The organism is Clostridium taeniosporum (assembly GCF_001735765.2).
Taxonomy (GTDB): domain Bacteria; phylum Bacillota; class Clostridia; order Clostridiales; family Clostridiaceae; genus Clostridium; species Clostridium taeniosporum.
Window position 1 is genome coordinate 1,110,243 of the sequence record NZ_CP017253.2, and the last position, 57,671, is coordinate 1,167,913.

General features: G+C 27.7%; 57 protein-coding genes, 1 pseudogene, 1 riboswitch and 1 other annotated feature (2 of these 60 cut by a window edge). All 58 genes and pseudogenes read left to right on the forward strand.

Going from position 1 to position 57,671, the window contains the following annotated elements:
- On the forward strand, window positions 1-66 hold the final stretch of the coding sequence (fabG, locus tag BGI42_RS05285; RefSeq protein WP_069679325.1) for a 3-oxoacyl-[acyl-carrier-protein] reductase. Its footprint begins 675 nt before the window's first position; the window shows 66 of its 741 coding nt (coding positions 676-741); its start codon lies off the left edge, out of view; the stop codon is at window positions 64-66.
- Window positions 67-83: 17 nt separating this feature from the next.
- Window positions 84-1,325 carry a beta-ketoacyl-ACP synthase II gene (gene fabF / locus BGI42_RS05290; RefSeq protein ID WP_069679326.1) on the forward strand — a complete coding sequence of 414 codons (1,242 nt, stop codon included), beginning with the start codon at window positions 84-86 and terminating at the stop codon, window positions 1,323-1,325.
- 11 nt (window positions 1,326-1,336) lie between these two features.
- Window positions 1,337-1,816: an acetyl-CoA carboxylase biotin carboxyl carrier protein gene (accB, locus tag BGI42_RS05295; RefSeq protein ID WP_069679327.1), complete on the forward strand. Its 480-nt coding sequence runs from the start codon at window positions 1,337-1,339 to the stop codon at window positions 1,814-1,816.
- 5 nt (window positions 1,817-1,821) lie between these two features.
- Window positions 1,822-2,250, forward strand: a complete 429-nt coding sequence (gene fabZ, locus BGI42_RS05300; protein WP_069679328.1) for a 3-hydroxyacyl-ACP dehydratase FabZ — start codon at window positions 1,822-1,824, stop codon at window positions 2,248-2,250.
- A gap of 9 nt (window positions 2,251-2,259) precedes the next feature.
- Window positions 2,260-3,612, forward strand: a complete 1,353-nt coding sequence (locus BGI42_RS05305; RefSeq protein WP_069679329.1) for an acetyl-CoA carboxylase biotin carboxylase subunit — start codon at window positions 2,260-2,262, stop codon at window positions 3,610-3,612.
- Window positions 3,605-4,480 carry an acetyl-CoA carboxylase, carboxyltransferase subunit beta gene (gene accD, locus BGI42_RS05310; RefSeq protein WP_069679330.1) on the forward strand — a complete coding sequence of 292 codons (876 nt, stop codon included), beginning with the start codon at window positions 3,605-3,607 and terminating at the stop codon, window positions 4,478-4,480. Before BGI42_RS05305 ends, accD begins: the two co-directional genes overlap by 8 nt.
- Complete coding sequence (locus BGI42_RS05315) at window positions 4,473-5,297, forward strand: acetyl-CoA carboxylase carboxyltransferase subunit alpha (RefSeq protein ID WP_069679331.1); 825 nt, start codon at window positions 4,473-4,475, stop codon at window positions 5,295-5,297. Before accD ends, BGI42_RS05315 begins: the two co-directional genes overlap by 8 nt.
- Window positions 5,298-5,462: 165 nt before the next feature.
- Window positions 5,463-6,404: a DUF4003 family protein gene (locus tag BGI42_RS05320; protein ID WP_069679332.1), complete on the forward strand. Its 942-nt coding sequence runs from the start codon at window positions 5,463-5,465 to the stop codon at window positions 6,402-6,404.
- Window positions 6,405-6,433: 29 nt separating this feature from the next.
- A complete protein-coding gene (locus BGI42_RS05325; RefSeq protein ID WP_069679333.1) occupies window positions 6,434-6,847 on the forward strand; it encodes a HutP family protein in 414 nt (137 codons plus the stop codon).
- Window positions 6,848-7,282: 435 nt separating this feature from the next.
- Window positions 7,283-8,083 (forward strand): SDR family NAD(P)-dependent oxidoreductase, encoded by an 801-nt coding sequence (locus tag BGI42_RS05330; protein WP_069679334.1) that lies wholly within the window; start codon window positions 7,283-7,285, stop codon window positions 8,081-8,083.
- A 324-nt stretch (window positions 8,084-8,407) separates the two neighbouring features.
- Window positions 8,408-9,694, forward strand: coding sequence for a replication-associated recombination protein A (locus BGI42_RS05335; protein ID WP_069679335.1), 1,287 nt, complete (start codon window positions 8,408-8,410; stop codon window positions 9,692-9,694).
- Between the two features lie 37 nt (window positions 9,695-9,731).
- Window positions 9,732-10,175 carry an RrF2 family transcriptional regulator gene (locus tag BGI42_RS05340; protein ID WP_069679336.1) on the forward strand — a complete coding sequence of 148 codons (444 nt, stop codon included), beginning with the start codon at window positions 9,732-9,734 and terminating at the stop codon, window positions 10,173-10,175.
- A 3-nt stretch (window positions 10,176-10,178) separates the two neighbouring features.
- Window positions 10,179-11,360, forward strand: a complete 1,182-nt coding sequence (nifS, locus tag BGI42_RS05345) for a cysteine desulfurase NifS (RefSeq protein WP_069679337.1) — start codon at window positions 10,179-10,181, stop codon at window positions 11,358-11,360.
- 1 nt (window position 11,361) lies between these two features.
- Entirely contained in the window at window positions 11,362-11,796 is a 435-nt protein-coding gene (nifU, locus tag BGI42_RS05350; protein ID WP_069679338.1) for a Fe-S cluster assembly scaffold protein NifU, read from the forward strand.
- 3 nt (window positions 11,797-11,799) lie between these two features.
- The gene (gene mnmA / locus BGI42_RS05355; protein ID WP_069679339.1) at window positions 11,800-12,885 is read left to right on the forward strand and encodes a tRNA 2-thiouridine(34) synthase MnmA; all 1,086 of its coding nucleotides are present in this window, start codon (window positions 11,800-11,802) and stop codon (window positions 12,883-12,885) included.
- 256 nt (window positions 12,886-13,141) lie between these two features.
- Entirely contained in the window at window positions 13,142-13,642 is a 501-nt protein-coding gene (locus BGI42_RS05360) for a PRC-barrel domain-containing protein (RefSeq protein ID WP_069679340.1), read from the forward strand.
- A complete protein-coding gene (locus BGI42_RS05365) occupies window positions 13,620-14,651 on the forward strand; it encodes an AI-2E family transporter (protein ID WP_069679341.1) in 1,032 nt (343 codons plus the stop codon). Before BGI42_RS05360 ends, BGI42_RS05365 begins: the two co-directional genes overlap by 23 nt.
- 84 nt (window positions 14,652-14,735) lie before the next feature.
- Window positions 14,736-14,914 (forward strand) — a binding site (T-box leader).
- Window positions 14,915-14,981: 67 nt separating this feature from the next.
- On the forward strand, window positions 14,982-17,621 hold the full coding sequence (gene alaS, locus BGI42_RS05370; protein WP_069679342.1) for an alanine--tRNA ligase: 2,640 nt from the start codon (window positions 14,982-14,984) through the stop codon (window positions 17,619-17,621).
- A 191-nt stretch (window positions 17,622-17,812) separates the two neighbouring features.
- The gene (locus BGI42_RS05375) at window positions 17,813-18,070 is read left to right on the forward strand and encodes an IreB family regulatory phosphoprotein (protein ID WP_003372947.1); all 258 of its coding nucleotides are present in this window, start codon (window positions 17,813-17,815) and stop codon (window positions 18,068-18,070) included.
- Window positions 18,071-18,119: 49 nt separating this feature from the next.
- The gene (gene ruvX / locus BGI42_RS05380) at window positions 18,120-18,533 is read left to right on the forward strand and encodes a Holliday junction resolvase RuvX (RefSeq protein ID WP_069679343.1); all 414 of its coding nucleotides are present in this window, start codon (window positions 18,120-18,122) and stop codon (window positions 18,531-18,533) included.
- A gap of 202 nt (window positions 18,534-18,735) precedes the next feature.
- The gene (locus BGI42_RS05385; RefSeq protein ID WP_069679344.1) at window positions 18,736-19,002 is read left to right on the forward strand and encodes a DUF1292 domain-containing protein; all 267 of its coding nucleotides are present in this window, start codon (window positions 18,736-18,738) and stop codon (window positions 19,000-19,002) included.
- A 25-nt stretch (window positions 19,003-19,027) separates the two neighbouring features.
- Entirely contained in the window at window positions 19,028-19,492 is a 465-nt protein-coding gene (locus BGI42_RS05390; RefSeq protein ID WP_069679345.1) for a Fur family transcriptional regulator, read from the forward strand.
- A 63-nt stretch (window positions 19,493-19,555) separates the two neighbouring features.
- A complete protein-coding gene (locus tag BGI42_RS05395; RefSeq protein WP_069679346.1) occupies window positions 19,556-21,223 on the forward strand; it encodes a ribonuclease J in 1,668 nt (555 codons plus the stop codon).
- 192 nt (window positions 21,224-21,415) lie between these two features.
- Entirely contained in the window at window positions 21,416-23,242 is a 1,827-nt protein-coding gene (typA, locus tag BGI42_RS05400; protein ID WP_069679347.1) for a translational GTPase TypA, read from the forward strand.
- Between the two features lie 96 nt (window positions 23,243-23,338).
- Window positions 23,339-24,367: an endolytic transglycosylase MltG gene (gene mltG, locus BGI42_RS05405; protein WP_069679348.1), complete on the forward strand. Its 1,029-nt coding sequence runs from the start codon at window positions 23,339-23,341 to the stop codon at window positions 24,365-24,367.
- A gap of 19 nt (window positions 24,368-24,386) precedes the next feature.
- The gene (locus BGI42_RS05410; RefSeq protein WP_069679349.1) at window positions 24,387-25,031 is read left to right on the forward strand and encodes an O-methyltransferase; all 645 of its coding nucleotides are present in this window, start codon (window positions 24,387-24,389) and stop codon (window positions 25,029-25,031) included.
- Between the two features lie 6 nt (window positions 25,032-25,037).
- Window positions 25,038-26,273, forward strand: a complete 1,236-nt coding sequence (locus tag BGI42_RS05415; RefSeq protein WP_069679350.1) for a peptidase U32 family protein — start codon at window positions 25,038-25,040, stop codon at window positions 26,271-26,273.
- Between the two features lie 116 nt (window positions 26,274-26,389).
- Window positions 26,390-27,952: a peptidoglycan D,D-transpeptidase FtsI family protein gene (locus tag BGI42_RS05420; RefSeq protein ID WP_069681032.1), complete on the forward strand. Its 1,563-nt coding sequence runs from the start codon at window positions 26,390-26,392 to the stop codon at window positions 27,950-27,952.
- 75 nt (window positions 27,953-28,027) lie between these two features.
- The gene (gene sigK / locus BGI42_RS05425) at window positions 28,028-28,726 is read left to right on the forward strand and encodes an RNA polymerase sporulation sigma factor SigK (protein ID WP_069679351.1); all 699 of its coding nucleotides are present in this window, start codon (window positions 28,028-28,030) and stop codon (window positions 28,724-28,726) included.
- Window positions 28,727-28,876: 150 nt separating this feature from the next.
- Window positions 28,877-29,908, forward strand: coding sequence for a type IV pilus twitching motility protein PilT (locus tag BGI42_RS05430; RefSeq protein WP_069679352.1), 1,032 nt, complete (start codon window positions 28,877-28,879; stop codon window positions 29,906-29,908).
- A gap of 92 nt (window positions 29,909-30,000) precedes the next feature.
- Window positions 30,001-31,254 (forward strand): cell division protein FtsA, encoded by a 1,254-nt coding sequence (gene ftsA / locus BGI42_RS05435; RefSeq protein WP_069679353.1) that lies wholly within the window; start codon window positions 30,001-30,003, stop codon window positions 31,252-31,254.
- A gap of 13 nt (window positions 31,255-31,267) precedes the next feature.
- A complete protein-coding gene (ftsZ, locus tag BGI42_RS05440; protein ID WP_069679354.1) occupies window positions 31,268-32,413 on the forward strand; it encodes a cell division protein FtsZ in 1,146 nt (381 codons plus the stop codon).
- Between the two features lie 296 nt (window positions 32,414-32,709).
- On the forward strand, window positions 32,710-33,510 hold the full coding sequence (locus tag BGI42_RS05445) for a sigma-E processing peptidase SpoIIGA (RefSeq protein ID WP_069679355.1): 801 nt from the start codon (window positions 32,710-32,712) through the stop codon (window positions 33,508-33,510).
- 12 nt (window positions 33,511-33,522) lie between these two features.
- Window positions 33,523-34,230 (forward strand): RNA polymerase sporulation sigma factor SigE, encoded by a 708-nt coding sequence (gene sigE / locus BGI42_RS05450; RefSeq protein WP_069679356.1) that lies wholly within the window; start codon window positions 33,523-33,525, stop codon window positions 34,228-34,230.
- Between the two features lie 81 nt (window positions 34,231-34,311).
- Entirely contained in the window at window positions 34,312-35,085 is a 774-nt protein-coding gene (gene sigG / locus BGI42_RS05455; RefSeq protein ID WP_069679357.1) for an RNA polymerase sporulation sigma factor SigG, read from the forward strand.
- A gap of 141 nt (window positions 35,086-35,226) precedes the next feature.
- Window positions 35,227-35,499 (forward strand): YlmC/YmxH family sporulation protein, encoded by a 273-nt coding sequence (locus tag BGI42_RS05460; protein ID WP_069679358.1) that lies wholly within the window; start codon window positions 35,227-35,229, stop codon window positions 35,497-35,499.
- A gap of 69 nt (window positions 35,500-35,568) precedes the next feature.
- On the forward strand, window positions 35,569-36,021 hold the full coding sequence (nrdR, locus tag BGI42_RS05465; protein ID WP_069679359.1) for a transcriptional regulator NrdR: 453 nt from the start codon (window positions 35,569-35,571) through the stop codon (window positions 36,019-36,021).
- 180 nt (window positions 36,022-36,201) lie between these two features.
- A complete protein-coding gene (gene pgeF / locus BGI42_RS05470; protein ID WP_069681033.1) occupies window positions 36,202-36,939 on the forward strand; it encodes a peptidoglycan editing factor PgeF in 738 nt (245 codons plus the stop codon).
- An 11-nt stretch (window positions 36,940-36,950) separates the two neighbouring features.
- A complete protein-coding gene (locus BGI42_RS05475) occupies window positions 36,951-37,655 on the forward strand; it encodes a winged helix-turn-helix domain-containing protein (protein ID WP_069679360.1) in 705 nt (234 codons plus the stop codon).
- Complete coding sequence (locus BGI42_RS05480; protein ID WP_069679361.1) at window positions 37,655-39,340, forward strand: HAMP domain-containing sensor histidine kinase; 1,686 nt, start codon at window positions 37,655-37,657, stop codon at window positions 39,338-39,340. Before BGI42_RS05475 ends, BGI42_RS05480 begins: the two co-directional genes overlap by 1 nt.
- Window positions 39,341-39,558: 218 nt before the next feature.
- Entirely contained in the window at window positions 39,559-40,449 is an 891-nt protein-coding gene (locus BGI42_RS05485) for a phosphate ABC transporter substrate-binding protein (protein WP_069679362.1), read from the forward strand.
- A gap of 22 nt (window positions 40,450-40,471) precedes the next feature.
- Entirely contained in the window at window positions 40,472-41,362 is an 891-nt protein-coding gene (gene pstC / locus BGI42_RS05490; protein ID WP_069679363.1) for a phosphate ABC transporter permease subunit PstC, read from the forward strand.
- On the forward strand, window positions 41,362-42,246 hold the full coding sequence (gene pstA / locus BGI42_RS05495; protein ID WP_069679364.1) for a phosphate ABC transporter permease PstA: 885 nt from the start codon (window positions 41,362-41,364) through the stop codon (window positions 42,244-42,246). The genes pstC and pstA overlap by 1 nt, the downstream gene beginning before the upstream one ends.
- Before the next feature lie 14 nt (window positions 42,247-42,260).
- The gene (pstB, locus tag BGI42_RS05500; RefSeq protein ID WP_069679365.1) at window positions 42,261-43,010 is read left to right on the forward strand and encodes a phosphate ABC transporter ATP-binding protein PstB; all 750 of its coding nucleotides are present in this window, start codon (window positions 42,261-42,263) and stop codon (window positions 43,008-43,010) included.
- An 18-nt stretch (window positions 43,011-43,028) separates the two neighbouring features.
- Complete coding sequence (phoU, locus tag BGI42_RS05505) at window positions 43,029-43,685, forward strand: phosphate signaling complex protein PhoU (protein WP_069679366.1); 657 nt, start codon at window positions 43,029-43,031, stop codon at window positions 43,683-43,685.
- Between the two features lie 189 nt (window positions 43,686-43,874).
- Window positions 43,875-45,209, forward strand: coding sequence for a DUF512 domain-containing protein (locus BGI42_RS05510; RefSeq protein WP_069679367.1), 1,335 nt, complete (start codon window positions 43,875-43,877; stop codon window positions 45,207-45,209).
- A complete protein-coding gene (der, locus tag BGI42_RS05515; protein WP_069679368.1) occupies window positions 45,209-46,525 on the forward strand; it encodes a ribosome biogenesis GTPase Der in 1,317 nt (438 codons plus the stop codon). Before BGI42_RS05510 ends, der begins: the two co-directional genes overlap by 1 nt.
- Window positions 46,526-46,527: 2 nt before the next feature.
- On the forward strand, window positions 46,528-47,520 hold the full coding sequence (locus BGI42_RS05520; RefSeq protein WP_069679369.1) for an NAD(P)H-dependent glycerol-3-phosphate dehydrogenase: 993 nt from the start codon (window positions 46,528-46,530) through the stop codon (window positions 47,518-47,520).
- Window positions 47,521-47,670: 150 nt separating this feature from the next.
- Window positions 47,671-49,149 carry a stage IV sporulation protein A gene (gene spoIVA / locus BGI42_RS05525; RefSeq protein WP_069679370.1) on the forward strand — a complete coding sequence of 493 codons (1,479 nt, stop codon included), beginning with the start codon at window positions 47,671-47,673 and terminating at the stop codon, window positions 49,147-49,149.
- 158 nt (window positions 49,150-49,307) lie between these two features.
- Window positions 49,308-49,730 (forward strand): PBECR3 domain-containing polyvalent protein, encoded by a 423-nt coding sequence (locus BGI42_RS05530; protein WP_069679371.1) that lies wholly within the window; start codon window positions 49,308-49,310, stop codon window positions 49,728-49,730.
- Window positions 49,731-49,879: 149 nt separating this feature from the next.
- Entirely contained in the window at window positions 49,880-50,881 is a 1,002-nt protein-coding gene (locus BGI42_RS05535; protein ID WP_069679372.1) for an asparaginase, read from the forward strand.
- A 96-nt stretch (window positions 50,882-50,977) separates the two neighbouring features.
- Window positions 50,978-51,079, forward strand: a riboswitch (purine riboswitch).
- A 79-nt stretch (window positions 51,080-51,158) separates the two neighbouring features.
- Window positions 51,159-52,526 (forward strand): NCS2 family permease, encoded by a 1,368-nt coding sequence (locus tag BGI42_RS05540; RefSeq protein ID WP_069679373.1) that lies wholly within the window; start codon window positions 51,159-51,161, stop codon window positions 52,524-52,526.
- A gap of 317 nt (window positions 52,527-52,843) precedes the next feature.
- On the forward strand, window positions 52,844-53,725 hold the full coding sequence (locus tag BGI42_RS05545; RefSeq protein WP_069679374.1) for a YicC/YloC family endoribonuclease: 882 nt from the start codon (window positions 52,844-52,846) through the stop codon (window positions 53,723-53,725).
- A 13-nt stretch (window positions 53,726-53,738) separates the two neighbouring features.
- A complete protein-coding gene (gene remA / locus BGI42_RS05550) occupies window positions 53,739-54,008 on the forward strand; it encodes an extracellular matrix/biofilm regulator RemA (RefSeq protein WP_069679375.1) in 270 nt (89 codons plus the stop codon).
- On the forward strand, window positions 54,008-54,646 hold the full coding sequence (gene gmk / locus BGI42_RS05555; RefSeq protein WP_069679376.1) for a guanylate kinase: 639 nt from the start codon (window positions 54,008-54,010) through the stop codon (window positions 54,644-54,646). The genes remA and gmk overlap by 1 nt, the downstream gene beginning before the upstream one ends.
- Window positions 54,627-54,827 carry a DNA-directed RNA polymerase subunit omega gene (gene rpoZ, locus BGI42_RS05560; RefSeq protein ID WP_069679377.1) on the forward strand — a complete coding sequence of 67 codons (201 nt, stop codon included), beginning with the start codon at window positions 54,627-54,629 and terminating at the stop codon, window positions 54,825-54,827. The genes gmk and rpoZ overlap by 20 nt, the downstream gene beginning before the upstream one ends.
- Window positions 54,828-54,847: 20 nt before the next feature.
- A complete protein-coding gene (coaBC, locus tag BGI42_RS05565; protein WP_069679378.1) occupies window positions 54,848-56,026 on the forward strand; it encodes a bifunctional phosphopantothenoylcysteine decarboxylase/phosphopantothenate--cysteine ligase CoaBC in 1,179 nt (392 codons plus the stop codon).
- A 62-nt stretch (window positions 56,027-56,088) separates the two neighbouring features.
- A pseudogene (gene priA / locus BGI42_RS05570) lies at window positions 56,089-57,671 on the forward strand (primosomal protein N'); it runs 618 nt beyond the window's last position.

A 57,671-nucleotide genomic window follows, 5' to 3' on the forward strand; every position in this document is an offset into this window, starting at 1 on the left:
GCAAGTGAAAATTCAAACTATGTTACAGGTCAAGTTATAAATATTGATGGCGGAATGGTAATGTAATGGAGGAATATAGGATTATGGAAAGAAGAGTTGTTGTTACAGGAATGGGTGCATTAACTCCGATAGGAAATAATGTAGATACATTTTGGGAAAACAATAAAGAGGGTAAATTAGGTATAGATTTTATTAAATTAATCGATAATGAAATAATAAATGTTAAAATTGCTGGAGAACTTAAAGAATTTAATCCAGAAGAAATATTAGGAAAAAAAGAATGTAAAAGACTAGATAGATTTGCTCAAATGGCATTAATAGCAGCAGATGAAGCTATTAAAAGTTCAGAAATAGATCTAGAAAAAGTAAATAAAAAAAGATTTGGTGTAATGGTAGGTTCAGGAATAGGTGGATTTGCAACTATAGAAAATGAATGTACTAAGTTAGTTACAGGAAAATCAAAGAGGATGTCACCATTCTTTGTTCCAATGGCAATTATAAATTTAGCAGCTGGAAATATAGCTATTCAATATGGTCTTGAAGGTTCTTGTACATCAGTAGTAACTGCATGTGCAACAGGTACTAATAATATTGGGGATGCATTCAGAGCTATAAAGAATGGTTATGCTGATTTTATGTTAGCAGGTGGTGCAGAAGCACCAATAACAAGAATTGGTGTTGAAGGATTCCATAGTATGAAAGCACTTAATTCTTCAAATGATCCTAAAAATGCATCAACTCCTTTTGATAAGAACAGAAGTGGTTTTGTAATGGGAGAAGGTGCAGGAATATTATTACTTGAATCTTTAGATTCTGCTTTAGAAAGAGGAGCTAATATATTAGGTGAAGTTGTTGGATATGGTTCAACTTGTGATGCTTATCATATAACATCTCCACATCCAGAAGGTTTTGGAGCAGCAGAATCTATGAAGCAAGCAATTGATGAAGCTAAGATAGATAAAACTGAAGTTTCATATATAAATGCGCACGGAACTTCAACTCAATTAAATGATAAATTTGAAACAGCCGCAATTAAAAAAGTTTTTGGAGAAGATGCTTATAATATTCCAATATCTTCAACAAAATCAATGACAGGACATTTATTAGGGGCAGCGGGAGCAATTGAATCTATAGTATGCTTAAAGGCTTTAGAAGAAGGTTTTGTTCCACCAACAATAGGTTACGAAACTAAGGATGAGGAATTAGATTTAGATTATGTTCCGAATAAGGGAAGAAAACAAGAACTTAAATATGCTTTAACAAATTCTTTAGGATTTGGTGGACATAATGCAACTTTATTATTTAAGAAATGGGAAGGACAGTAGGAGGCAATTTTATGGATTTTGAAAATATTAAAGAACTTATAAATATTATAAATTCTTCTGATTTAGCTTATTTTGAATTAAAATCAAATGATGATTATATAAAAATGGATAAGTCTTTAACTAGAACTTCTGATAATAATGCAGAAAAAAAAGAAGCGAGTATTCCGGTAAAAGAGGAAGCTACAAAAGAAAAAAATGATTCTAAAGAAAATAAGTCAAAAAATACTGTAGAAGAAGTAATAGATGAAAATTCATTAATAATTACATCACCGATGGTTGGAACATTTTATTCATCACCATCTCCGGACAGTGAAGCATTTGTCAAAGAAGGGGATTATGTTAAAAAAGGAAAAGTAATTTGTATAATTGAAGCAATGAAATTAATGAATGAAATTGAAAGTAACTACGATGGAAATATAGTAAAATGTTTTGTAAAAGATGGAGATATGATTGAGTTTGGACAAAAACTCTTTGAAATTAAGGAGGATTAATATTTATGTTAGATATAAAACAAATAAAAGAAATTTTACCTCATAGATATCCATTTCTACTTATAGATAGAGTAACAGAAATGGATATAGAAGAAAAATTATTTGTTAGAGGATATAAGAATGTTTCAGCAAATGAACAATTTTTTCAAGGTCATTATCCACAAGAACCAATTATGCCAGGTGTTTTACAAATAGAAGCTTTGGCACAAGCAGGAGCTGTGGCTATTTTATCAATGGAAAAATTTAAAGGAAAAACCCCATTATTTGCTGGAACTAATAAAGTAAGATTTAAGTCAAAGGTTGTACCAGGAGATAAATTAGATTTATATTGTGAAATTGTAAAACTTAAAGGACCAATAGGAATAGGTAAAGGAATAGCTTCGGTTGATGGTAAAACAGTTTGTGAAGCTGAAATACTTTTTGCTATAGGATAGGTGAAGGATATGTTTAAAAAGGTACTTATTGCAAATAGAGGAGAAATTGCAGTTAGAATAATTAGAGCTTGCAGAGAAATGGGAATACTTACAGTTGCTGTTTATTCAGAAATTGATAAAGAAGCACTTCATACTCAATTAGCAGATGAAGCAATTTGTATAGGACCAGCAACAGCTAAAGATAGTTATTTAAATATTGCTAATATTTTAAGTGCATGTGTACTTAGTGGGGCAGATGCAATACATCCTGGATTTGGATTTTTGTCTGAAAATGCTAAGTTTGCAAAGATGTGTAAAGAATGTAATATAAAATTTATAGGACCTGATTATGAATCTATTGAACTTATGGGGGATAAAGCAAGAGCTAGAGAAATAATGAAAAAAGCTAATGTTCCCGTTGTACCTGGATATGAAGGGACAATAAAAGATGAAAACCACGCTTTAAGTATTGCTAAGGAAATAGGTTATCCAATAATGATTAAAGCAGCTGCTGGTGGTGGTGGAAAAGGAATAAGAATTGCTCGAAGTGATGAGGAATTTTTAAAGGGATATAAGACTGCAAAAGCTGAATCAAAAGCTTGTTTTGGAGATGATAGACTATATATAGAAAAGTTCATTGAAAAACCTAGACATATTGAATTTCAAGTCTTAGCTGATGAATTTGGAAATGTTGTTCATTTAGGAGAAAGAGAGTGCTCTCTTCAAAGAAAGAACCAAAAAGTTTTAGAAGAGGCGCCATCAAATATATTAACAGAAGAAATAAGAAGTGAAATGGGAGAAATAGCTAAAAGGGCAGCTGAAGCTGTTAATTACAAAAATGCTGGAACTATAGAATTCTTATTTGATAAAGATAATAATTTTTATTTTATGGAAATGAATACTAGAATACAAGTTGAACATCCAATTACTGAGATGATTACAGGAGTTGATTTGGTAAAAGAACAACTTAAAATAGCTTCTGGTGAAAAATTAGCATTAAAACAAGAAGATATAAAAATATGTGGTCATGCTATAGAATGTAGAATAAATGCAGAAGATCCAGAAAATGATTTTAGACCATGTCCTGGAGAAGTAACAGAATTATGTGTTCCAGGAGGAATGGGAGTTAGAGTAGATTCTGCTATATATTGTGGATATAATATACCCTATTTCTATGATTCTATGGTTGCAAAACTTATAACTTTTGGTAAAAGCAGAGAAGAAGCAATTGTAAAAATGAAGAGAGCTTTGGGTGAATTTGCAGTAGGTGGAGTAAAGACAAATATTGATTTTCAATTTTCAATACTTGAAATGCAAGAATTTCTAGATGGAGATTATGATACGTCATTTTTGGCAGAAAAGATGGTGAAGAATAATGCTTAAGGATTTATTTAAAAAAAGTCAATATGCAACGGTTAATCCATCAGCATATAAAAGTAAAGTAGTAGAAGAGAAACCTAATATTCCATCAGGTATGTGGACTAAATGTACAAATTGTAATAGTATGATTTATTACGAAGATTTAGAAAATAATAAGTACGTATGTAATAAATGTAATCATAATTTTAGAATATCACCTAAAGAAAGAATAAAACAATTATTTGATAAAGATACATTTAAAGAAATGTGGAAATCATTAAAAACAAATAATCCTATTAATTTTGGAGATTATGAAGAAAAAATAAAAGAAGCTCAAAGTAGTAGCGGAAGCTCTGAAGCAGTGATTACTGGAGTAGGAAGAATAAATAATTTAGAAGTAGCTTGTGCTATAATGGATAGTTTCTTTATGATGGGAAGTATGGGAACTGTTGTTGGGGAAAAAATTACTAGAATAGTGGAATATGCTACAGAAAATAATCTTCCAATTTTAATATTTACTGCTTCTGGTGGAGCAAGAATGCAAGAAGGAATATTTTCACTTATGCAAATGGCAAAGATAAGTGCTGCTCTTGCAAGACATGATGAAAAAGGTCTGCTATATATAACAATATTAACTGATCCAACTACAGGAGGAGTAACAGCAAGTTTTGCTATGGAAGGTGATATTATATTAAGTGAACCTAATGCTTTAATTGGGTTTGCCGGAAGAAGAGTTATAGAAAATACAATAAATGAGACCCTTCCAGAATCATTTCAAAAATCAGAGTTTCTTCTTGAAAAAGGATTTATAGATAGTATTGTAGAAAGAAAAAATATGAGAGCTTATTTATATAAGATTCTTGTTTTACATGGAGTGAATAAGTATGAATAAAGAATTTATAAAATCAATGGTAGCATTAAGTCCTTGGGAAAAGGTTGAGATAGCAAGACATAAAGATAGACCCACAGGAAAATACTATATAGATAATATTTTTAAAGACTTTATAGAATTTCATGGAGACAGATTATTTGGGGATGATAAGGCAGTAGTTGGAGGAATAGCATCTTTTGAAGATATTAATGTTACAGTAATAGCAATAACAAAGGGAGCTAATACAAATGAGAATATAGAAAGAAATTTTGGAATGCCTAATCCAGAAGGATATAGAAAAGCATTAAGGCTTATGAAGCAAGCAGAAAAATTTAAAAGACCTATTATTTGTTTTGTAGACACTCCAGGAGCATTTTGTGGTGTTGGAGCAGAAGAAAGAGGTCAAGGTAGTGCTATAGCAAATAACTTATTTGAGCTTAGTAGATTAAAAACTCCTATAATTACTGTAGTTATTGGAGAAGGGGGAAGTGGAGGAGCACTAGCATTAACTGTAGCAGATAAAATACTTATGCTAGAGAATGCAGTATATTCTATACTTTCGCCTGAGGGATTTGCATCTATATTATGGAAAGACAGTAAAAGAGTAAAAGAAGCGGCAAATGTTATGAAAATAACAGCACAAGATTTAAATGAATTTGGAATTATAGATAAGGTAATAAAGGAACCAAGAGGTGGAGCACATAAAAGCCCACAAAAACAAGTTGGTTTAATAAAAAAAGAACTTATAAATATAATAAATGAGATAAAAGATGTGGAAATAAATAAAATTATAGATGAACGTTATGATAAATTTAGAAAAATAGGAACTTTAGAGTAAGTTATAATATATATTAATTTTGATAGAAGCTGAAAAGAGTGTAATCTTTTGAGCTTCTTTACTTATATATTTTTAATATAAGAAAGTTAAATATAGGTCATTGACAATATATAGGTTTTAGAAATAATATAATATTGAAGTTAATTTTTTAAGAGGATGATGATTATGGATGTTGATCTGAAAAGTAAAGTAGATATATTTAAAGAATATTATAATGAGATAAATAAAGCATTAATATTTGATAATAATAAGGTAAAGATAGTGGAAAGTCTGCTTTATATAATAAATAAAAATGAGTTAGACAAGAGAGAATTAAAAGATATTAGAAAATACATAAGTAAAAGCGAATTAAAAATTTTATTTAATGGAAATGTTAAAAAAGTTATATCTGCTTTTTTATGTTCAAATTTTCAATATAAAAAAATAATTAAAGACACCGTTATAATATATGATAGCTTAGTAAATAAAGGTTTTAAAAAGGACAAGTATTTGGAACTTTTATCTTTTATTATTACTTTAAGATTTCCTGAAGAAGAATACGATACTATATTAAATAATATGTTAAAAATCAAGTCGGAAATAAAGAATAAAATACAAGGAATAGATGAGTTTAAATTAATAAATATATGTTTTATTAATTTATCAATGTTTTGCAGAGAATATGATCATTTAGTAAAAAAATATTTAAAGATATATTTTAAGTTGCTTAAACAAAGTTTTAATAAAGAAGAATCTTTTTATATTGCTATTGCCATGATAAATTTAGAAGAAAAAGATTATACTAGTTATATAAATAAAATTATAGAAGCAAAAGAGTTATTAAATAATACTAAAATTGAAATGAAAGAAGAACATTATTTATTATTAGGATTAGGATCTTTAATCATTGAAAATAATGATGAATTTGTAGATAATATTTTTGATGTATATAGTAGTTTATGCGAAAAGAGATTTGTAAAGAAAGATCAAATTGTAATAGTCTCGATTACGCTAGTATTATATGAATATATTGAAATTATTTCAGAGGAGGATAAAGAGCTATTTATTCAAAATGAAATAAATATAGTAAAGAAATTAATTGAATATTTAACTGTATTATTGATATGATAAAACTTAATTTAAAGGAGAAGAAATTTATGGAGAGTAATAGCACAAAAGTTGCAAAGATAGCAACTAAAATGGCTATATGTGATAGATATGAGGAAGAAGATTTAAAAAAGATATATAATAGACAAGGAATAAAGGTTACAGCGGTAAATATAGGTGGGAATATTAATTCTTCAATATCAAAAATATTAGAGAGTGCATTAGTAGCATCAAAGAGAAATGGTCTTATAAGAGAAGAACATTTACATGAAGGTGCTGTAATTGGAGCAACTCGAGATGCTATAATTCAAGTATCTAATAGAGCAAATGCTCAAAATGTAGGAGGAAAAATTGGTATAGCTAGAGGAGGAGAACATATTTCTGTATGTATTTTTTTAAGTATAGGTTTACTTCATTTAGATGAAGTAGTTATAGGAATAGGTCATAGAGCTATAACTGTATAAATATTTTTTACTATTCAAGAATTTATATTTATGGAATAATTATCAATAATTTATAAAATGCTGTAATTTAAAGATGTTATGAGTCCAAATAATGAATAAAAAAGAAAATATATTGGTCTACCATATTTTTCTGACATACATTTAAAAAGGCGGATGCGTAAAAAAATCCACGGTTCCACAGTAGCCTTGGAGATTTTTTCATAATGCAATTAAAAAATATTATAAGAGAGTAAAATAAATTGAGATAGATATAAAAGTATAAAAATATTTTTATATCTATTTTTTATATTAAAACATACTTTTATAATCTAATTAAAAGAATAGTATTATAAATTTGTATAAACATTACTTTTTTGTTATATTAATGGTATATATGATTATTAATTTAAATTATAAATAATTACATATATTACAATAAAAAGAAGGATGGGAATTATGAATAAAGAATTATCTAATCAAATTGCTATTATTACTGGTGGAAATACAGGGATTGGTAGAGCAATAAGTGAAGAATTAGCTCAAAGAGGAGCTAAAGTTATGATTTTAGCACGAAATGAAGAAAAAAATAAAGAAACGGTAAGATTAGTAAAAGAAAAAAGTGGATATGCTGAATCTTACAGAGTAAATGTTTCAGATAAAGAATCAGTAGATAATGCTATTGATGAGATTTATAAAAAATATGGTCAAATAGATATACTAGTTTGTAATGCTGGAAATTCAACTCCATTAAATTATATTACCAAAATGCCAATGAAGGATATAGAATCTATAATAAATACTCATGTATACGGATCTATATATTGTATAAAGGCATGTGGTGAAAGAATGAAAGAAAGAAAATATGGAAGAATTGTGATAATGTCATCTCTTGGAGCTTGTCATGGTGTTACAGGAAATGCACATTATTGTTTAGCTAAAGAAGGGTTAGTTGCTATGGCACAAAGTTTAGCTAAAGAATTTGGCAGATATGGAATTACAGTTAACTCAATTCAACCTGGATCTATTAATACTTCTATGAGTGGGCAGTTGTTACAAGTAGCTAAGGAGAAAATTATAAGTGAAACTCCTGTTGCAAGAATAGGAGAACCTGAAGATATCGCATATGCTGTATCATTTTATTGTAGTCCAAGAGCAGCATTTATAACAGGTGATACAATGAGAGTAGATGGTGGATATATAATTGAAAGTGGAATGGATAGATTAATTTTAAGTATGATTGATCCAGAATTGAAATAATAAAAATATTTATAAAGTATATGGCTTATTAAAAGTCATATGCTTATTTTTATTTAGAATTTCTAAAAGTTTATAGCATAGTTATGAAGAAATTTATTAAATAAATGAGATATAATTTACATAAAACTATACAAAGAAATAATACTTGCAGTTTAATATTAAATAAAAAAGCTGAAAATTAAGAAAGAAAGTTATAATAAATATTAATTTTAGTATTCTTTTAGGTTTTTTATTTGATATAATGTTATTTGAAAATAATTGTAATGAAAAATTTTCATGTAAAAGTAAAATGGAAATTTTTTATTATACCAGAGAGGTGAAGAAATGAATCCATTAGCTGATTTGATGCGTCCGAGTAAGCTTGAGGATTTTGTTGGACAAAAACACATACTAGGAAAAAACAAACCATTATATAATTTGATAAAGAGCAAGAAAATATGTAATTGTATATTTTATGGACCACCTGGAACAGGTAAAACTACTTTAGCAAATATAATGGCTAAGTATGTTGATAAAAAATTTTATAAATTAAATGCAACTACAGCGTCAGTAAAGGATATACAAAATATAACTAATAAACTAGATAATTTATTAAACTATTCTGGAGTAGTTTTATATATAGATGAACTTCAACATTTTAATAAGAAGCAACAGCAATCATTGTTGGAGTTTATAGAAGATGGACGAATTACTTTAATTGCAAGTACAACTGAAAATCCATATTTTGTGATACATAAAGCTATAATAAGTAGATGTAATATTTTTGCTTTTGAACCTTTAAAAATAGAAGAGATAATAATAGGTTTGGAAAGATCTTTAAATAAATTAATAGATGAAGGTATAGAAATTAAATATACTAATGAGGCTTTAAAATATATAGCAGAGATATCACAGGGGGATTATAGAAAATCTTACAATGTATTAGAATTAGCTATAAATTCACAAATGACTTTACAAAAAGAAATTTCTGTATCTTATATTGAAAAATTAGGTCAATCAAATATGAGATCAGATAATAGTGGAGATGAATTCTATAATTTATTAAGTGCACTTCAAAAAAGTATACGGGGAAGTGATCCTGATGCAGCGATTCACTATTTAGCAAGATTGATAAAGGGAGGAAATATATCTGCAATTATAAGAAGAATATCTGTTATAGTAGCCGAAGATATAGGTCTTGCTCATCCAAATGCTCTTGCTGTTATAAATTCTGGTATAGAATTAGCAATGAAAGTTGGATTACCAGAAGCTAGAATAGTTTTAGCAGAACTAGTAATATATTTAGCTACATTACCTAAATCTAATAGTGCTTATTTAGCGATAAATGCAGCAATGAATGATTTAGAAAATATAAATTTTGGAGATGTACCAAAGCATTTAAAGGATGCTCATTATGCTGGAGCTGGAAGCCTTGGGGTTGGAGGATATAAATATCCACATGATTATTCTAATCATTATATAAAACAAAAATATTTACCAGAAGAATTAAGAGAAAAGCGATATTATGTTGAACAAAATAACAAATATGAAGAAAATGTGAGAAAATATTGGTTAACTATAAAAAGTAATTCTAATGAATTGACAAAAGCCGAGTATTTTGATAAGATATAAACGAATTATTGATAAGTAATTTAGAAGGGGTGAATATATGAAACTTTCTACAAAAGGAAGATATGGAGTTAGAGCTATGGTTGATTTAGCATTTAACTATGGAGGTCCCCCGACATCAATAAAAGCTATATCAAAAAGAGAAAATCTTTCAGAATATTATTTAGAACAATTATTTAGTCCGCTTAGAAAAGCTAATATAATTAGAAGTATAAGAGGTGCTCAAGGAGGATATGTTTTATGCAGACCACCTTCAGAAATAACAGTGGGTGATGTTATGCGTGTTCTAGAAGGTCCTGTTGAAATAGCTGATTGTATTGATGGTGTAGAGTGCTCTAATGTTGAAAGCTGTGCAACAAAATTATTATGGCAAAAGATAAAAGATAGTATAGATGATGTTATGAATTCAATTACTTTAAAAGATATAATAGATGATTATGAAGCCAGGAAAGCTTCAATTGAGATTGTCGATAGGAGTGAATAAATAATGAGAAACGTATATATGGATTATGCAGCTACAACTTATGTAAAGCCAGAAGTATTGGAAGAGATGTTACCATATTTTACACAACAGTTTGGTAATCCATCTTCTTTTTATGGGATATCAAGAACAACTAAAATGGCTATAGATGAATCAAGAGAAAAGGTTGCAAAAGCATTAAATTGTGATGTAAGTGAAGTCTACTTTACAGGAGGCGGATCAGAAGCAGATAACTGGGCAATAAAAGGTATTGCTTCAGCTCATAAAAATAAAGGTAATCATATAATTACAACTAAGGTAGAACATCATGCTGTTCTTCATACATGCCAATACTTGGAAAAGTTAGGCTTTGAAGTAACTTATTTAGATGTAGATGAAGAGGGTTTTATAAATCTAGAAGATTTAAAAAATGCTATAACAGATAAAACAATATTAGTTTCAATAATGTTTGCTAATAATGAAATTGGAACAATTCAACCAATAAAAGAAATTGGTGAAATATGTAAAGAAAAAAATATTTACTTCCATACAGATGCAGTTCAAGCAATTGGAAATGCTCAAATTGATGTAAAAGAAATGAATATAGATATGTTATCATTAGCAGGTCATAAGATATATGGACCTAAAGGCATAGGTGTTTTATATATTAAAAAAGGAATAAGAATTGATAATTTAATTCACGGTGGTGGTCAAGAAAGAGGTAGAAGAGCTGGAACAGAAAACATAGCTTCTATAGTAGGCATTGGTAAGGCTATTGAATTGGCTACAACAAATTTAGAACAACATATTAAGAAAATGAGTGAATTAAGAGACAGATTAATAGATGGATTACTTAAAATACCATATGCATATTTAAATGGTCCTAGAGGAGATAAGAGATTACCTAGCAATGTAAATGTAAGATTTAGATTTATAGAAGGTGAATCAATACTTTTATCTTTAGATTTTGAGGGAATATGTGCATCAAGTGGTAGTGCTTGTACATCAGGATCATTAGATCCATCTCATGTATTATTAGCAATAGGCTTACCACATGAAGAAGCACATGGATCATTAAGATTAACATTAGGTGATGGATCAACAGTAGAAGATGTTGATTATGTTATAGAGACATTACCACCTATTATTGAAAGATTAAGAAATATGTCACCATTATGGGAAGACTTTTTAAAGAAGGGGGAAAATTAATATGATATATACAGATAAAGTAATGGATCATTTTAAAAATCCAAGAAATGTTGGAGAGATTAAGGACGCAAATGGTATAGGTGAAGTTGGAAATGCCAAATGTGGAGATATAATGAAAATATATTTAAAAGTTGAGGATGACGTTATAAAAGATGTAAAGTTTAAAACTTTTGGATGTGGGTCAGCAATAGCATCATCATCAATGGCAACTGAAATGATAAAAGGTAAGACTTTAGATGAAGCATGGGATTTAAGCAATAAGGCAGTTGCAGAAGCGCTAGATGGTCTTCCACCAGTTAAAATGCATTGTTCAGTATTAGCAGAAGAAGCTATTCATAAAGCTATAAATGATTACAGAGCTTCTAATGGATTAGAAGTAAAGCCAATGAAAGAACATGATCATGATGAATTACATAATATGGTTCATGGAGAATAATAAATGAGTTTAACTAAGAAAAAAGTTTTAGTAGGTATGAGTGGCGGAGTTGATAGCTCCGTCGCTGCATATTTATTAAAAGAACAAGGATATGAAGTAATTGGCGCTACAATGCAAATATGGCAAGAAGATAAAGAAGTAGAAGAAAGAGAAGGTGGTTGTTGTTCACTTTCTGCTGTTGAGGATGCTAGAAGAGTATGTGATAAATTAGGCATACCGTTTTATGTTTTAAACTTTAGAGATTCTTTTAAAAATAATGTTATTGAACCATTCATTCAAGAGTACATAGATGGAAGAACTCCAAACCCATGTATAGAATGTAATAAGCATTTAAAATTTGATGAACTTTTAAGAAAAGCACAAGGGATAGGAGTAGATTATGTAGCAACTGGGCATTATGCTAAGATTGAAAAAAGAAATGGAAGGTATGTTTTAATAAGATCTGATGATGATAGAAAAGATCAAACATATGCTTTATATAATTTTACTCAAGATCAATTAGCACACACATTGATGCCTTGTGGTGAGTATACTAAGGATAAAATAAGAGAAATAGCTAAAGAAATAGGTTTAGCTGTTCATAACAAAAAAGATAGTGAAGAAATATGTTTTATACCAGATAATGATCATGGTAAATACATACTAAATGCTAGACCAGGTGTTATAAAGAGTGGAAACTTTGTTGATAAAAATGGAAATATTTTTGGTAAGCATAAAGGGATTGTATACTATACTATTGGTCAGAGAAAGGGTTTAGGACTTTCTCTTGGTAGACCTGTGTTTGTTACAGACATTAATCCTAGAACTAATGAAGTGGTAATAGGACCAGAGGAAGATATTTTTAAAACAGAATTAATAGCTGGGAATTTAAATTTTATTACTTTTGACAAATTAGATAAAGAAATAGAAGTTGAAGCTAAAATAAGATATTCTGCAAGAACTTCAAAAGCTGTTGTAATACCTTTAAAAGATGGAAGGGCTAAAGTTATATTTAAAGAAAAGCAAAGAGCTATAACAAAAGGTCAATCAGTTGTTTTTTATGAGGGAAACATAGTTGTTGGTGGTGGAATAATAGAAGCTATTATTTAACATGTTAGTTTAATTAGAACTGTAAGTAATGATTTTAAGAATTATTATTTATAGTTCTTTTTTAGTGTAAAAGAAATTAGAGGATTTTTAAATGTAAATTTTATTTATTTTTATAATCAAAAAGAATATTTAACAACTTATAATCAAAAAGTTTTTAATATCTTTTTTTGCTATGAGAATTAAATCATGTTGTTTGGATATAATAGGAATTATAATGTGAAATTTTTATTATGCTAAGGAGTAATCAAGATAAGTAATGATTAGAACTAAAGATTTTTACTTAAAGAAGATATATAATTTAGAAGGTAAAAGGATAGGAGTTGTAAAAGATATTTATATAAACTTTTATGAAAAGAAGTTAGAAGGATTCGAGGTATCAAATACAGCTTTTTTTTCTAAAAAAAATTACATAGACATTGATGATATTATAGATATTGGTGAGGATATAGTAGCTAAAGACCTAAAGAGTGGAAATGGATTGAAATTCAAAGATATAAAAGATTTAGATGTTATGGATACGCAAGGAAGATTAAAAGGTGCTGTAGAAGATTTATTAATAGATAGAAATAATTATACTATTAAAGCAATTATAGTAACATCTGGGTTTATAGATAAGATTTTAAAAGGAAAAGAAATTTTTCTTTTAAATGAGTGTATTTTAGGCGAAGATTATGTATTATATACAGGAAAAGAAAACATATCTTTTAAATCTATTCCCCATAATGTGAATGAGTATGAATTTATTAAAAAGATATAAAAGCAAATTATTAAATTTATTACTTATACTAATATTAGTAATTTTTATATTAAGCTACTATCTTAGTAATTCTATAAAAAATGTTGTAAATATACTTCTTATTTCCGCTATATTAGCGTATATTATAGCTCCTATTAGAGATTTTTTTCAAGATAAATTTAAGATGAAAAAGAAAACTGCATCAATGATAATTATATTAATTATATTTGGAATGTTTATTACTTGCATTACACTTATAATTCCTGAGCTTTTTAAAGAGATATCTAATATAGGGGTAATGTTTGATAATGTTGCAAGTTTTTTTGAACATATATATGTGAAATTTAGAGTAGATAGCGTTCCTATATTAAAATCTATTTATAATGAATTAATGGAAAAAGGAAATGTGCTATTTTTAAATTTATCTAAATCATTGTTTGGTAATATTGTTTTAATTGTAGAAAATATAGTTTCTTGTGCTGTTATACCAGTAGTGATATATTATTTTCTATGTGATGGAAATAAAATATATACTAAAATATTATTTATATTGCCAGCAGAAAAAAGAGAAGTAATAAAAAAAATTTTAAGTGATATAGACAAAGTTTTAGGACGTTATATTGTAGGTCAGGTTTTTCTTTCAGTTATAATTGGATTTTTAACATTTATATTACTTATTATATTTAAGGTTAAGTTTCCTATATGGATTTCTATACTAAATGCAATATTAAATATAATACCTTATTTTGGACCTATTTTTGGAGGTATTCCTGCAGTTTTAGTAGCATTATTAGATTCACCTATTAAGGCTTTATGGGTAACTGTTGGAGTATTTATTATTCAGCAAATTGAGGGTAATATATTATCACCTAAAATAACTGCTGATAGTACTGATATGCATCCAATAATAATTATAATATTATTATTGATAGGTGATAAATTTGGTGGGTTTATAGGGATGCTTTTAGCTGTTCCTATAGGTGTTATAATAAAAGTTTTATATGATGATATAAATTATTATTTATTCTAATATTTATTGCATTAAATAATGAAATCTAGTTATATATTGACAGAATTATATATATGAAATATAATTTTTCATGAAATAATAAAATATTAAGCGATGATTGGGATTAGTAGATTTTTATAGATATTAAGAGAGGAAGTGGATGGTGCAAACTTCTTACTATATTTTTCGAAGCTACCTATGAGCTATAAATTACTAAGTGATGTATTATATTATTAATACATAATTAGGGTGGTACCGCGGAAATAATAGCTTTCGTCCCTTTTTGTAAGGGAGGAAGCTTTTTTTAGTTTATATTATACAGATAAATACATATTTTATGGAGGAATAATTATGAAGTTTACAAAAACAAATGATTTAAGAGATGCTTATTTAAAATTTTTTGAAAGTAAAGATCATTTAAAATTGGATAGTTTTTCTTTAGTTCCACAAAATGATAATAGCCTATTATTAATAAATGCCGGTATGGCACCATTAAAGCCTTATTTTACTGGGTTACAAGAACCACCAAAAAGAAGAATCACTACTTGTCAAAAATGCGTTAGAACAGGTGATATTGATAATGTAGGAATAACAAGTAGACATGGTACATTCTTTGAAATGCTTGGAAACTTCTCATTTGGAGATTATTTCAAAAAAGAAGTAATTCCTTGGGCTTGGGAATTCTTAACTAAAGTTTTAGAATTACCTAAAGAAAAGTTATATGTAACTATATATTTAGATGATGATGAAGCATATGAATATTGGACTACGCTTACTGATGTTGATAAATCTCATATATTTAGATTAGGAAAGGAAGACAACTTCTGGGAACATGGAGCAGGTCCTTGTGGTCCATGTACTGAAATTCATTTTAGTAGAACTGATGAAGTGCCAACAAATGCTGATGAATTTGTTGAACTTAGTGATGCAGATAAAATTATAGAAGTTTGGAATCTTGTATTTACTCAATTTGATGGTGATGGAAAAGGCAATTATGAAAAACTTGATAGCACTAATATAGATACAGGTATGGGACTTGAAAGACTTGCAGTTGTAATGCAAAATAAAAATAGTATATTTGAAATAGATACATTAGAAAACATATTAAATGAGGTTGGAAATCTTGCTAATATTAAATATGGAGAAAATCATAAAACTGATATATCTTTAAGAATTATAACAGACCATATAAGATCAATAACATTTATGATTTCAGATGATATTATGCCATCAAATGAAGGTAGAGGATATGTTTTAAGAAGGTTGCTTAGAAGAGCAGCAAGACATGGGAAAACTTTAGGAATTAAGGATGCCTTTCTTTGCAATTTATGTGATGTAGTCATTAGAGATTGTAAAAGTGCATATCCAGAATTGGAAGTTAAAAAAGATTACATTAAAAAGGTTATAAAAATAGAAGAAGATAAGTTTAGAGAAACTTTAGATTCTGGTATGGAAATATTAAATAATCTTATAAGTGAATTAAAAGAAAATAATAATAAAGTTTTAAAAGGAACAGATGGATTTAAATTATATGATACATTTGGATTTCCAATGGAACTTACTAAAGAAATATTAAAAGATGAAGGATTATCTCTTGATGAAGAAGGTTTCCATAAAGAAATGAAAGAACAAAGAGAAAGAGCTAGAAGTGCAAGAAAAACTTCTAATTATATGGGAACAGATGTAAAAACATTAGATATAATATCAGCTGATATAGAAACTAGTTTTGATGGATATGAAAATGATAAGTTAACTGCAGAAGTTAAGAGTTTAATTAATGGAGAGGATTTTGTAGATGCCATAATAGAAGGAGATAATGCGGTTATAGTTACAGATGTTACTCCTTTTTATGCTGAAATGGGAGGTCAAATAGGAGATAAAGGTTTAATATATAATGACAACTTTAATGGTAAAGTTTTAGATACTAAGAAAAATATGGGTGGAAAGATAATTCACTTTGTTGAAGTTAAGAGTGGTGAACTTAAAGTTGGAGATAAAGTTACTTTAGAAGTTGATAACATTAGAAGAGAAAGTATAAAGAAAAATCATACAGCAACTCACATTTTAGATGCAGCATTAGTTAAAGTATTAGGATCTCATGTACATCAAGCAGGTTCATATGTTAGCGCAGATAGATTGAGATTTGATTTTTCACATTTTGAAGCAGTAAAAGAAGAAGAATTATTAAAGGTAGAACAATTGGTAAATGAGGCTATAATGAGTGTTACACCTGTGGAAACTATGGAAATGGATTTACAAGAAGCTAAAAATTCAGGTGCAATAGGTATATTTGATGACAAATATTCAGATAAAGTAAGAGTTGTATGTGCTGGAGAGTATTCGAAAGAGCTGTGTGGAGGAACGCATATAGATAATACAGGTAAGATTGGATTATTTAAAATAATTTCTGAAAGTGGAATAGCTGCTGGAACAAGAAGAATAGAAGCAGTAACTGGAACAGAAGCATATAAATTAATTAATGAAAAAGCTGAGTTATTAAAGCAAGTATCAGGAAAATTAAAATGTTCAGAAAAAGAAATAATAACTAAGTTAGATCAACAAGCCAAAGAAATAAAAGAAAAAGAAAAAGAAATCACAAATTTAAAATCTAAATTTGCTTCAATGGAAATTAATGATATAATTAATTCAGTAAAAGATATTAAGGGCATAAATGTTATTACTTATTCATTAAAAGATGTTGATGGTGAAGCATTAAGAGGTCTTTGTGAAAAAGTAAGAGATAAGGTTGGTAATTCATTAACATTACTTACAAGCTCAATAGATGGAAAAGTTGTAATATGCGCTATGGCAGATAAAGAAGCAGTAGGTAAAGGCGCTCATTGTGGTAAAGTAATTAAAGAAGTAGCAACAATCCTTGGTGGAGGCGGCGGTGGAAGACCGGATATGGCTCAAGCTGGAGGAAAATTACCAGAAAAGGTAAATGAAGCACTTGATTCTGTTTATAAAATAGTTGAAACTTTAGTAAAGTAGTATACTTTTTAAGAAATATAGGGTATAATCATATATAAGAATACTGTATATATTATAAATCTACCATGAAGGAACAATCTTTATTAATATATAAATACATGAATAATTTATTGAAATTATGGTGATGTTATATAGGGAGTAGTTTCTTTTTGATATGTTGTAAGGGGGTGAGCTGCAAGAGCAGCAATCTTATGAGTAAAAATATTGAACATACAATGCAATTTGATTTAAATAAGACTAAAGAAGCTTTAACAAAAGCAATATTAACAGAGGTTTATGATTCGTTACAACAAAAGGGTTATAATCCTATAAATCAACTGGTTGGATATTTAATTTCAGGAGACCCTACTTACATTACTAATTACAACGGAGCAAGAGCTTTAGTAAGAAAGCTTGAAAGAGATGAAATACTTGAAGAAGTTATAAAGTCTTATTTAGAGATAAAGTAAAGAGTGCCCGTATTAGCGGGTACTCTTATTTTTTAAGAGGTGCTTAATTTTGAGAATACTAGGTTTAGATTTAGGAAAGAAAACTATTGGAGTAGCGATATCTGATCCATTAGGATTTACAGCGCAAGGTATAACTACAATAAGAAGAGCTAATAAAGAGAAAGATTTAGAAGAGTTAAAAAAAATTTGTGATGATTATAAAGTAGAAACTATAGTTATCGGTCTGCCTAAAAATATGAATGGAACTATAGGTCCTTCAGGAGAAATAGCCATGGAAATGGGTAAAGTAATAGAAGAAAATTTAAATATAAAAGTAGAATTTTGGGATGAACGTTTAACAACAGTTGCAGCTCATAAAGCTATGTTAGAAGCAGATCTTTCAAGAAATAAAAGAAAAAAAATAGTTGATAAAGTAGCATCAACATACATACTTCAAGGATATTTAGACAGAATATCTAAATAGAATTTGAATTTTTATTAAAATTAATATAGACAAAATTCTTAGTTTCATATAGAGTTATGATTAAAACATAAAATTAAAAATAGTATATTTAAAAAAGTGCTGATTATGTAAAAATTAAGTCATTATGAACTAATCAATTTAGTTTAGTATTTTGCGATATTTATATCATAAATAATTGATGATTATGGAAGGAGAATTTTAAATGCAAAAAGATGTGGAATATATAGAATTATTAGATGAACAAGGAGAACAAATTAAATTCAAAGTAATAACTTATTTTCAAATAGATGAAATAAATGGAGAATATGTTGTAGTAACTCCAGCAGAAAATAATGATTCTGATGAAGCGTTTGTATTAAAGGTTACAACTGATGAAGATGAAAATGAAATGCTTATTCCAATAGAAGATGAAAAAGAATTTGATTTAGTTGAAGAAGCATATAACCTTGTTATGGCAGAACAAGAATAAAATTTTATTAAAGCGAGGTGTTATTATGGAGCGATCAACTTCAATAGATATGAATGCTTTAAAAGAAGATTTGAAAAGAAAAGGGTATAAATTAACGGCTCAAAGAAGATCGATTGTTAATGCTATTATTGAGACAGAAGGAAAGCATTTAACAGCAGAAGAAATATATGATGAAGTTAAGAAAAGTTGTCCGGAAATAGGATTGGCAACTGTATACAGAACTATTATATTATTAGAAGAGTTAGGAATAATATGTAGATTGGATTTGAATGATGGTTGTAGTAGATATGAATTAGTTCATTCAGATGAAACTCATAGACATCATCATCTTGTATGTAATGTATGTAACAAAGTATTAGAAGTTGAAGATGATTTATTAGAAGATTTAGAAACACAAATTGAGACACAATATAAATTTAAAATATTTGATCATAGTGTTAAGTTTTATGGACTGTGCAAAGAGTGTCAAGAAAAAGAGAAAAACGAATAAAAGAACTTCTTATATCTTAAGAAGTCTTTAATTATAAATATTTAAAGAAAAAGGAGGGGAAACATGAAAAACGAAAGAGCTAAGGTTAAAATTATTCCTTTAGGCGGTATAAACGAAATCGGAAAAAACGTCACAGCTATTGAATATAAAGAAGATATTGTAGTAATTGACTGTGGGCTTAAGTTCCCAGATGACGATATGTTTGGGATTGATATTGTTATTCCAGATGTTTCATACCTGATAAAAAATAAGGAAAGAGTTAGAGGAATATTTTTAACGCATGGGCATGAGGATCATATAGGAGCATTACCGTATGTTTTAAAACAACTTGATGTTCCAGTTTATGGTACCAAGCTTACTCTTGGAATCGTTGAAACAAAATTGAAAGAGCACGGTTTACTTTCAAAAACAGAATTGATAACGATAAAACCAAGAGACACAATAAAGTTGAATAATGTTTCAGTAGAATTTATAAAAACTAATCATTCGATTGCAGATTCAGTAGCAATCGTAGTGCACACACCACTTGGAGCGGTACTTCATACAGGGGATTTTAAAATTGACTATACTCCAATTGATGGAGAAATAATGGATTTTGCAAGATTTGCAGAATTAGGTAAAAGAGGCGTTTTAGCAATGTTAGCAGATTCAACGAATGTTGAAAGAGCGGGATATACCATGTCAGAAAAAACTGTTGGTGAAAGTTTTATTAGACTTTTTGATAATGCTAAAGGTAGAATTATAGTTGCTACATTTGCATCAAATATCCATAGAATTCAACAAATTATAACTGCTGCACAGGTTTATGGTAAGAAAGTTGCTGTATCTGGAAGAAGTATGGAAAATATAGTTCAAGTTGCAATAGAATTAGGATATTTAACTATAGAAAAAGATGTACTTGTATCTTTAGATCAAATATCTAAATATCCTAATGAAAAAGTTGTTCTTATAACAACAGGAAGTCAAGGAGAACCGATGTCAGCATTAGCTAGAATGGCATCGTCTGAACATAAAAAAATAAATATAGTTAAAGGCGACACTGTAATTATTTCAGCAACACCAATACCAGGAAATGAAAAATTAGTTTCTAAGGTTATTAATCAGTTGTTTAAAAAAGGTGCTGAGGTAATCTATGAATCTTTAGAAAAGGTACATGTCTCTGGTCATGCTTGTCAAGAGGAATTGAAGTTAATGCAAAGACTAGTAAAACCTAGATTTTTTATTCCAGTACATGGAGAGTACAGACATTTAAAACAACATGGTGAATTAGCTATAAGTCTTGGACTTTCAGAAAAAAATGTTTTAATACCTGAAAATGGTGATGTAATAGAAGTTACAAGAAAGAGCATTAAAAAAAGTTGTACTGTTTCAGCAGGTCAGATATTTGTTGATGGATTAGGTGTAGGTGATGTTGGAAATATAGTTTTAAGAGATAGAAAACATTTATCTCAAGATGGTATACTAACAGTTGTAGTTACAATGGAAAGACATACTGCTAATGTTATGGCGGGACCAGATATTATTTCAAGAGGATTTGTATATGTAAGAGAATCAGAGGGGCTTATGGATGAAGCTAAAGAACTTGTAAGGAAAGTTTTAAGCGATTGCGAAGAAAAGAATATTACTGATTGGGCTACATTGAAATCTAGAATGAGGGATGAATTAAGAGAACTTCTTTATGAAAAAACAAAACGAAAACCAATGATTTTACCAATAATTATGGAAATTTAAATTTATTGACAAAACGTATTGTGTATAATTAAGTTGACTTTTGTAGAATAAAAGTTTAAAATAAAAAACAGTGGCTATAGGGGATTGGATACTTTTTGTATCCAATTTTCTTTTGGAGAAAAAAAGTTATAGGTTTACATAGAATAAAAATTAAACTGTTCATACATTAAATATTATTTTGGAGGAATATACATGGAACTAATAAAAAGAGAAGATATAAGAAATATAGCAATTATTGCTCACGTTGACCATGGTAAAACAACTTTAGTAGATGCTTTATTAAAACAGAGTCATGTTTTTAGAAGCAATGAAAAGGTACAAGAAAGAGTAATGGATTCAAATGATTTAGAAAAAGAAAGAGGAATTACTATTCTTTCAAAGAATACAGCTGTACAATATAAGAATATTAAAATAAATATAGTAGATACTCCAGGTCATGCTGACTTTGGCGGAGAAGTTGAACGTGTATTAAAAATGGTTGATTCAGTGTTACTAGTAGTAGATTCATATGAAGGTCCTATGCCTCAAACTAAATTTGTTTTAAAGAAGGCACTAGAATTAGGATTAAAGCCAATAGTTGTAATAAATAAAATAGATAAACCAGATGCAAGACCGGAAGAGGTTATAGATGAAGTGTTTGATTTATTCTTAGAACTAGGTGCAAATGATGAACAATTAGATTTTCCAATTATATATGCATCAGCAAGAGAAGGGTTTGCTAGAAACAATATTGAAGATACTAATGGAGATATGATTCCATTATTTGAAAAAATAATAGAACATGTAGAGGCTCCAGAAGGATATATAGATGAACCATTCCAAATGTTGGTAACAACATTAGATACTAATGAATATGTTGGTAAAATTGCTATTGGTAAAATTCATAGAGGAAAAGTTAAGAAGAATCAAACAGTTGCTTTAGTAAGAAATGATGGTAGCACATCAAATTATAAAGTAACAAGTGTATTTACTTACGATGGATTAAAGAGAGTAGAAGCAGAAGAAGCAGCATTAGGAGATATAGTTGCATTAAGTGGTATTACTGATGCAAATATAGGAGAAACTATTGCAGATTCTCAAAATCCAGAAGCTTTACCATTTGTAAATATAGATGAACCAACTCTTAGCATGAATTTTATGGTAAATAATTCACCATTTGCAGGAAAAGAAGGAGATTTTGTTACATCAAGACATTTAAGAGATAGATTATTCAAAGAATTGGAAACTAATGTAAGCTTAAGAGTAAAAGAACTTACACCAGATTGTTTTGAAGTTTCAGGAAGAGGTGAACTTCATCTTTCAGTGCTTATTGAAACAATGAGAAGAGAAGGTTATGAATTCCAAGTTTCAAAAGCAAGTGTTATATTCAAAGAAGAAAATGGTCATAAAGAAGAACCAATGGAATATTTAACAATTGATGTTCCAGAAGAATTTATGGGACCAGTTATGGAAAAATTAGGACCTAGAAAAGCTGAAATGGTTAATATGACTTCAGCAGTAAATGGGTATACAAGATTAGAATTTATAGTTCCAGCAAGAGGATTAATAGGATTTAGAAATGAATTTATGACTGATACTAAAGGTAATGGTATAATGAATCACGTATTCCATAGTTATGATAAATATAAAGGTGATATACCAACTAGAAGTAGAGGATCTTTAGTTTCATTTACAGATGGAGAATCTATAGCTTATGGATTATTTAATGCTCAAGAAAGAGGTCAATTATTCATAGGTGCTGGTATTCCAGTATATGAAGGAATGGTTGTTGGAGTATCATCAAGAGCTGAAGATATAGATATTAATGTGTGTAAGGGTAAGAAACTTACTAATACAAGATCTTCTGGAGCTGATGAAGCAGTAAAACTAATTCCACCAGTAGAAATGAAGCTTGAACAATGTTTAGAATTTATAAATGATGATGAATTAGTAGAAGTTACACCAGAAAATATAAGAATGAGAAAAACAGTATTAGGCAGTTCTGAGAGAAAGAAGATAGTAAGCAGAAGTAAAAAATAATGTGAGTTCTTGTATTTAAAATAATATAAAAAGATATTATAATAAAGTAAATGGTCTTCTGGCTATTTACTTTATTACATATTATGGAGGAACTTTATGAAAAAATCTAAGTCCTTTAAAAAGAAATTTATGTTAACATTAAGTATTTTCTTTATGATTTTATGTATTATAGTATTTTTTTCATATAAAAGAACTATTTCTAAACCATTAAAAAGTAATGATGAAGTGGTTTCTGTAGAAGTTAGGAATGGAGAGGGCATTTATTCAGTATTAGATAGGTTAAATAGAGAAAATAAATTGTCTAATGAATACTTTATAAAGCTTAATTTAATGCTTAATAGAAAACAGATAAGTTTACAGGAAGGAATATATGAAGTTAAATCTAATGCTAATTTAACAGAATTAATAAATACGTTAAATAATCAAGAGAATAATAAAAATACTAAAAAGTTAGTTATTCCTGAGGGATATACAATAGATGAAATATCTTCTAAAATAGAGAAAGAAGGAATTTGTTCTAAAGAAGATTTTATAAAAGCAGTAAAAAAGTATAAATTACCTGATTTTATAAAAGAAAATTCTAAAAAAAGATATAATTTAGAGGGATTTTTATATCCAGATACATATTTTATACAAAATGGAGCTACTGCAGAATCAATAGTTAATACAATGTTTAAAAGATTTTTACAAATATTATCAGAAGTTGAAAATGAGAACGGTATTGATATAAAAGATAGTGAAATTGAAAGAACAATCAGTACAGCTTCAATGATAGAAAAAGAAGCTAGATATGATTATGATAGAGATTTAATATCATCTGTTATTTATAATAGATTAAAAAGGAATATGAAGCTTCAACTAGATGCTACTGTAATATATGGACTTGGTTATCATGTTGATGTTGTATTAAATAAGCACTTAGCAATAGATTCATTGTATAATACTTATAAGTATACAGGCTTACCAATAGGTCCTATAGCAAACCCAGGTAAAGCATCTATAAAGGCAGCATTATTCCCTAAAGAAACAGATTATTTGTTTTATATATTAAAAAAAGATGGATATCATTATTTTACTAATAATTATGGTGATTTTTTAAAGAAAAAGCAAGAGTTAGGATATTAGTTTAATATGGAGGATTTAAATGAGTAAAATTACATATGATTATATGGAAGATTATATAAGAGGTCTAATTCCTGAAAGAAAAGGAATACTAAAAGAAATAGAAGATTTTGCAAGAGAAAATGGAGTTCCTATAGTTCAAAAGGAAACAGGGGTATTTTTAGAATTTATGGTAAATATGAAGAAACCACTTAGAATTTTAGAACTTGGTACAGCAATAGGTTTTTCATCTATATTAATGTATGAATCAGCAACTACTAATCCAGATATTATAACTATTGAAAGAGATGAAAAAATGATAGAACTTGCTAAATTAAATTTGCAAAAGTTTAATTTAGAAGACAAGATTAAGATAGAACAAGGAGATTGTCTTGAGGTTTTAGAGAGATTAGAAGAATCTTTTGATTTAATATTTATGGATGCAGGTAAGGGACATTATAATCATTTTCTTCCAAATTGTTTAAGATTATTAAAGCAAGATGGAATTATTATAGCAGATAATGTTTTATTTAGAGGTATGGTGGCATCTGATGAACTTGTTAAGAGAAGAAAGATAACCATAGTAAAAAGAATGCGAACATATTTAGATATGGTAAATAGTGATAAAGAATTAATAACAACAGTAATACCTATGGGTGATGGTATTGCAGTGACAAAAAGGAGGTAATTTAAAATGAGAAAACCAGAAATTTTAGCACCAGCTGGAAATTTAGAAAAATTAAAAATTGCAATAGATTTTGGTGCTGATGCTGTATATTTAGGTGGAGGAAAACTTAATTTAAGAGCATTTTCAAATAACTTTACTAATGAAGAAATGGCAGAGGGAATAAAATACTGCCACGATAGAGGTAAAAAAGTATATGTAACATTAAATGTTTTTGCAAGAAATCCTGATCTTAAAGGTGCTGGAGAATATATTAAAAGTTTATATGAATTAGGTGTTGATGCAATTATTGTAGCAGATCCTTCATTGATTGCTATAGCAAAAGAAGTAGCACCAGATTTTGAAATACATTTAAGTACTCAAGCTAATACTGTTAATTGGGTAGCAACTAAATTTTGGTATGATTTAGGAGTAAAAAGAGTTGTATTAGCAAGAGAATTAACTTTTAATGAGATAAAAACAATAACATCTAATATTCCAGAAGATTGTGATATAGAAGCTTTTGTTCACGGTTCAATGTGTATATCTTATTCAGGAAGATGTTTAATATCTAATTATATGCTTGGAAGAGATGCTAATAAAGGTGTATGTTCAAATGCATGTAGATACAAGTATTATCTTATGGAAGAAACAAGACCAGGAGAGTATTATCCAGTAATTGAAGATGAAGATGGTACATATATAATGAATTCTAAGGATTTATGTATGATTAAATATATACCTGAACTTGTACAAAGTGGAATATATTCATTTAAAATAGAAGGTAGAATGAAGAGCGAATTTTATGTGGCATCTGTTGTGAAAGCTTATAGAGAAGCTTTAGATAGTTACTATGAGGATCCACAAAACTACGAATTCAAAGAAGAATGGATGGATACATTAAATAAAATAAGTCATAGAAAATACCATACTGGTTTCTTTTTAGGTAGAATGGGTGAACAAAATTATGATGAATCATCTTATGTAAGAGATTATGACATTGTAGGTATGGTTAAAGATTATAATCCAGAAACTAAGACAGCTACAATACTTCAAAAAAATAGAGTTTTTGAAAATGATGAAGTAGAAGTACTAAGACCGCATACTCCATATTTTAAAGTTAAACTTTTAGATATGTTTGATGCAGAGAAAAATGTAAAAACTAATGTTGCTAATAGAGCGCATATGACATTTACGGTTAAAGTAGATGAACCGTTACAAAAGAACGATATGTTAGTAAAATCTAATAAAGTACTATCATTATAAAATAAAATATTATATATTGAATAAAACACCTTATCTAAGGCTAAAATTTAAGCTGAAGAGAGGTGTTTTGTATTTTTACTGATAAATATAATAGGAAAAAAAGATTGTTACAAGTTATGGCTTTTTTTATTACACTAATAATAGTTTTAACTATGAGATTATATGTTCTACAGGTACATCCGTCAGAAAAAGTACAGGTATCTTATCAAAATCATCAGATGGAAAATATAAGTGATATAAAATATATGATTTTAGATACTAATGGAAAAGATTTGATGAAGTATGATAAAAAATATATTTTAGTTATAGATATTAAACCTTTTAGTTTAAATAATTATGAAGAAACATTAGAAGACTTAATGGCATTGAATTTTATAATGAAATCTGAAAAACCAGAGTTTAATTACTCTGAAATAATGAAATCTCAAGGAAAAATTTATTATAATATTTCCGAGGAAACATATAACAAGATAAATAAACTTAAAAATATAAAGGGAATATATACATATGTTTCTGACAAAGTAGACACTAAAAAAGCTTGGAGTGTTAGTAGTTTTTTATCTGATATTTTAGATGAAAATCAAATAGAAGGATCTTTACAATATGAGTTAAAAGAATATTTAAAAAATAATGATTTACCTAAAAAGAATTTTTATTTAAATGATAAATCTGTATATGCTAAACAAAGTGTAAATATAAATAAAGATAATAAAAATTTAAAATTGACTATTGATAAAGATATAGAAGATAAAATAAGAAGTGTTCTTGAAAAAGATGAATATAAATATTTGAAAAATGTTGGGGTAAGTATTTTAGAAAGTGATACTGGAAAAATAAGAGCTTTGGTACAAAAAGATGAAAGTGCAGCTAATATAAATTTGGGTATACAAGAAATAGGCTATGAACCTGGTTCAATATATAAAATAATTACATTGGCTTCAGCTCTAGAAATGGGATTAGTTAATGTAAATGATATATTTACATGCAATAGTAATATATGCAGGGTTAATCATGGAACTTTAACAGTGAGAAACGCATTGGTTAAATCATGTAATGATATATTTGGAAAAATAGGTTCTTTAGTTGGATATGATAAATTAATGGAATATTCTAAAAAACAAGGGTTATATAGTAGGGTGTTAAATTTAGAAGGTGAAAACAAAAACGAAACATCAGGAATACAGCCCAAAGAGGAAGCGGGAATGAATAATATATCAATAGGACAATGTATGAATGTTTCGCCAATTCAAATGTTAGGAGCTGTTAATACTATAGTTAATAATGGGGTTTATGTAAAGCCTTATTTAGTAGAAAGTATTTTGGATAAAGATGATAACGCAGTAAAAGAGTTTAAAAGTGATAGAAAAAAAATCTATAGTGAAATAACATCTAGATTAGTAAAAGATGCAATGAAAGAAGTAGTTTTAAAGGGTACTGGAATAAAGGCGTATATACCAAATTTCAATATAGGAGGAAAAACAGGATCAGCCACTTCTAGCGATGGAAATACTCATGGATGGTTTGTAGGATATTTTAATTTCAATAATAAGACATATACTATGCTAGTCTTTGTACCTAACATAGAGTCTCAAAATTTGGGGACTGATGTAGAGCTTGGAGGAGGAGATACAGCTGCACCTATATTTAGAGATATAGTAAAAACTTTAAATAATAAATAATATAATTAAATAAATAAGCAACTTTTTTTAATTTCAAACATATTATAATATCAAGCACTGTTATGGAGGAAAAAGGTGTTTGTATTAAATGGTTTCATAGAATTGATATGTAATACACTATTTTTAACTGGATATATAAGTAGTGGAAATACATTTCCCAACCCACTTAATGAGAGTGAAGAGGAAGAATACTTAAAGAGACTTAAAGATGGAGATAAGACAGCAAAGGGTGTTTTAATTGAAAGAAACTTAAGACTGGTAGCACATATAGTAAAGAAATATTCTTTTCCCAATAAAGATATAGATGAATTAATCTCTATCGGAACTGTTGGGTTGATTAAAGCAATTGATTCATTTAATTCAGATAAGGGTACTAGGCTTGCTACTTATGCCTCTAGGTGCATAGAAAATGAAATCTTAATGTTGTTTAGAAATAATAAAAAACAAAGAAGTGAAGTATATCTTCAAGATCCTATTGGTGTAGATAAAGAAGGAAATGAAATTTGTCTTATCGACATATTAAGTAGTGATAATGATTCGGTTTTGGAAAAAGTAGAAAATAACTTGCAGATTAAAGATCTTTATAAAAAAATTAAAGATTGTTTAACTAAAAGAGAAAGTACAATACTTATAATGAGATATGGATTAATAGATGGAAATAGAAAAACTCAAAGAGAGATAGCAGGCACATTAGGAATTTCTCGTTCTTATGTATCTAGAATAGAAAAAAAAGCTTTAAAGAAATTAAAAAAAGAACTATTTGGGAAAATTTAAAATTAAAATAAGGTGTAGCTAAAAAGCACACCTTATTTTAATATAAAAAACTATTAATTATATTAGGAAATATGTTAATCTTATTATAATAGTATTATTTTTAATAATATTTTTATGAAATATATTTTAATATTTAGTGGAGGAATAAGTTTGGCAAATATCGATAAACTGATTAAAAGTATTAATTTAGATAATGTTTCTGATATTCATATTTCTTCTGGGTTACCTCTAATGATTAGAATAGATGGTAATTTAAAAAGTGTTAATAATTTGGAAATTAGCCATGAAACAGTATGTGAATATATTAAAGAATTGGAACCTAAAAGATTTAATGAATTTTTAGAAAAGGGAGATATTGATTTAAAATATCAACCTAAAGGTATGGGGAATTTTAGAGTTAATGCATATAAATGTAGAGGTGGTTATTCAATTTGTTTGAGAGTAATAAAACAACGCATACCTAAGATTACTGATATAAGTAGTGCACAGATATTAAAAGATTTTACTAAATTAAATGACGGATTAGTACTAGTAACAGGCCCGACAGGATCAGGTAAAAGTACAACACTTGCAGCAATGATAAATGAAATTAATAATACTAAAGAAAAGCACATAATAACACTAGAGGATCCTATTGAATATATTTATGCAAATAATAAGTCAATAATAAATCAAAGGGAAATTGGTCAAGATACTAAGAGCTATATTATGGGATTAAGGGCAGCACTGAGACAAGATCCTGATGTTATATTGATTGGAGAAATGAGGGATACTGAAACAATAGAAGTAGCATTAAGAGCAGCTCAAACAGGACATTTAGTATTTTCAACACTTCATACAATGGGAGCTGCTAATAGTATTTATAGAATAATAAATTCTTTTGACAGTAAAGAACAAAATGAAATTAAAGTGCAACTTTCCTCGTTATTGAGAGGGGTTATATCACAGATTTTATTACCTAATTCTACAGGTACTGGTAGAACAGCTGCATTAGAAATTATGACTTGTACAAATAGTATTAAAAATTTAATAAGAGAAGGAAATTATGAACAAATAGATAGTTTTATTCAAATGGGAGCTAAGTATGGCATGCAAACTATTGATATGGATTTGAAAAGATTAGTTAATGAAAATATAATAGTTAAAGAAGAGTATATGAAGTGGAGAGCAAATAATAATTAATTTTAATGAGTAATTAAAAGGATTTTGAATTGCTATGTTGAATATAAAAAATAAATAGTATACTTTTCTGCAAGGAGGTAAGAAATAAAACAATGCAAGAGGAAATAATTGCATCAATAGATTTTGGAAGTAAGAAGCTATCAGCTTCTCTTGCAGCAAAAAAAGATGAAGAGGATATGCAAATACTTGGTGTTAAACATTGTAAGTCTAAAGGGATTGAAAAAGGAATAATTAAAGATGTTGATAAATGTCGCGAAATTTTAAAAGCTCTTTTAAAAGATTTAGAAGATAAAACAGGTAGAAAAATATTAAATATTTCAGCAGGAATATCTACTAGAAATATTAGAATAACAGAAGTAACAGTTTCTGTATCACTAGTAGATGGAATTGTTAAAAATGAAGATATAAAAGAAGCTTTAAAAAAAGCCAAGGGTGCTACTTCTATTGGAAACAACGAAATTCTAATTGATAGTTTAATTAATTTTTATATCTTAGATGGAAGAGTTTTACATAAAGATATATTAAATTGGAGAGGCAATAAATTAGATGTAAATTTAACATTAGTAATAGGTTTAAAAGATGAAATTACTAAATACTATGATGTGTTTAAAGGTACTAATTACAAGCTTACATCTATAAAGTTGAATATATTATGTGGTAAACAAATATTTTTAACAGAAGATGATATGGGAGATAAAGCTTTAGTAGATATAGGTGCAGGACACACAGATATAGTAATATTTAGTAATGGAATTCCTAAATATATTGGTAGTATACCTTTAGGTGGAAGCAATATTTCTAAAGACTTAGCAATTTGTGGTGAACTTTCATTCACAGAAGCTGAAAATATAAAGATGATTTATTCTAGCAATTATGAAACTTTATATAAAGATAATAAGATATCGGACGAAATAGAAGTTGGAACGTTAAAGATATCAAAATCATTATTTTATGAAGTTATTAATGCTAGAATTGAAGAAATACTAAATTATATTAACAGAGAGTTAAAAAACACTGGTCATTATGATAGAATTTGTAGTATAATTTTATATGGTAGTGGATTAAATTATTTTGAGAATATAAGCAATTTCGTTAATGACATTTTTAAAATTCCGACTACAGTTATGACAAAGGATGATTTGGGAATAAAAAATCCTGAAAACATAACAGCATTAGCTGTAGTTAAGGAAGTTTATGATAATTTAGATTTAATTTCATATGAGTATAAAAATTCACAAGAGATTAATGATGTTGTTATAAGTAAAGATTATGCTGAAAATTTAGACAACAATACAAAGAAGAGTGTTTTAAAGAAAGTCAGAGATTTTTTAGAGGGAATTTTCTAAAGGAGGAGTTATTTTGTTAGATTTTGATGGGGATATTCAAGAATTAACTAATATAAAAGTAATAGGCTGCGGAGGCGGCGGTAGTAATGCTGTAAATCGAATGATAGTAGAGGGTTTAAAAAATGTAGAATTCATAGCTATTAATACTGATAAACAAGCATTGATGCTTTCACATGCAGATCAAAAGATTCAAATTGGAGAAAAGTTAACGAAAGGATTAGGCGCAGGAGCTAATCCTGAAATAGGAAAAAAAGCTGCAGAAGAGAGTAGAGAAGAAATTTCAGCTGCAATAAAAGGTGCTAATATGGTATTTATAACTGCAGGAATGGGTGGCGGAACTGGTACAGGTGCTGCTCCAATAGTTGCAGAAATAGCTAAGTCTATGGAAATATTAACTGTAGGTGTAGTTACAAAACCTTTCCCATTTGAAGGTAAAAGAAGAATGCGACATGCAGAAATGGGAATAGAAACATTAAAACAAAAAGTAGATACATTGGTAATTATTCCGAATGAAAGATTACTTAGAATGGCAGACAAGAAAACTACATTATTAGATTCATTTAAATTAGCTGATGATGTATTAAGACAAGGGGTACAGGCAATTTCCGACTTAATTACTATTACAGGGGTAATTAATGCAGACTTTGCAGATATAAAAGCTGTTATGCTTAATAAGGGATTAGCTCATATGGGAGTAGGTTTTGGAAGTGGAGATAACAGAACACAGGATGCAGTTCATCAAGCAATTTCATCTCCATTATTAGAAACTTCAATTGAAGGTGCAACAGATGTAATAATAAACTTTACAGGTGGAGTGGACTTAGGTGCATTAGAAGTTTATGATGCAGCAGATGTAGTGCGAGAAGCAGTAGATCCAGATGCAAACATAATAGTAGGTGCTGTAATTGATGAAACACTTAATGAGGAAATTAGAATTACAGTTATAGCTACAGGATTTGAAGCACCAAATAATAACATTGCTCCTTCGGAAGTAATAAACAAAGTTAACCAGGTTCAAAAAGAAGAGGTTGCAACACAAGCTAGTAATTCTGCAACAGAAGTTGCAGCAACTGCAGAAAAACCAAAAGAAGAAAAGAATTTTGATGATGATGACTTATTAGATATACCTGTTTTTTTAAGAAGAACTAAAAAACATTAATGTTTAGTATTTCATAAATTATAGTGATTTTAGCATGAAAGATTAATTGATCTTTCATGCTTTTTTTATACAAATTTTATTCTTTTAATACATGTTATTACTTTTTATTAAATTAATTTATTTATATTGCACAATTAAATGAACTAATTGATAAAATATAAAAGCATTATTGACTATTAAAAAACAAATGTAAATATATGTAAAAAGTTATGTCCTGAAAATGATAAAATCGTATGTTATTATGACAAATTTTTAAGTGATACAAGTCTATAATAGAACTCAACAGGGGGATTTGTATGGAGGTATATATAGATATTTTAATTTTAGAAAATTTTATAGTTAATTTATTTCTTATGATACTTACAATGAAAATATTAAAATATAAAGTTAAAGATATTCTATTAATATGCTCAGGTTTTATAGGAGCGCTGTATACGATTGTACTATTATTTCCTAATTTAAATATATTAACTTCATTTCCTTGCAGAATAATAGTTTTATATATAATGATTAAGATAAGTTATAGAAAACAGGGTATTATCAATACAATTAAAGCTATGAGTATATTTTTACTCTTAACATTTACATTAAGTGGATTATGTTTTTTATTTTCAATAAATCAGAACCAATATTTTATAGGACAAAGTTTTGAAATAAGTAAGTATTCAATTAAGTATTTAATATTAGGTGGAATGATAATATATATGTTTTTTAATAGATTAATAGAATATATTAAAAATAAATTAATGATAAATAATTTTAAATTTAATATACAGTTTAAAGTATCAGATAAGGTTTATGATATAAAAAGTTTTTTAGATACAGGAAATGAATTAAGAGAACCTATTAGTAATCTTCCATGTATTTTAATAGAAAAAGATTTTATAAGCACGATAGATTTTAACGGAAATGATACTTATTATATACCATATAGTGCTATAGGTTATGGGGGGAATTTAAAAGGAATAAAGGTAGAATCAATAAAAATAAAAGGTGAAAGATTTTATAGTGAAGTAGATGCTATTATATGTCCATGCAATGAAAAATTAAGTAGAGAAAATGATTTTAACGCATTGTTATCAAGAGGAGTAATATAAGAGAGGTGTATTATGAGACGAATTATTTTATTTTTAAATAAGTTATTATCTAAGTTTAAGTTATTTAGAAGGAAGTTATATTATGTAGGTGGTAGCGATGCACTTCCACCACCATTAACAAAGGATGAAGAAGAAACTTTAGTGAATAATCTTATGCATGGAGATGAAAGCATAAGAAGTATTTTGATTGAAAGAAATTTAAGATTAGTTGTTTATATAGCAAGAAAGTTTGAAAATACAGGTGTTCATGTAGAGGATTTAATTTCAGTAGGAACTATTGGACTTATAAAAGCAGTAAATACTTTTAATCCAGAGAAAAAAATAAAATTGGCAACTTATGCATCTAGATGTATAGAAAATGAAATTTTAATGTATTTAAGAAGAAACAGTAAAATAAAAGCAGAAATTTCATTTTATGAACCTTTAAATATAGATTGGGATGGAAATGAATTATTGTTATCCGATATTTTAGGAACTGAAAATGATGAAGTGTATAATTTAATTGAGGATGAAGTTGATAAGCAATTGTTATTAATGGCACTTAAAATTTTAAATGATAGAGAAAAAGAAATTGTAAGGCTTAGATTTGGGTTAAATGGAACAAGGGAAAAGACTCAAAAAGAAGTTGCAGATATGCTTGGAATATCTCAATCTTATATTTCAAGATTGGAGAAAAAAATAATTAAGAGGTTAAAAAAAGAAATAAGTAAAATGATTTAGCTTGTCTTTAGTATAAAAGCAAGGTCTATCGGAGATAATCTTTAATGCAGCAGATTATTACTTCCGAAAGGGTTGGTACTTATGATTATTAACAAGGTGGAAATATGTGGGGTTAATACTTCTAAACTTCCAGTACTTAAAGAAAAAGAAAAGAAACAACTTCTTTTAGCATTAAAAAAAGGAGATTTAAGTGCTAGAGAAGCCTTTATAAAAGGCAACCTAAGATTAGTACTTAGTGTCATTCAAAGATTTAATAATAGAGGAGAAAATGTTGATGATCTATTTCAAGTAGGATGTATTGGTTTAATGAAATCTATAGATAATTTTGATTTATCACAAAATGTTAAGTTTTCAACTTATGCAGTGCCTATGATAATAGGAGAAATTAGAAGATATTTAAGAGATAATAATTCTATAAGAGTTAGCAGGTCCTTAAGAGATATTGCGTATAAAGCATTAATAGTACGTGATAAATTTATAAAAGACAATAATAAAGAGCCGACTATATCTCAAATTGCTAAAGAATTAGAATTACCGAGAGAAGAGGTTGTATTTGCTTTAGATGCAATACAAGATCCAGTATCTTTATTTGAACCAATTTATCATGATGGTGGAGATGCAATATTTGTTATGGATCAGATAAGTGACTCTAAAAATACAGATGAAAGTTGGCTTGAAAATATATCCATAAAGGAAGCGATGAAAAAGCTAACTGATAGAGAAAAATTAATTCTAAATTTAAGGTTTTTCAGAGGAAGAACTCAAATGGAAGTTGCAGATGAAATTGGAATTTCTCAAGCACAAGTATCTAGACTTGAAAAAACAGCTTTGAAGCATATGAGAAAACATGTTTAAAATTAGGGTATATGATATAATAAAACTGATATTTAATAAATATCAGTTTTTATTATATAAGTAATTAAGTAAAGTTATCCTACATATAAATATATAAAAGAAACAGATAAAAGTATTAGTTTTACAGATAGGGGGATAACTATGGAGGCAGAAATGTATTCGCTTAATGCCATGAGATCTATGGAGATAATAGATATATCTACAGGACGTAAACTTGGATTTGTAAAAGATTTTAAAGTGGATTGTGATGATAATAAGATAATTTCATTAATTTTACCAGGAACAACTATGAAATCTTGGTTTTTGAAAGATGAAGAAATAGAAGTTAAATGGGATGATATAGTAAAAGTTGGAGTAGATGTTATATTAGTGAAAACAGATAATATTCAAAGTTATGATTATAATAATGGGTAGTAATCATAATAAAAACTATATATAATAAAATTATAAATACTTTTTACTAAAGTAAAAGAGGTGATTAAAGTGAAATGTCCATTTTGTAATTTTCAAGAAAGTAAGGTTGTGGATTCTAGAGCAACAGATGATAATACTACAATTAGAAGACGAAGGGAATGCTTAAAGTGTAATAAAAGATATACTACGTATGAGAAGATAGAAGATTTTCCAGTTTTGGTAGTTAAAAAAGATTTGACTAGAGAGAATTTTAATAAGGAAAAAATTATTAACGGTCTTATTATTGCTTGTCAAAAAAGACCAGTATCAAGAAAGCAAATAGAAGATATAGCTTATGAAATAGAAAAATCAATCTCTAATAGAATGGTTACTGAAATAGCATCTAAAGATATAGGTGAAATGGTTATGGATAAACTTAAAAAAGTTGATGAAATATCATATGTAAGATTTGCTTCTGTCTATAGACAGTTTAAGGATATAAATACTTTTCTAGAAGAAATTAAAAATTTAGTAGTTAATTAAAAATTAAAAATGTTATTGTAAGAAGGATTTTGAATGTATGTATTTAACTTTCAAGTCCTTTTTGTATATAGATATAAGTTTATATTATATGAATGTTACATTAATGTTAAATTTAAGTTAATGCAATTAATATAAAGTTTAAAGATGATAAAATTAAAATGTAATTTAGGAGTGATAATGCTGAATAAAATAGATTTAAATAAAATAGAGAAAATAGAAGATTTTATTATAATAAAGTTAAAAAATACTGCTAGAATAGTGTTTACAAATGCAGAATTTAATAGAAGTTTTAACAGAAATACTGAAGAAGGAATTGATGAATTAGAATCGCTAAAATCTAGATTTAAAGCAAATGAAATAGTATATTTAAATCAAGTACATAGTGATAAAATATTAATTTATAATAATGAGAATATTAATAATGAAGAGGGAGATGCAATAGTAACAAATAATAAAAATGTTATTGTTGGAGCTTTTACAGCAGATTGTGTTCCTATAATATTAATAGATGAGGTAAAAAAAGTATGTGCAGCTATTCATAGTGGATGGAGAGGCACATATGAAAGTATTACTTTAAAAACAATAGAAAAAATGCAAAGTAAGTTTAATTGTAATTCTAATAATATTAAAGCTTATATAGGTCCTCATATTAGAAAGTGTTGTTATGAAGTATCAGAAGAGTTAAAAGAAAAATTTTTAAATAAAAAGAAAAATATTAATAAGGAAGATATGTTTAATAAAAGAAATTTAAGCTTGCAGGAATGCATACTAGATGATTTAAGAAATTCTGGTGTAAAAGAAGAGAATATTAATATATTAGAATTATGTACACATTGTAGTAAAGAAATTAAATTACATTCATATAGAAAATCAAATGGATCTTATGGTAGGATGTTTAGTTTCATAATTTTAGATTAAGGAGAATGGTTATGTCTGATGAGAAAATACTAATAGTTGATGATGAGGAACATATAATAGAATTATTAAGATTTAATTTAATTAATGCTGGATACAAGATAATTTCTTCAAATAATGGATTAGATGCACTAAAATTAGCCAAAGAAGAAAAACCTAAATTAATATTGCTTGACTTAATGCTTCCAGGTTTAGATGGTTTTGATGTTTGTAAAGAAATAAAAAAAGATAAAGAAACACAAAAGATATCAATAATAATGCTAACAGCAAAAGGTGAAGAAATTGATAAAATATTAGGTTTAGAGTTGGGGGCGGATGATTATATAACAAAGCCTTTTTCAGTAAGAGAGTTATTGGCAAGGGTTAAAGCAGTTCTTAGAAGAGCTTATCCAAGTTCAGAGTTTGAAAGTAATATATATGAGTCTCAAGGATTTAAAATAGATTTTGAAAGACATGAGGTATTTATTAATGATAAAAAGATAGAATTAACTTTGAAGGAATTTGATCTTTTAAAAATATTAATAAAAAATAGAGGGAAAATTCTTAAAAGAGAAACTTTACTAGATAAAATATGGGGATATGAGTATATAGGAGAAACAAGAACGGTAGATGTACATATAAGATATTTAAGAAAAAAGATAGAAGAAGATGATAAAAATCCTAAGTTCATAGAAACTATTAGAGGAGTAGGTTATAGATTTAACCCAATTAATGAATAATGAAGAAAAAAATATTGATATCATCAATGACAACAGTATTTTTTGCATTAATAATATTAACTTCTTTTTTTGTATTGTTAAGCAATGTTCAACAAATTAGAGACACAAAAAATGAACTTAGAAATTTTAATTTACTTATTAGTAAGTTAGATAACTTAGAAATATTAAAGAAACAAGATTTTACTGATATAAAAATAAATAATATAACTGTTAGATTTAAACTACTTAATGAAAATGGAAATATAATATATAATACTGAAAATGAATATGGAAGTAGTTATAAGGACAACAAGGAGTTTCAAGAAGCTCTAGAAAAAGGAGAAGGCTCAGCAACTAAATATAATGAAGATGGAAATTTAAATTTAATATATTATGCAACAAAAATAAATGAAAATAAAATAGTGGTAAGTTCAGTTCCAATAGATATGTCCAAGACTCTTCAAAATAAAAATATAAAATATTGTATAGGTATAATAATGGTTGTAATGTTTCTCTCTATATCATTATATTTAAAATTAATAAAAATGATTATTAAACCTATAAAAGATCTAGAATCAGTAACGCATAAAATGGCTAATGGAGATTATAAAATAAGAGTTAAGGTTAGTAGTAAAGATGAGATAGGAAATTTAGGAGAAAGTTTTAATAATATGGCCGATCAACTTCAAATGAAGATTTATGAGATAGTTGATAAACAAAATAGAATTGAGTCTATATTAAGAAGTATGGAAAGCGGAGTTATTGCAGTAGATAATGATAATGTAGTAATATCTATTAATCCTTATGCTGAAAGGATATTTGGTATAAGACGAAATATTGTAGGCAAATCTGTAATTGAATATATTTCTGATTATGATATAAATACTTTTTTAGAAGAGGACTATGAAATAGATAAGGAAATAAAAATACTTCGTCCTGTAGAACGAGATTTAAAAATTAAGAAATCAAATATAATAAATGGAATAGATATAATAGGAAAAGTTATAACTATACAAGATATAACTGATATAAAAAAGCTCGAACTTATGAGAACACAATTTGTTGCAAATGTTTCTCATGAATTAAAAACACCATTAACATCCATAAAAGGGTTTGCTGAAACATTAAGATATGTAAAAGATGATGAAACTAGAGAAAAATTTTTAAATATAATAGACAAAGAAGCTGAAAGGTTATCAAGATTAATAAGTGATATTTTAGTGTTATCTAATATTGAAAGTAATGTATCAAGTCAAAATGAAGAATTTTTACCTAAACCTATAATTGAAGATAGTATAAATATGGTAAGAAAAATTGCTAATAATAAAAAAATAAATTTAATTTTTAAAGATGATAATCAAGAACTTATTTTAGGTGACAAGGATAAATTTTATCAATTAACTTTAAATTTAGTGGAAAATGCTATAAAATATTCTGATAATAATTCAAGTGTTCAAGTAATGAGTTATAGTAAAGAACGGTATTATTATTTAGAAGTTATTGATAATGGAATAGGCATTCCAAAAGAAGATTTACCAAGAATATTTGAAAGATTTTATAGAGTTGATAAATCAAGAAAAAAAGGTGGAACAGGTTTAGGTTTAGCTATTGTAAAGCATATAGTTAAAACATTTAATGGAGATATAGAGGTTAAAAGTACATTAGGTAAAGGAAGTACATTTAAAGTAAAAATAAAATATATTTAAGATATATTAAATTAATAAAATAAGCTGAAAATTTTATTTTTTAGCTTATTTTATTTTGCTCAAAATTAATTATAAGTTGTAATATTTTAATGTTAAATTCATTTAACACATTTGTAATATAAATTAACTTTAATCTAATAATAGCTTAACTTACTGGTTATATTATAAATATAACAGAGTTATTTAAGATTATAAAAAAGTTATTGGAGGAATTTTATATGAAAAAAAATACTTTAAAACTTATAGTTAGTACATTATTAATAACTATGATTGGAGGAAGCATGGTAGGATGTGGTTCTCAAAATAATAAAGATAATGTAGGAAGTAACGTAAGTAGTTCAATAACAGTAAGCGGATCATCAGCATTGTTACCATTGATGGAACAATCAATTGAAAAATTTAATGAAATAAATCCAGATTCTGAAATAAGTGCGCAAGCAGGTGGATCAGGAACAGGTTTGACACAAGTATTAGAAGGAACAGTTGATATTGGAAATTCAGATATATTTGCGGAAGAAAAATTGGATGAATCACAAGCAAAAGAATTAGTAGATCATAAAGTTATAGCTCAAGGTTTTGGAATTGTTGTGAATAAATCATTAGGAATTACAAATTTAAGTAAAGACCAAATAAAAGGAATATTTTCAGGAAAGATAACAAATTGGAAAGATGTTGGTGGTGAAGATAAAGAAATTTTTTTAATTCATAGAAAATCAGGTTCTGGAACAAGAGGTACGTTTGAAAATAAGGTATTAGATGGAGATAAATCATTAGAAAATGATTCTTTGGGTGCAGTTCAAGACTCAAATGGTGCAGTTCTTACTGCGATGAAGCAAAATGATGGAGCAATAAGTTATTTAGCTCTTTCGTATATGAATACAGCTGAGGCTAAAGAAACTTTACAAGTTGCTAATATTGATGGCGTATCAGCAGAAAAGGAAAATATAAGAGATGGAAATTATCCTTTCTGGTCATGGGGACATATGTATACAAAAGGCGAAGCAGAAGGATTAAGTAAAGAATTTATAAACTTTATAACAAGTGAAGAAAATAAAGAAAGTATAGAAAATCTAGGATTTATTCCAGGATCTGAAATAAAAGAAAAATAATAATTTAAAGGATGATTAAAAGATGAAAAATAGAAGTTTTAAGGAAAGGCTTAAAAATGAATATTTGGGTCAAGGTTTTGCAACTTTATGTGGAATATTAATAATAATAATTACATGTTTGATATTAGTATTTATAGTTTCAAAAGGAATTAAATCATTTACCCAAAATGGATATAGCATAAGTGGATTTTTGTTTAAAGATAATTGGCAACCAAATAGGGAACAGCCTTCCTTTGGAGCTTTAGCATTCATCTTAGGTTCTACATGTGTATCAATAGGAGCTGTAATCTTAAGTTCTCCTATTGCAATTGCACTAGCTATTTTTACTAACATCATTTCTAGTAAGTTTGGAAATAAAGTAATTAAACCATCATTAGAGATATTAGTTGGAATACCATCAGTAGTTTATGGATGGGTTGGTATATCAGTATTAGTACCATTTATAAAGAACAATGTTGGCGGAATGGGATTTTCTCTTTTAGCAGGTATATTAGTTTTATCATTAATGATTTTACCTACTATTGCTACTTTAGCCATAGATGCAATAAAGAATATACCTAATAATCATATAGAAGCTTCTTATGGATTGGGTGCAACTAGATGGCAAACAATAAGAAGAGTAATAGTACCAGGAGCTAAGACAGGGATTTTAACAGGTGTAGTTTTAGGTATAGCAAGAGCATTTGGTGAGGCTCTTGCAGTACAAATGGTAATTGGAAATACTGTTAAATTACCAGATGGACTTCTTTCTTCAATGTCTACTTTAACTAGTATTATAACAATGGATATGGCAAATACAGTAGGTGGAACAATGTGGAATGATGCTTTATGGACATTAGCATTAATATTACTTATCATTTCATTTGTTTTTATAGTTATAGTTAGAAAGATAGAAAAAAGGAGCGCTGTGTAATGGATGCTAAAAAGGTTGATAAAATAGCTACTGTAGTATTTTATATTATAAGCATATTTATAGTAGCTTTATTAGGAGTGTTTATTCTTTATATTTTATATAAAGGAGGAAAGATGATAAAACCTTCATTTTTGTTTGGAAAACCTAAATTAACAGGTTCAGGTGGAGGAATAGGCCCACAATTGTTTAATTCATTTTATATGCTTATTATTTCATTATCAATAACAGTACCAATAGGTATAGGCGCAGGAATATATTTAGCAGAATATGCTAATGAAGGAAAAATGCTTAATATCATAAGAATGTCTCTTGAAACAATATCTTCATTACCATCTATTGTTATAGGTATGTTTGGATTATTAGTATTTGTTAATTTAGCTGGGTGGGGATATTCTATATTAGCAGGTGCTATATCTGTAAGTATTTTAAATATACCATCAATGACTAGAATTTCTGAAAATGCAATAAAAGTTGCTAGTAAAAAAGTAAAAGAAGCATCTTTAGGTTTAGGAGCAAGCAAGTGGCAAACTATAGCAAAACTTACAGTACCTATAGCAATGAGTGAGATTTTAACGGGAATAATATTATCTGCTGGAAGAATTTTTGGAGAAGCAGCAGCATTTTTATATACAGCTGGTTTAAGTTCTGGAAGACTAAATTTTAATCAAATAAGCTTAGTGGGAAATAAATCTGCATTTTCACTTTTTAGGCCAGCAGAGACTTTAGCTGTCCATATATGGAAATTGAACTCAGAAGGAATAGTTGTGGATGCATCTCAAATTGCTAATGGAACAGCAGCAGTATTAATAATAGCAGTACTTTTATTTAATATATTGGCAAGACTATTAGGAAATAGATTAATGAAATCTTATGGTGGAAAGTAGGGGAATATAATAAGATGAGTATTATAAGGACTAAGGATTTAAATTTATATTATGCTGAGAATCACGCCTTAAAAAATATAAATATGAATATAAATAAAAATGAAGTTACAGCATTAATAGGACCATCAGGTTGTGGTAAATCAACTTTCTTAAGAACTTTAAATAGAATGAATGACTTAATTGAAATTGTTAGAATAAAAGGTGAAGTTTTATTTGAAGATAAGGATATATATAAAGAATATGATGAAATTTATTTAAGAAAAAGGGTTGGAATGGTATTCCAAAGACCTAATCCGTTTCCAATGTCTATATATGATAATATAGCTTATGGTCCAAGGATTCATGGAACTAAGAATAAAAAAACATTAGATGAAATTGTTGAGAATAGTTTAAAAGGAGCAGCTCTTTGGGATGAAACAAAAGATAGATTAAAACAGAGTGCTATGAAGCTTTCAGGTGGTCAGCAACAAAGATTGTGCATAGCTAGAACTTTAGCAGTATCACCAGAAGTCATTTTAATGGATGAACCAACATCAGCATTAGATCCAATTTCAACTAATAAAACAGAAGAGTTAATAGAGCAGTTAAAAAAAGATTATACAGTAGTTATAGTAACTCATAATATGCAACAAGCAGGAAGAATAGCTGATAAAACAGCATTTTTCTTAAGTGGTGAAGTTGTGGAATTTGGAAAAACGGAAGATATATTTTATAATCCAAGAGATAAGAGGACGGAGGACTATATAACTGGTAGATTTGGTTAAGTGAAAGGGTGAGAATTAATGACAAGAGAATCTCAAGATTCAAGAATAAAAGAAATTAATAATCAACTATTAAAGATGACAAGTTTAGTAGAAAAACAAATATATGATAGTATGCTTTCTTTAAAAAATAATGATTCTGTTAAGGCAAATAAGGTTATAGGTTATGATGATAAAGTGGATGAGTTACAAAAAATAATAGAAGAAGATTGTATAAAGTTTATTGCTATGGAACAGCCGTTAGCTACAGATCTTAGAAGGGTTTTTACAGCTTCTAAAATAGTAACGGATTTAGAAAGAATGGCAGATCATGCAGTTGATATATGTAAGATAACTAAAAGGTTAGAAAAAGTAGTATTTAAAGAAAATATTAATGAACTATGGGATATGGAAGTAAGAGTAAGAGAAATGATTAGTTTATCTATAGATGCCTATATAAAAGATGATGTGGATTTTGCCTATAAAATATGTAAGATGGATGATGCTATAGATGATTTGTATAAAAGACTATTTGGGATTTGTATAAATGAAATTAAAAAGAATGAAAATTTAATTAATCAAGGAACTCAATTATTATTTGTAATAAAATATTTAGAAAGAATAGCAGATCATGTTACCAATATATGTGAATGGACGATTTTCTCAAAACATGGAACTTATGTGGATTTAAATGAATAAAAACATAGTAAGGCTAGGAAAAATTAATTTCCTAGCCTTATACTTTATTAATTAAGAATTTTAAGTTTTATTTTTAGAGTATATCAAATAAATTTAGTTTGAAATATAGTGTTTGCAATAACTAATTAGTTATTATATAATTAAACGTACTATAAATGAAGATAGGCTGTTATAATTAGGAGTGAAAAAATGAAAAATATTATAACAAAAGTAGAACAATATAGTATTGCTGAAGAAGTAGGAATAGAAGTAAATGATAGTTTAATATCTATTAATGAAATTCCAATAGGCGATATTATGGATTATAAATTTCTATCAGCAGATGAAGAAATAGTTCTGAAGATAGAAAAAGTTAATGGGGAAATTTGGGAGATAGAAGTAGAAAAAGAATATGGTGAAGACATAGGGCTTGAATTTGGCGGCGGTATAATGGATAAAGCTAAAAGATGCAGTAATAAATGTATCTTTTGTTTTATAGATCAGTTACCACCAGGGATGAGAGAAACTTTATATTTTAAAGATGATGATTCGAGATTATCTTTTCTTCAAGGAAATTTTGTTACTTTAACAAATATGAAAGAAGAAGATATTGATAGAATAATAAAATATCACATAAGTCCAATTAATGTATCAGTACATACAACAAACCCAGAACTTAGGGTGAAAATGTTGAATAATAGATTTGCAGGAAACATACTAGATAGATTAAAAAGATTAGCGAATGCAGGAATCACAATGAATACTCAGATAGTATGTATACCTGGAATAAATAATGGAAATGAATTAAAAAAAACAATAGAAGATTTATATGAGCTTTATCCATTTGTTGCTAGTGTGGCTGTTGTACCTATAGGAATAACTAAATTTAGAGAAAAACTTGCTCATGTAAACACATTTACTAAAGAGCAATCAGCACTAGAAATAGAAATGGTTAAAGCGCTTCAAGATAAATTTATGAAAGAAATGAATGAACCGTTTGTGAGATTGTCTGATGAATTTTATATAGTATCAGGTAAAGAAATTCCAAATGAAGATTTTTATAATGGATATGAACAATTAGAAGATGGAGTTGGAGTAGTAAGATATTTTAGAGATATTATAGATGACACTATAGATAATTTAGATGAAAAGGCAAAAGGAAGTTTTTCAATTGCTACTGGTGCTTTAGCTTATGATGAGATAATGGAAGCTAGAAATAAGATCTTGAAAAAAAATCCAAACATAAAACTAGATGTATATAAAGTAATAAACAATTATTTTGGAGAAACAATAACTATAACAGGACTTTTAACTGGAACTGACATAATAAATCAGCTAAAGGGTAAAATAAGAACTAAATATTTATTAATGGCTGATTGCATGTTTAGAAAAGGATATGAATTGGCAGATTCTAGTGAAAGAATAATGTTAGATGATTTAAAAATTAAAGATATTGAAGAAGCTCTAGATGTTAAAGTGATAATTACAGATTACACAGGAGAAGATTTAATTGATATATTAAATGAATATAAGGAGGAATTTTAATGGGTAAACCGATAGTTGCAATAGTTGGAAGACCTAATGTTGGTAAGTCAACATTATTTAATAGATTAGCAGGAAAGAGAATATCTATAGTACAAGATACTCCAGGAGTAACAAGAGATAGAGTATATGCTCAAGCAGAATGGTTAAATTATAATTTTACTATGATAGATACTGGTGGTATAGAACCAGAAAACAATGATATTATAGTAAAACAAATGAGAAGACAAGCGAATATTGCTATAGAAACTGCTGATGTAATAGTATTTATAGTTGATGGTAAAGAAGGGTTAACTGCTGCTGATGAAGAAGTGGCTACTATGTTAAGAAAGAGTAAAAAACCAGTAGTGTTAGTAGTTAATAAAATTGATTCTATAAAGTTTGAAGAAAATAGCTGGGAATTTTATAACTTAGGAATTGGTGATCCAATAACAATATCAGCATCACAAGGATTAGGTTTAGGTGATATGTTAGATAGAGTAGTTGAACATTTTGATAGAGCTGATGCCGATGCTGAAGATGATGAATACATAAGAATAGCTATGATTGGAAAACCTAATGTAGGAAAATCATCTTTAATAAATAAATTATTAGGTGAAGAAAGACTTATAGTGTCTGATGTTGCTGGAACAACTAGAGATGCCATTGATAGTTATTTGGAAACAGATGAAGGAAAGTTTATTTTAATTGATACGGCTGGATTAAGAAGAAAGAGTAAAGTCAAAGAAGAAATAGAAAGATATAGTGTTATAAGAACATATGCATCAATAGAAAGAGCCGATGTATGCATTCTTATGATAGATGCTCAAGAAGGTGTAACTGAACAAGATGAAAAAATAATAGGTTATGCTCATGAATTAAATAAGGCTATAATAGTTCTTGTTAATAAATGGGACCTTATAGATAAAGATGATAAAACTATGGATAAATTTAAGAAAGATTTACAAACAAACTTAAAGTTTATGCCATATGCTGAATATTTATTTATTTCAGCTTTAACAGGTCAAAGAACTCACAAAATTTTAGAATTAGCTAAAAAATGCTATAATAATTATAATAAGAGAGTATCTACAGGAATATTGAATGATGTAATAAGTCAGGCTATATTAATGAAGGAACCACCAGTTGTTGGTATTAAGAGAATGAAAATATACTATGCAACTCAAGTTGCAACTAAGCCACCGAAATTTGTATTCTTTGTTAATGATGCTAGTGCTTCACATTTTTCTTATGAAAGATATTTAGAAAATCAGTTGAGAAATAGTTTTGATTTTAAGGGAACTGGTATACAAATAGAATATAGACAAAGGAAGGAATAGTAATGAGCAATGTAAGTTTTATAGGTGGAGGGAGTTTTGGAACAGCTTTAGCTATATTGCTTGCTGAAAAGGGGAATACTGTAAGTATATATAATAGAAATAAAGAAGTTGTTGATGATATAAATATTAATAGAAGAAATGATAAATATATACGTAATTTAGAAATTTCAAGTAATATTGTAGCGTTTAATAATTTAGAAAAAGCAATTGAAAATGCAGAATATGTTGTTTTAGCGGTACCTTCTCATACAATACGTTCTATTTGTAGAAGTTTAAAAGATAAAATAAGTGAGAATACAATTATAATTTCAATTGCAAAAGGTATTGAAGAACATACTGATAAAAGATTATCCACTGTTATTAAAGAAGAGTTAAGTAATCCTATTGTTATTTTATCAGGACCGAGTCATGCAGAGGAAGTGGTATTAAAACTTCCAACAACACTTGTTGTTACATCAGAGTGTATGGAATGTGCAAGTGAAGTTCAAAGCTTGTTTATGACATCTTATTTTAGAGTTTATACAAATGAAGATTTAGTTGGTGTTGAGGTTGGAGGAGCAGTTAAAAATATAATTGCACTTGCAGCTGGAATTCTAGATGGGCTAGGATATGGAGATAATACTAAAGCTGCATTAATGACTAGGGGTATGAAAGAAATTTCTAGAATTGGTTTGGCTCTTGGAGGCAAAGAGGAAACTTTTTATGGTTTAACAGGAATGGGTGATCTCATAGTAACATGTACTTCGAAGCATTCTAGAAACAGAAAGGCTGGATTGCTTATAGGTAGTGGAATGCCAGTAGATGAAGCAATTAAAGAAATAGGTATGGTAGTTGAAGGGGTAAAAGCATGTAGAGCTTTTTACGAATTAAAAGAAAAAATGAAAGTATCCATGCCTATAACGGATATTTTATATAAAGTTTTATTCGAGAAAAAAGAACCAAAATTAGGGATTCAAGAACTGATGAATCGCGAGAAAAAAAGTGAAATATTTTAATAAGAAGTCCTAAAAAGAATTTTTTAACCATATAACTGTGTTAATGAAGTCTTTTTAGGACTTTTGTTATTTTAAATTTTATTTAATTTGTATATTTTTAGGATTTTAAGAATATATATATATTGGTAAAAAGAACAAGGAGGGAATAATGTGGACAGCTTTAACATATACAAAGATATAGCTGAAAGAACTCAAGGGGACATATATGTAGGAGTAGTTGGTCCAGTGAGAACTGGAAAATCAACTTTTATAAAGAAGTTTATGGACCTTATGGTAATACCAAAGATTGATAATGCTTATAAGAAAGAAAGAGCGAAAGACGAGTTACCACAAAGTGGTTCAGGTAAAAGTATTCATACAACAGAACCGAAATTTGTGCCAAATGAGGCAGTAGAAATAAATTTAGGTGATGAAACTAAATTTAAGGTTAGATTGGTAGATTGTGTAGGATACATTGTAAAAAGTGCATTGGGATATTTAGAAGGTGAAGAAAGTAAAATGGTACATACACCATGGTATGAGTATGAAATTCCTTTTGAAGATGCAGCAGAAATAGGTACTAGAAAGGTTATAAGTGATCATTCAACCATAGGATTAGTAATTACAACAGATGGAAGTATTACAGGAATACCAAGAGAAGATTATATGGAGGCAGAAGAAAGAGTCATAAATGAGCTTCAATCAATAAATAAACCATTTGTTGTTGTACTTAACACTAATAAACCAAATTCTCAAGAGACCAAAGCATTAAAGAATGAATTAGAAGCAAAATATAATGTGGCAGTAAAAATAATGGATATATATAATATGGGAGAAGAAGATATAGAAGATTTATTTGAATATGTACTTAGGGAATTTCCTGTAAAAGAAGTTAATATAGATATGCCAGAATGGTTAGAAAAATTAGATTATAATCATTGGTTAAAGAAGAATTTCTTTGATGTTATTTTAACTATGAGTAATGAAATTTCAAAGGTTAGAGATATTAAACATATATTAAATAGTTTTGAAGAAAAAGAATTTATGGGAACAACATCTATTAAAGAAGTTGACCTAGGCAATGGAACAGCTAATATACTTATGAAACCAAAAGATGGCATATTCTATAAAATACTTAGTGAAATATGTGATTTGGAAGTGAATTCAGAAAGTGATCTTTTAAGTATAATTAAGGGTTTGACTTATGCTAAATCAGAATATGATAAAGTGAAAGATGCTTTAGAAGATGTTAAAGAGGTAGGTTATGGATTAGTAGCACCTCAATTATCAGAGATGAAATTTGAAGAACCTGAAATTGTAAAACAAGGAAGTAAATATGGAGTTAAATTAAAAGCTAGTGCTCCAAGTTTACATTTTATAAAATGTGATATAAAAACTGAGATTAGTCCTATAATGGGGTCTGAAAAAGAATCAGAAGAACTTGTAAAGGGATTACTTGAACAGTTTGAAACAGATCCAGCACAATTATGGCAAAGTAATATGTTTGGAAAGTCTTTGGAAGTATTAGTAAAAGAAGGACTTCAAAATAAACTATATAAAATGCCAGAAGATGTACAAGTTAAAATTCAGAAAACACTTCAAAAAATTATTAATGAAGGTAATGGTGGATTGATTTGTATAATTCTTTGATTTTGAAGAATTAATAATTAAAAAGGAGTTTAAAGAAAAAATCTTTAAACTCCTTTTTATACATATATTAATAAAATTATGATTAACATTAAAAAATTAATAGAAGTAAGTGAGCTAATATTATATAATGTAGTAAAGAATATAAAATGAGGGATATCATGAAAAAGGGGTATAAAATCTATAAGAAAGTAGGTAACTTAAATACATCTTTAATCGAAGAACTTATAGAATATGACTTTCCATCATCTGTTTATATATCTTCTAGAGTTATAAATCATATAATAAAAAAACATGGAAAACAATTTACTAAAAGAGTTAAAAATAATATAATAAAAATTATGGAAGAAATAATTAAAGATCCAGATTATATAGGAATAAATCCGTTAAGGATTAATGAAGGAGCAATAGAATTAGTAAAAAAGATAGATAGTAATATTCTTTTGGCTTTAGAGTATGATGAAGAAGGTCAATATATATATGTGGCAACTATGTATCCATTAACAGAATCTAAAATAATTTCTAGATTAAATGGTGGAAGATTAATAAGTTGCAATGATGAAAAAGCTCACAATATATTTTAATTAATTAAGAAAGTTTTGATAGTAATTTTAAAATAATACATTAATAAAATAAATTAAATACTCTTGGATACCCAAGAGTATTTTTGTGATAAAAACCCCAATTTATATTTATATAAAGTTAATTACTTTTTTATATGGAGGAACAATAGATGAAAAAAGTAGCAATAATATTTAATGGTGGAACTATATCTATGAAGGTGGATGAAAAAATAAAAGCAGCAGTTCCAAGTTTAAGTGGTGAAGAAATAATGCAAATGGTAACAGGAATACAAGGAGTTGCTGAAATAGAAAATTATACATTTTCTAATTTACCATCTCCACACATGACACCTAAATTGATGCTTGACTTATCTAAGTTAGTTCAAAAATTATTAGATAGAGATGATATAAGTGGAGTAGTAATAACTCATGGAACAGATACTTTAGAAGAAACAGCTTATTTCTTAGATTTAACTTTAAATACAGATAAACCAGTTGTAGTTACAGGAGCTATGAGAAATAGTGATGAATTAGGTTATGATGGACCATTTAATTTAGCAACAGCTATATGTACTACAATTTCTGATAGTGCTAAAAACAGAGGTGTGCTAGTTTGTTTTAACGGAGAATTACATAGTGCAATAGAAGTAACAAAGAGAAACTCTATGGCATTAAATGCTTTTAGTACACCTAATTTTGGACCAATAGGAATAGTGGATAACAATAGAGTTATTTTCTATAGAGAAAATTGTAAATCCACTCATGTTAAGATAGATGATATTAAAAAAGATGTTGCATTAGTTAAATGTGTTTCTGGAATGGATTCAAAGTTTATAGATTTTGTTATTAAAAATAGATATAAAGGTATAGTAATTGAAGGGTTAGGAAGAGGTAATGTACCACCTTTAATGGTTGCTGGAATTGAGAGAGCTATTGAAAATAAAATACCAGTAGTAATAGTATCTAGATGTTTTGAGGGTAGAGTATTTGAATCTTATGGATATTTAGGAGGTGGAAAAAAACTTAAGGAATTAGGAGTTATATTTGGTGATATATTATCCGGACAAAAAGCGAGGATAAAACTATTAATAGCCGTAAATCATAACGATGATTTAAATAAAATAAGGGAAATATTTGAAAAAGACAAGTATGAAATTGAAAAAACTGAATAAAAACAATATATAAAAATAAAATATTCGTAAAAATAAGAAAAAATATGATTTTTACCTATTATATAATTGACAACGTTCGGATGCAAATGTATAATAATATTCGTAAAAGGGATAACTCATATAATTGTGATAATATGGTTCACAAGTATCTACCAGATTACCGTAAATAATTTGCCTATGAGTAAGACTATATTAATTTCTTATTAATAATTAAGTCGCTATGGGTTATCATAAACTGTAGTGGCTTTTTTTATTTAATAATTTAGGAGGAATAAAAATGCAACAAGAAAAGAAGTCTGAGAGAATATTTGAAATATTTTCTAATAAAAATGTTGATTTTAAAAAAGAAATAGTAGCAGGTATTACTACTTTTTTGACAATGGCTTATATAATTGCTGTAAATCCTAATATGTTAAGTGCTGCGGGAATGCCAAGTGGAGCGATTGTCACATCAACTTGTCTATCAGCAGCATTTGCAACAATATTTATGGGGGTATTTGCAAACTTACCTTTTGCATTAGCATCTGGAATGGGTTTAAACGCTTATTTCGCATTTTCTGTTGTTTTAGGAAAAGGAATATCATGGGAAATGGCGTTAACAGCAGTATTTATTGAAGGTATTATATTTATTTTAATGTCATTATTTAAAATTCGTGAAGCAGTTGTAAATGCAATTCCAGCAAATATGAAGTATGCAGTTACAGCAGGAATTGGATTATTTATTGCTTTTATTGGATTTGTGGGAAGCAGAATAGTTGTTAATAATGACGCAACTTTATTAGGACTAGGAGATTTTAATGTTCCTACAGTTACAATTACTTGTATAGGATTAATAATCATTGCAGTATTAGATAAGAAGAAAATAAAAGGTTCTATCTTAGTTGGGATTTTAGTAAGTACTTTATTAGCTTGGGGATATGCCATGAAAAATCCATCTTTAGCAGCGGATTTAGGTATATATTTACCAAATGGTATTTTTAAATTTGAAAGTTTAGCTCCTGTTGCAGGGAAGTTAGATTTAGGATATGCATTTCACCCAAATAATATAGGATTATTTATAACAGTATTATGTACTTTCTTGTTTGTAGATTTCTTTGATACAGTGGGAACGTTAGTAGGAGTTAGTTCAAGAGCTGGAATGCTTGATGAAAAAGGAAATGTTCCTAATGCAGGAAAAGCATTACTTGCAGATGCTATTGGAACAACTGTAGGAGCATATCTTGGAACTTCAACAGTAACAACTTATGTTGAAAGTTCAACAGGTGTCGCAGCTGGAGGAAGAACTGGTTGGACTGCTATTACGACAGGAGTTTTGTTCTTAATAGCAATGTTTTTCTCACCAATTTTTATTGCCATACCATCATGTGCTACAGCACCGGCTTTAATATATGTTGGTTATTTAATGTTAGGAGCTGCTAAAAACATAGATTTTAATGAAATTACAGAAGGACTACCAGCATTTATAACAATTGCATTAATGCCATTAACTTATAGTATTGGTGATGGATTAACATTTGGTATATTATCTTATGTATTTATAAATTTATTGAATAATCTTTTCTCTAAAAAAGAAGAAAAGAAAAAAGTATCTTGGGTTATGATAATTTTAGCATTAATATTCCTATTGAAATTAATAGTCTTATAAGGCACATTCAAATAAATAGAATTTTTATTTTAAAATAAATCGAACTTTCAACTATGGGGTGAAACAAAAATGTACATTTAGTATTTTTTAATACTAAATGTACATTTTTATTTTTGTGATTTAAAGTTTTAATCTTTTTTAAAATAATTATTAAAATTAAATAAAAAGATTAATAGTAATTATGAATAAATTATGAATAAACAGTTGACTAAAAATATTAAAAAATATTAATATATTAATTAAATAAATATATAAACAAAGGAAATGAATATATAAATTAAGAAATTACTTGGAATAATGAAGGAGGTGTACTGAAAATGGTGAAAAGTATGACTAGCTTTGGGCGTGCACAAAGTGATAAAGACAATGGTATGATATTTTCAGTTGAAATGAAAAGTGTAAATCACAGATATTTAGATATTAATATTAGAATGCCTAAAACTATGCTATCTTTAGAGGAAAAGATTAGAAGTTTAATTAATAGTAGATTAAATAGAGGAAAAGTTGATGTTTTTATAAATTGTAAGAGTTATTTAAAAGAAAACATAGAGCCTACTGTTGACATTAAATTAGCTAAAAAGTATTATGATTGTTTAAAGTTAATACAGGAAGAATTAGAATTAGTGGATGATATTACAACTACTAAAATATCAAGATTGCCAGATGTAGTAACTTTAGTTGAAAAAGAAGAAAATTTAGAAGAGATATTAGATGAACTACTACCTTTAATAGATAATTCTCTAAATTTAATGAATGATATGAGAATAAGAGAAGGTGAGAAGTTAAAAAATGATATTTTAATAAAGGTAGATACAATAGAGAAGTTTGTTAAGGAAATTGAAAAGTTAGCAGATGAGATTCCTAAAAATTATAAACAAAAACTTGAAGAAAGATTAGCTGAATTGTTAAATGATATTGATTTAGATGAATCAAGAATTGCTCAAGAAGTTGCAATTTTATCCGACAAAGCAGCAGTTGATGAAGAAATCGTAAGGCTTAAGAGTCATCTAAATCAAATGAGACAGACATTAGAATTAGGTGAACCGATAGGAAGAAAATTAGATTTTATCATCCAAGAAATGAATAGAGAAGCTAACACTATTGGATCTAAATCAGTAGATATTAGTATGACAAATAAAGTTATAGATATAAAAAATGCTATAGAAAAAATAAGAGAACAAGTACAAAATATAGAATAATAGGAGGAGAAACATGGGAATAAAATTAATAAACATAGGTTTTGGTAATATAGTTTCTGCTAATAGATTAGTTGCTATTGTAAGTCCTGAATCAGCACCAATAAAAAGGATAATTCAAGAAGCAAGAGATAGAGGTATGCTAATAGATGCTACATATGGAAGAAGAACAAGAGCTGTAATAATAACTGATAGTGATCATGTTATATTATCAGCAGTACAACCAGAAACAGTTGCTCATAGATTATCTACTAAGGGCGAAGTAGTTGATGAGGTTGATGAATAATGAATAATAAAAAAAGAGGTTTGTTAATTGTTATATCTGGTCCATCAGGTGCGGGAAAAGGTACTATATGTAAAGAATTACTTGACAAGAATGACAATTTATTATTATCAGTTTCAGCTACAACTAGATCACCAAGAAAAGGTGAGGTAGATGGAGTGAATTACCATTTCTTATCTAAGGATGAATTTATAAATAGAATAGAAAAAGATGATTTTTTAGAACATGCAGAAGTATATGGTAACTATTATGGAACACCTAAATCAAATGTAGATAAAATGTTAGAGAGTGGTAAAGATGTTATTTTAGAAATAGATATACAAGGTGCATTAAAAGTAAAAGAAAATACAGAAGAAGGCGTATTTGTATTTATTTTACCACCCTCTATGGAAGAACTAAAACAAAGAATAATTAAAAGGGGAAGTGAAACTCCAGAATCTCTTATGAAGAGATTTAAATCAGCTTATAAGGAAATAAATTTTGTTTCTAAATATAATTACGCAGTAGTTAATGATGAAGTTGGTGTTGCTGTAGAAAAATTAGAAGCAATAATTTTAGCAGAAAAATGTAGAGTAGATAGATTAAAACACAGTATATTAGATTCAAAGGAGGACTTAATACATGAACAACTCTATGATTAATCCATCAATAGTAGACTTATTATCAAAGGTGGGAGATAGATACTCTTTAGTAACATTAACATCAAAAAGAGCTAGAGAAATAATTGAAGGTGCAGAACCATTAGTAAATGTTGATTCTAATAAACCTTTAACAATAGCAATTAATGAAGTAAATGAAGATGCTGTAAAGTATCAAGAATAATATAAAGGAATTTGGGTGTTATGAAAAAATGTGTGGTACTAGGTGTAAGCGGTGGAATTGCTGTTTACAAAGCTTTAGAAATAGTGAGTCAGCTTAGAAAAAAAGACATTGAAGTTAGAGTTATAATGACAAAGTCAGCTACTGAGTTTGTTACACCACTTTCATTTCAATCACTTAGTCAAAATATGGTTATATCAGATATGTTTTCTGAACCTAAAGCTTGGGAGATTCAACATATAAGTTTAGCTGAAAAAGCAGATGTATTTCTAGTTGCTCCAGCAACAGCTAATTTAATTGGTAAAGTTGCAAATGGCATTGCAGATGATATGTTATCAACAACTATTATGGCAACTAAAGCAAAAGTTATTTTTGCACCTGCTATGAATACTCATATGTATGAAAATCCAATTGTTCAAGCTAATATAGAAAAGCTTAAGAAATTAGGATATGAATTTATAGAACCAGCATCTGGTAGACTTGCTTGTGGAGATATAGGAAAAGGAAAACTTGAAGAACCAAAAATAATTGTAGATAGAGTGTTATCACAATTTAAAAAAAATGATTTAGCAAATAAAAATATTTTAATTACCGCAGGACCTACAATATCACCTATAGATCCAGTTAGATATCTAACTAATAGATCAACTGGCAGAATGGGTTATGCAATAGCTAAGGAAGCTAGAGATAGAGGTGCTAATGTAACATTAATATCTGGTCCAACTTCATTAGAAGTACCAAGCAATATTAATTTTATTAGAGTTTCTACAAATAATGAAATGAAAGAAGAAGTGAATAAGTATTTTGATAATTCTGATATAGTTGTAAAATCAGCAGCTGTAGCTGACTATAAAGCTAAAGAATATAGTGATCAAAAGATAAAAAAAAGTGAGGGCGATTTAGAACTAACTTTTACTAGAGATAATGATATTCTTATGAATTTAGGAAGCAAAAAGAAAAATCAAATTTTAGTTGGATTTGCTGCTGAAAGTCAAAATTTAAAAGAAAATGCAAAGAAGAAACTTATCAAGAAAAATTTAGATTATATAGTTGCAAATGATATAACAAGTGAAGATACTGGTTTTGCTTCAGAAGATAATAAAGTAATTATTTTATCTAATAAAGATGAAGAAATTCAAATAGATAAAACAAGCAAAGATGACATTGCTAGTAAGTTATTTGATATTATTGGAAAGCGCTAAATGCGCTTTCTTCTTATTATATGAGTATATATTAGGATGTATCTTAAAAAGGGTGAAATAGAATGAGCATTTATGCTGAAATAATTATAAATAGCGATGCAAATGAAGTAGATAGACTATTTACATATAAAATACCAGATGAACTTATGGATAAAGTTAATATTGGGCATAGAGTAAAGGTTCCTTTTGGGAAAGGAAACAGAAATGTGTATGGTTTTATATTTAATATTTTAACAGAAGAAATAGAGTTTAAATATAAAGTTAAATATATTAAAGAGATTTGTGATAAATATGCTATTTTGACAAAAAGAGATATTGATCTTATTAATTTTCTAAGAGATAAGTATCTTTGCAAGTATATAGATGGAATAAGACTTTTAATACCAACAGGTATTATGAAAGGTATAAAAAATAAAAAAAGAAAGTTGTATATACAGCTAAAGAATTAAAGCATGAAAAATTTAAAAAGGATAACTATATAAAATTATATGAATTTATATCACAAAATGAAGGCGTATTTACAAAAAGTGAAATAACAAAAGAATATGGTTTTTCTATTTATTCTTTAAATAAACTAATAGAAGCTGAAATTTTAAAGTGTGAAGAGCAAGTGGTATTTAGATATAATACTAAAAGTTATTCTAAATATTTATCAAAAACATTAACTTTAGAACAACAGCAAGCATTTACTACTGTTATGAATGAATATAATAATAAATATTTAATAAAAGGAGTAACAGGTTCTGGAAAAACAGAAGTGTATATGCAACTAGTAGAGAAAATGTTAAGTGAAAATAGAGGGTGTATAGTATTAGTCCCAGAAATTGCATTAACTCCTCAAATGATTGAAAGATTTAAAGGCAGATTTGGAAATAATATTGCTCTTTTTCATAGTAAACTTTCTGATGGTGAAAGGTTTGATGAATGGTTTAGAATAAAGGAAGGAAAAACTAAATTAGTTATAGGAGCAAGAAGTGCACTTTTTCTGCCGATGCAGAATCTAGGTATGATTATAATTGATGAGGAACATGAGGCAACTTATAAATCAGAACAGAATCCTAAATATAACACTATAGAAGTTGCAGAATTTATAAGTGAGATACAACAGTGCAAGATTGTATTAGGTTCTGCTACTCCCAGTATTCAGAGTTATTATAAAGCGTTACAAGGCAAATATAAGCTTATAGAAATGAATAAAAGAGTAAATAGAAAAGGTATGCCGAAATTTGATATAATAGACATGAGGGAAGAGCTTAAGTCAAATAATTTATCTTTATTTAGTAGACATCTTTATAAGGAAATTGAACAGAATCTAAAAGATAAAAATCAAATAATTTTGTTTTTAAATAGAAGAGGTATGTCCACATTCATCTCTTGTAGAAGCTGTGGTTATGTTTTTAAGTGTCCTGAATGTGATGTATCAATGACATATCATAAAAATGGATATTTAATATGTCATTATTGTGGAAGAGCACAGAAGGAACAAACAATATGTCCAAATTGTAAAAGTAAATATGTAAAATATTTTGGAGCAGGAACTGAAAGAGTAGAAAGTGAAGTTAAGAAATATTTTCCAAAGGCTAGAATTTTAAGAATGGATGTAGATACAACAAGACATAAGAATTCTCATGAATCAATTTACAAT

Excerpts from the sequence above, each read along its gene's own strand:
- coaBC (WP_069679378.1), top strand. The coding sequence starts at position 54,848 with ATGAAAAAATGTGTGGTACTAGGTGTAAGCGGTGGAATTGCTGTTTAC.
- BGI42_RS05475 (WP_069679360.1), top strand. The coding sequence starts at position 36,951 with ATGTCTGATGAGAAAATACTAATAGTTGATGATGAGGAACATATAATA.
- pstB (WP_069679365.1), top strand. The coding sequence starts at position 42,261 with ATGAGTATTATAAGGACTAAGGATTTAAATTTATATTATGCTGAGAAT.
- BGI42_RS05320 (WP_069679332.1), top strand. The coding sequence starts at position 5,463 with ATGGATGTTGATCTGAAAAGTAAAGTAGATATATTTAAAGAATATTAT.
- BGI42_RS05545 (WP_069679374.1), top strand. The coding sequence starts at position 52,844 with ATGGTGAAAAGTATGACTAGCTTTGGGCGTGCACAAAGTGATAAAGAC.
- alaS (WP_069679342.1), top strand. The coding sequence starts at position 14,982 with ATGAAGTTTACAAAAACAAATGATTTAAGAGATGCTTATTTAAAATTT.
- BGI42_RS05390 (WP_069679345.1), top strand. The coding sequence starts at position 19,028 with ATGGAGCGATCAACTTCAATAGATATGAATGCTTTAAAAGAAGATTTG.
- BGI42_RS05445 (WP_069679355.1), top strand. The coding sequence starts at position 32,710 with ATGGAGGTATATATAGATATTTTAATTTTAGAAAATTTTATAGTTAAT.
- pstA (WP_069679364.1), top strand. The coding sequence starts at position 41,362 with ATGGATGCTAAAAAGGTTGATAAAATAGCTACTGTAGTATTTTATATT.
- sigG (WP_069679357.1), top strand. The coding sequence starts at position 34,312 with ATGATTATTAACAAGGTGGAAATATGTGGGGTTAATACTTCTAAACTT.
- BGI42_RS05415 (WP_069679350.1), top strand. The coding sequence starts at position 25,038 with ATGAGAAAACCAGAAATTTTAGCACCAGCTGGAAATTTAGAAAAATTA.
- gmk (WP_069679376.1), top strand. The coding sequence starts at position 54,008 with ATGAATAATAAAAAAAGAGGTTTGTTAATTGTTATATCTGGTCCATCA.
- BGI42_RS05480 (WP_069679361.1), top strand. The coding sequence starts at position 37,655 with ATGAAGAAAAAAATATTGATATCATCAATGACAACAGTATTTTTTGCA.
- BGI42_RS05520 (WP_069679369.1), top strand. The coding sequence starts at position 46,528 with ATGAGCAATGTAAGTTTTATAGGTGGAGGGAGTTTTGGAACAGCTTTA.
- sigE (WP_069679356.1), top strand. The coding sequence starts at position 33,523 with ATGAGACGAATTATTTTATTTTTAAATAAGTTATTATCTAAGTTTAAG.
- BGI42_RS05535 (WP_069679372.1), top strand. The coding sequence starts at position 49,880 with ATGAAAAAAGTAGCAATAATATTTAATGGTGGAACTATATCTATGAAG.
- BGI42_RS05540 (WP_069679373.1), top strand. The coding sequence starts at position 51,159 with ATGCAACAAGAAAAGAAGTCTGAGAGAATATTTGAAATATTTTCTAAT.
- BGI42_RS05375 (WP_003372947.1), top strand. The coding sequence starts at position 17,813 with ATGAGTAAAAATATTGAACATACAATGCAATTTGATTTAAATAAGACT.
- BGI42_RS05340 (WP_069679336.1), top strand. The coding sequence starts at position 9,732 with ATGAAACTTTCTACAAAAGGAAGATATGGAGTTAGAGCTATGGTTGAT.
- BGI42_RS05385 (WP_069679344.1), top strand. The coding sequence starts at position 18,736 with ATGCAAAAAGATGTGGAATATATAGAATTATTAGATGAACAAGGAGAA.
- BGI42_RS05530 (WP_069679371.1), top strand. The coding sequence starts at position 49,308 with ATGAAAAAGGGGTATAAAATCTATAAGAAAGTAGGTAACTTAAATACA.
- BGI42_RS05305 (WP_069679329.1), top strand. The coding sequence starts at position 2,260 with ATGTTTAAAAAGGTACTTATTGCAAATAGAGGAGAAATTGCAGTTAGA.
- BGI42_RS05485 (WP_069679362.1), top strand. The coding sequence starts at position 39,559 with ATGAAAAAAAATACTTTAAAACTTATAGTTAGTACATTATTAATAACT.
- BGI42_RS05360 (WP_069679340.1), top strand. The coding sequence starts at position 13,142 with ATGATTAGAACTAAAGATTTTTACTTAAAGAAGATATATAATTTAGAA.
- BGI42_RS05330 (WP_069679334.1), top strand. The coding sequence starts at position 7,283 with ATGAATAAAGAATTATCTAATCAAATTGCTATTATTACTGGTGGAAAT.
- phoU (WP_069679366.1), top strand. The coding sequence starts at position 43,029 with ATGACAAGAGAATCTCAAGATTCAAGAATAAAAGAAATTAATAATCAA.
- typA (WP_069679347.1), top strand. The coding sequence starts at position 21,416 with ATGGAACTAATAAAAAGAGAAGATATAAGAAATATAGCAATTATTGCT.
- remA (WP_069679375.1), top strand. The coding sequence starts at position 53,739 with ATGGGAATAAAATTAATAAACATAGGTTTTGGTAATATAGTTTCTGCT.
- BGI42_RS05325 (WP_069679333.1), top strand. The coding sequence starts at position 6,434 with ATGGAGAGTAATAGCACAAAAGTTGCAAAGATAGCAACTAAAATGGCT.
- der (WP_069679368.1), top strand. The coding sequence starts at position 45,209 with ATGGGTAAACCGATAGTTGCAATAGTTGGAAGACCTAATGTTGGTAAG.
- BGI42_RS05460 (WP_069679358.1), top strand. The coding sequence starts at position 35,227 with ATGGAGGCAGAAATGTATTCGCTTAATGCCATGAGATCTATGGAGATA.
- accD (WP_069679330.1), top strand. The coding sequence starts at position 3,605 with ATGCTTAAGGATTTATTTAAAAAAAGTCAATATGCAACGGTTAATCCA.
- fabZ (WP_069679328.1), top strand. The coding sequence starts at position 1,822 with ATGTTAGATATAAAACAAATAAAAGAAATTTTACCTCATAGATATCCA.
- mnmA (WP_069679339.1), top strand. The coding sequence starts at position 11,800 with ATGAGTTTAACTAAGAAAAAAGTTTTAGTAGGTATGAGTGGCGGAGTT.
- ftsA (WP_069679353.1), top strand. The coding sequence starts at position 30,001 with ATGCAAGAGGAAATAATTGCATCAATAGATTTTGGAAGTAAGAAGCTA.
- BGI42_RS05510 (WP_069679367.1), top strand. The coding sequence starts at position 43,875 with ATGAAAAATATTATAACAAAAGTAGAACAATATAGTATTGCTGAAGAA.
- BGI42_RS05395 (WP_069679346.1), top strand. The coding sequence starts at position 19,556 with ATGAAAAACGAAAGAGCTAAGGTTAAAATTATTCCTTTAGGCGGTATA.
- rpoZ (WP_069679377.1), top strand. The coding sequence starts at position 54,627 with ATGAACAACTCTATGATTAATCCATCAATAGTAGACTTATTATCAAAG.
- BGI42_RS05315 (WP_069679331.1), top strand. The coding sequence starts at position 4,473 with ATGAATAAAGAATTTATAAAATCAATGGTAGCATTAAGTCCTTGGGAA.
- accB (WP_069679327.1), top strand. The coding sequence starts at position 1,337 with ATGGATTTTGAAAATATTAAAGAACTTATAAATATTATAAATTCTTCT.
- mltG (WP_069679348.1), top strand. The coding sequence starts at position 23,339 with ATGAAAAAATCTAAGTCCTTTAAAAAGAAATTTATGTTAACATTAAGT.
- nifU (WP_069679338.1), top strand. The coding sequence starts at position 11,362 with ATGATATATACAGATAAAGTAATGGATCATTTTAAAAATCCAAGAAAT.
- BGI42_RS05335 (WP_069679335.1), top strand. The coding sequence starts at position 8,408 with ATGAATCCATTAGCTGATTTGATGCGTCCGAGTAAGCTTGAGGATTTT.
- BGI42_RS05410 (WP_069679349.1), top strand. The coding sequence starts at position 24,387 with ATGAGTAAAATTACATATGATTATATGGAAGATTATATAAGAGGTCTA.
- BGI42_RS05420 (WP_069681032.1), top strand. The coding sequence starts at position 26,390 with ATGGCTTTTTTTATTACACTAATAATAGTTTTAACTATGAGATTATAT.
- pstC (WP_069679363.1), top strand. The coding sequence starts at position 40,472 with ATGAAAAATAGAAGTTTTAAGGAAAGGCTTAAAAATGAATATTTGGGT.
- fabF (WP_069679326.1), top strand. The coding sequence starts at position 84 with ATGGAAAGAAGAGTTGTTGTTACAGGAATGGGTGCATTAACTCCGATA.
- nifS (WP_069679337.1), top strand. The coding sequence starts at position 10,179 with ATGAGAAACGTATATATGGATTATGCAGCTACAACTTATGTAAAGCCA.
- BGI42_RS05365 (WP_069679341.1), top strand. The coding sequence starts at position 13,620 with ATGAATTTATTAAAAAGATATAAAAGCAAATTATTAAATTTATTACTT.